Origin of the sequence: Streptomyces rishiriensis (genome assembly GCF_003112535.1) — a bacterium.
In the GTDB taxonomy this organism is placed as follows: domain Bacteria; phylum Actinomycetota; class Actinomycetes; order Streptomycetales; family Streptomycetaceae; genus Streptomyces; species Streptomyces rishiriensis.
Genome location: NZ_BEWA01000012.1, coordinates 341,080 through 397,134, shown reverse-complemented (window position 1 = coordinate 397,134; position 56,055 = coordinate 341,080). Strand labels below are relative to the sequence as shown.

General features: G+C 71.5%; 54 protein-coding genes (2 of these 54 cut by a window edge). 30 read left to right on the top strand and 24 right to left on the bottom strand.

The annotated features are described in order from the left end of the window. The 4 genes in view from Sri02f_RS21100 to Sri02f_RS21085 are tightly spaced (at most 31 nt apart) and all read left to right on the top strand, a layout consistent with a single transcriptional unit that may run on beyond the window. On the top strand, positions 1 to 114 hold the 3' portion of the coding sequence (locus Sri02f_RS21100; RefSeq protein ID WP_109002871.1) for a Flp family type IVb pilin. Its footprint begins 90 nt before the window's first position; only the last 114 of its 204 coding nucleotides appear in the window; its start codon lies off the left edge, out of view; it ends in the stop codon at positions 112 to 114. Beyond that, complete coding sequence (locus Sri02f_RS21095; RefSeq protein ID WP_109003193.1) at positions 111 to 713, top strand: pilus assembly protein TadG-related protein; 603 nt, start codon at positions 111 to 113, stop codon at positions 711 to 713. Before Sri02f_RS21100 ends, Sri02f_RS21095 begins: the two co-directional genes overlap by 4 nt. 31 nt (positions 714 to 744) lie before the next feature. After that, a complete protein-coding gene (locus Sri02f_RS21090; protein ID WP_109002870.1) occupies positions 745 to 1,329 on the top strand; it encodes a hypothetical protein in 585 nt (194 codons plus the stop codon). An 8-nt stretch (positions 1,330 to 1,337) separates the two neighbouring features. Then, the gene (locus Sri02f_RS21085; protein WP_109002869.1) at positions 1,338 to 1,958 is read left to right on the top strand and encodes an OmpA family protein; all 621 of its coding nucleotides are present in this window, start codon (positions 1,338 to 1,340) and stop codon (positions 1,956 to 1,958) included. A gap of 3 nt (positions 1,959 to 1,961) precedes the next feature. Here Sri02f_RS21085 and Sri02f_RS21080 read toward each other — a convergent pair whose 3' ends face one another. After that, positions 1,962 to 2,309, bottom strand: coding sequence for a DUF192 domain-containing protein (locus Sri02f_RS21080; protein ID WP_109002868.1), 348 nt, complete (start codon positions 2,307 to 2,309; stop codon positions 1,962 to 1,964). Positions 2,310 to 2,380: 71 nt separating this feature from the next. On the opposite strand from Sri02f_RS21080, the gene Sri02f_RS21075 reads away from it, so the two are divergent. The 7 genes from Sri02f_RS21075 (at position 2,381) to Sri02f_RS21040 (ending at position 10,129) form a co-directional block, all read left to right on the top strand. After that, the gene (locus Sri02f_RS21075; protein WP_109002867.1) at positions 2,381 to 2,950 is read left to right on the top strand and encodes a dihydrofolate reductase family protein; all 570 of its coding nucleotides are present in this window, start codon (positions 2,381 to 2,383) and stop codon (positions 2,948 to 2,950) included. A 39-nt stretch (positions 2,951 to 2,989) separates the two neighbouring features. Further along, a complete protein-coding gene (locus Sri02f_RS21070; protein WP_109002866.1) occupies positions 2,990 to 3,841 on the top strand; it encodes a class I SAM-dependent methyltransferase in 852 nt (283 codons plus the stop codon). 442 nt (positions 3,842 to 4,283) lie between these two features. Next, positions 4,284 to 5,057: an isoprenyl transferase gene (locus Sri02f_RS21065; RefSeq protein ID WP_109002865.1), complete on the top strand. Its 774-nt coding sequence runs from the start codon at positions 4,284 to 4,286 to the stop codon at positions 5,055 to 5,057. A gap of 337 nt (positions 5,058 to 5,394) precedes the next feature. Further along, positions 5,395 to 6,720 carry an RNA 5'-3' helicase PhoH2 gene (phoH2, locus tag Sri02f_RS21055; protein ID WP_109002863.1) on the top strand — a complete coding sequence of 442 codons (1,326 nt, stop codon included), beginning with the start codon at positions 5,395 to 5,397 and terminating at the stop codon, positions 6,718 to 6,720. Between the two features lie 421 nt (positions 6,721 to 7,141). Then, a complete protein-coding gene (locus Sri02f_RS21050; RefSeq protein ID WP_109002862.1) occupies positions 7,142 to 7,816 on the top strand; it encodes an aggregation-promoting factor C-terminal-like domain-containing protein in 675 nt (224 codons plus the stop codon). 69 nt (positions 7,817 to 7,885) lie between these two features. Continuing rightward, positions 7,886 to 8,605: an aggregation-promoting factor C-terminal-like domain-containing protein gene (locus Sri02f_RS21045; RefSeq protein ID WP_109002861.1), complete on the top strand. Its 720-nt coding sequence runs from the start codon at positions 7,886 to 7,888 to the stop codon at positions 8,603 to 8,605. 159 nt (positions 8,606 to 8,764) lie between these two features. Next, entirely contained in the window at positions 8,765 to 10,129 is a 1,365-nt protein-coding gene (locus Sri02f_RS21040; RefSeq protein ID WP_109002860.1) for an AI-2E family transporter, read from the top strand. Positions 10,130 to 10,214: 85 nt separating this feature from the next. On the opposite strand, the gene Sri02f_RS21035 is transcribed toward Sri02f_RS21040, so the two are convergent. Both Sri02f_RS21035 and Sri02f_RS21030 read right to left on the bottom strand, forming a co-directional pair. Next, positions 10,215 to 10,748 (bottom strand): alkyl hydroperoxide reductase, encoded by a 534-nt coding sequence (locus Sri02f_RS21035; RefSeq protein WP_109002859.1) that lies wholly within the window; start codon positions 10,746 to 10,748, stop codon positions 10,215 to 10,217. A gap of 6 nt (positions 10,749 to 10,754) precedes the next feature. Next, positions 10,755 to 11,309 carry a peroxiredoxin gene (locus Sri02f_RS21030; protein WP_069768088.1) on the bottom strand — a complete coding sequence of 185 codons (555 nt, stop codon included), beginning with the start codon at positions 11,307 to 11,309 and terminating at the stop codon, positions 10,755 to 10,757. Between the two features lie 133 nt (positions 11,310 to 11,442). Between Sri02f_RS21030 and Sri02f_RS21025 the strand changes: the two genes are divergently transcribed. The 4 genes from Sri02f_RS21025 (at position 11,443) to Sri02f_RS21010 (ending at position 14,483) form a co-directional block, all read left to right on the top strand. Beyond that, entirely contained in the window at positions 11,443 to 12,402 is a 960-nt protein-coding gene (locus Sri02f_RS21025) for a LysR substrate-binding domain-containing protein (RefSeq protein WP_109002858.1), read from the top strand. 188 nt (positions 12,403 to 12,590) lie between these two features. Beyond that, positions 12,591 to 13,493: a MarR family transcriptional regulator gene (locus tag Sri02f_RS21020; RefSeq protein ID WP_109002857.1), complete on the top strand. Its 903-nt coding sequence runs from the start codon at positions 12,591 to 12,593 to the stop codon at positions 13,491 to 13,493. A gap of 170 nt (positions 13,494 to 13,663) precedes the next feature. Beyond that, positions 13,664 to 14,050: a roadblock/LC7 domain-containing protein gene (locus Sri02f_RS21015; protein WP_069768091.1), complete on the top strand. Its 387-nt coding sequence runs from the start codon at positions 13,664 to 13,666 to the stop codon at positions 14,048 to 14,050. 4 nt (positions 14,051 to 14,054) lie between these two features. Further along, positions 14,055 to 14,483: a hypothetical protein gene (locus Sri02f_RS21010; RefSeq protein ID WP_109002856.1), complete on the top strand. Its 429-nt coding sequence runs from the start codon at positions 14,055 to 14,057 to the stop codon at positions 14,481 to 14,483. A gap of 62 nt (positions 14,484 to 14,545) precedes the next feature. On the opposite strand, the gene Sri02f_RS21005 is transcribed toward Sri02f_RS21010, so the two are convergent. The 5 genes from Sri02f_RS21005 to Sri02f_RS20985 all read right to left on the bottom strand — a co-directional run bounded on the left by Sri02f_RS21005 (position 14,546) and on the right by Sri02f_RS20985 (position 19,551). Beyond that, a complete protein-coding gene (locus tag Sri02f_RS21005; protein ID WP_109002855.1) occupies positions 14,546 to 16,885 on the bottom strand; it encodes an ABC transporter permease in 2,340 nt (779 codons plus the stop codon). After that, a complete protein-coding gene (locus tag Sri02f_RS21000) occupies positions 16,882 to 17,571 on the bottom strand; it encodes an ABC transporter ATP-binding protein (protein ID WP_109002854.1) in 690 nt (229 codons plus the stop codon). Before Sri02f_RS21000 ends, Sri02f_RS21005 begins: the two co-directional genes overlap by 4 nt. Next, on the bottom strand, positions 17,568 to 18,092 hold the full coding sequence (locus Sri02f_RS20995; RefSeq protein ID WP_109002853.1) for a PadR family transcriptional regulator: 525 nt from the start codon (positions 18,090 to 18,092) through the stop codon (positions 17,568 to 17,570). The genes Sri02f_RS21000 and Sri02f_RS20995 overlap by 4 nt, the downstream gene beginning before the upstream one ends. 221 nt (positions 18,093 to 18,313) lie before the next feature. Then, positions 18,314 to 18,568 (bottom strand): type II toxin-antitoxin system antitoxin, encoded by a 255-nt coding sequence (locus Sri02f_RS20990; protein ID WP_109002852.1) that lies wholly within the window; start codon positions 18,566 to 18,568, stop codon positions 18,314 to 18,316. After that, positions 18,565 to 19,551, bottom strand: coding sequence for an SPFH domain-containing protein (locus tag Sri02f_RS20985; protein ID WP_373865110.1), 987 nt, complete (start codon positions 19,549 to 19,551; stop codon positions 18,565 to 18,567). The genes Sri02f_RS20990 and Sri02f_RS20985 overlap by 4 nt, the downstream gene beginning before the upstream one ends. Before the next feature lie 289 nt (positions 19,552 to 19,840). On the opposite strand from Sri02f_RS20985, the gene Sri02f_RS20980 reads away from it, so the two are divergent. Next, a complete protein-coding gene (locus Sri02f_RS20980; RefSeq protein ID WP_109002851.1) occupies positions 19,841 to 22,291 on the top strand; it encodes a transglycosylase domain-containing protein in 2,451 nt (816 codons plus the stop codon). Between the two features lie 137 nt (positions 22,292 to 22,428). On the opposite strand, the gene Sri02f_RS20975 is transcribed toward Sri02f_RS20980, so the two are convergent. The 4 genes from Sri02f_RS20975 to Sri02f_RS20960 form a co-directional block, all read right to left on the bottom strand. Continuing rightward, a complete protein-coding gene (locus Sri02f_RS20975; protein ID WP_109002850.1) occupies positions 22,429 to 24,543 on the bottom strand; it encodes a SpoIIE family protein phosphatase in 2,115 nt (704 codons plus the stop codon). 317 nt (positions 24,544 to 24,860) lie between these two features. After that, complete coding sequence (fomD, locus tag Sri02f_RS20970) at positions 24,861 to 25,553, bottom strand: cytidylyl-2-hydroxypropylphosphonate hydrolase (RefSeq protein WP_109002849.1); 693 nt, start codon at positions 25,551 to 25,553, stop codon at positions 24,861 to 24,863. Positions 25,554 to 25,626: 73 nt separating this feature from the next. Then, positions 25,627 to 27,012, bottom strand: coding sequence for a class II fumarate hydratase (locus Sri02f_RS20965; RefSeq protein ID WP_109002848.1), 1,386 nt, complete (start codon positions 27,010 to 27,012; stop codon positions 25,627 to 25,629). Positions 27,013 to 27,159: 147 nt separating this feature from the next. Further along, on the bottom strand, positions 27,160 to 28,827 hold the full coding sequence (locus Sri02f_RS20960) for a fumarate hydratase (RefSeq protein WP_109002847.1): 1,668 nt from the start codon (positions 28,825 to 28,827) through the stop codon (positions 27,160 to 27,162). A 202-nt stretch (positions 28,828 to 29,029) separates the two neighbouring features. On the opposite strand from Sri02f_RS20960, the gene Sri02f_RS20955 reads away from it, so the two are divergent. Next, positions 29,030 to 29,740 carry a DUF1707 SHOCT-like domain-containing protein gene (locus Sri02f_RS20955; RefSeq protein WP_109002846.1) on the top strand — a complete coding sequence of 237 codons (711 nt, stop codon included), beginning with the start codon at positions 29,030 to 29,032 and terminating at the stop codon, positions 29,738 to 29,740. Between the two features lie 131 nt (positions 29,741 to 29,871). Then, positions 29,872 to 30,246, top strand: a complete 375-nt coding sequence (locus Sri02f_RS20950; protein WP_109002845.1) for a WhiB family transcriptional regulator — start codon at positions 29,872 to 29,874, stop codon at positions 30,244 to 30,246. 115 nt (positions 30,247 to 30,361) lie between these two features. On the opposite strand, the gene glpX is transcribed toward Sri02f_RS20950, so the two are convergent. Continuing rightward, entirely contained in the window at positions 30,362 to 31,396 is a 1,035-nt protein-coding gene (gene glpX / locus Sri02f_RS20945) for a class II fructose-bisphosphatase (RefSeq protein WP_069768105.1), read from the bottom strand. 131 nt (positions 31,397 to 31,527) lie between these two features. Here glpX and Sri02f_RS20940 point away from each other — a divergent pair, with 131 nt between their 5' ends. Continuing rightward, positions 31,528 to 32,052, top strand: a complete 525-nt coding sequence (locus Sri02f_RS20940; protein WP_109002844.1) for a DUF4245 domain-containing protein — start codon at positions 31,528 to 31,530, stop codon at positions 32,050 to 32,052. Positions 32,053 to 32,122: 70 nt separating this feature from the next. Here the strand turns inward: Sri02f_RS20940 and Sri02f_RS20935 are convergent, their stop codons facing one another. The 3 genes from Sri02f_RS20935 to xseA all read right to left on the bottom strand — a co-directional run bounded on the left by Sri02f_RS20935 (position 32,123) and on the right by xseA (position 34,516). Beyond that, complete coding sequence (locus Sri02f_RS20935) at positions 32,123 to 32,713, bottom strand: malonic semialdehyde reductase (RefSeq protein ID WP_069768107.1); 591 nt, start codon at positions 32,711 to 32,713, stop codon at positions 32,123 to 32,125. A gap of 232 nt (positions 32,714 to 32,945) precedes the next feature. Continuing rightward, a complete protein-coding gene (locus tag Sri02f_RS20930) occupies positions 32,946 to 33,185 on the bottom strand; it encodes an exodeoxyribonuclease VII small subunit (RefSeq protein WP_109002843.1) in 240 nt (79 codons plus the stop codon). Further along, entirely contained in the window at positions 33,182 to 34,516 is a 1,335-nt protein-coding gene (gene xseA / locus Sri02f_RS20925; protein ID WP_109002842.1) for an exodeoxyribonuclease VII large subunit, read from the bottom strand. Before xseA ends, Sri02f_RS20930 begins: the two co-directional genes overlap by 4 nt. A gap of 122 nt (positions 34,517 to 34,638) precedes the next feature. Here xseA and Sri02f_RS20920 point away from each other — a divergent pair, with 122 nt between their 5' ends. Next, positions 34,639 to 35,667, top strand: a complete 1,029-nt coding sequence (locus Sri02f_RS20920) for a 4-hydroxy-3-methylbut-2-enyl diphosphate reductase (RefSeq protein WP_109002841.1) — start codon at positions 34,639 to 34,641, stop codon at positions 35,665 to 35,667. A 29-nt stretch (positions 35,668 to 35,696) separates the two neighbouring features. Beyond that, entirely contained in the window at positions 35,697 to 36,443 is a 747-nt protein-coding gene (gene ppgK, locus Sri02f_RS20915) for a polyphosphate--glucose phosphotransferase (RefSeq protein WP_109002840.1), read from the top strand. 136 nt (positions 36,444 to 36,579) lie between these two features. On the opposite strand, the gene Sri02f_RS20910 is transcribed toward ppgK, so the two are convergent. Beyond that, positions 36,580 to 36,981: a DUF6542 domain-containing protein gene (locus Sri02f_RS20910; RefSeq protein ID WP_373865109.1), complete on the bottom strand. Its 402-nt coding sequence runs from the start codon at positions 36,979 to 36,981 to the stop codon at positions 36,580 to 36,582. A 403-nt stretch (positions 36,982 to 37,384) separates the two neighbouring features. Between Sri02f_RS20910 and ychF the strand changes: the two genes are divergently transcribed. Next, entirely contained in the window at positions 37,385 to 38,473 is a 1,089-nt protein-coding gene (gene ychF / locus Sri02f_RS20905) for a redox-regulated ATPase YchF (RefSeq protein WP_109002839.1), read from the top strand. An 84-nt stretch (positions 38,474 to 38,557) separates the two neighbouring features. On the opposite strand, the gene Sri02f_RS20900 is transcribed toward ychF, so the two are convergent. Beyond that, complete coding sequence (locus tag Sri02f_RS20900) at positions 38,558 to 38,821, bottom strand: type II toxin-antitoxin system RelE family toxin (RefSeq protein WP_109002838.1); 264 nt, start codon at positions 38,819 to 38,821, stop codon at positions 38,558 to 38,560. Then, on the bottom strand, positions 38,814 to 39,083 hold the full coding sequence (locus Sri02f_RS20895; protein ID WP_109002837.1) for a type II toxin-antitoxin system Phd/YefM family antitoxin: 270 nt from the start codon (positions 39,081 to 39,083) through the stop codon (positions 38,814 to 38,816). The genes Sri02f_RS20900 and Sri02f_RS20895 overlap by 8 nt, the downstream gene beginning before the upstream one ends. Positions 39,084 to 39,187: 104 nt before the next feature. On the opposite strand from Sri02f_RS20895, the gene Sri02f_RS20890 reads away from it, so the two are divergent. The 7 genes from Sri02f_RS20890 to Sri02f_RS20860 all read left to right on the top strand — a co-directional run bounded on the left by Sri02f_RS20890 (position 39,188) and on the right by Sri02f_RS20860 (position 48,934). Beyond that, on the top strand, positions 39,188 to 41,371 hold the full coding sequence (locus tag Sri02f_RS20890; protein ID WP_109002836.1) for a DEAD/DEAH box helicase: 2,184 nt from the start codon (positions 39,188 to 39,190) through the stop codon (positions 41,369 to 41,371). Positions 41,372 to 41,781: 410 nt separating this feature from the next. Then, a complete protein-coding gene (locus Sri02f_RS20885) occupies positions 41,782 to 43,131 on the top strand; it encodes a DUF4190 domain-containing protein (RefSeq protein WP_109003190.1) in 1,350 nt (449 codons plus the stop codon). 147 nt (positions 43,132 to 43,278) lie between these two features. Continuing rightward, on the top strand, positions 43,279 to 44,031 hold the full coding sequence (locus Sri02f_RS20880) for a GntR family transcriptional regulator (RefSeq protein WP_109002835.1): 753 nt from the start codon (positions 43,279 to 43,281) through the stop codon (positions 44,029 to 44,031). A 507-nt stretch (positions 44,032 to 44,538) separates the two neighbouring features. Continuing rightward, positions 44,539 to 44,838, top strand: coding sequence for a hypothetical protein (locus Sri02f_RS44125; protein ID WP_109002834.1), 300 nt, complete (start codon positions 44,539 to 44,541; stop codon positions 44,836 to 44,838). A 111-nt stretch (positions 44,839 to 44,949) separates the two neighbouring features. Beyond that, positions 44,950 to 45,360, top strand: coding sequence for a (deoxy)nucleoside triphosphate pyrophosphohydrolase (locus Sri02f_RS20870; protein ID WP_109002833.1), 411 nt, complete (start codon positions 44,950 to 44,952; stop codon positions 45,358 to 45,360). Between the two features lie 246 nt (positions 45,361 to 45,606). Then, the gene (locus Sri02f_RS20865) at positions 45,607 to 46,014 is read left to right on the top strand and encodes an ATP-binding protein (protein WP_109002832.1); all 408 of its coding nucleotides are present in this window, start codon (positions 45,607 to 45,609) and stop codon (positions 46,012 to 46,014) included. A gap of 271 nt (positions 46,015 to 46,285) precedes the next feature. Beyond that, positions 46,286 to 48,934: a SpoIIE family protein phosphatase gene (locus Sri02f_RS20860; RefSeq protein WP_109002831.1), complete on the top strand. Its 2,649-nt coding sequence runs from the start codon at positions 46,286 to 46,288 to the stop codon at positions 48,932 to 48,934. A 7-nt stretch (positions 48,935 to 48,941) separates the two neighbouring features. Here Sri02f_RS20860 and Sri02f_RS20855 read toward each other — a convergent pair whose 3' ends face one another. Then, on the bottom strand, positions 48,942 to 50,825 hold the full coding sequence (locus tag Sri02f_RS20855; protein ID WP_159106757.1) for a hypothetical protein: 1,884 nt from the start codon (positions 50,823 to 50,825) through the stop codon (positions 48,942 to 48,944). 91 nt (positions 50,826 to 50,916) lie between these two features. Here Sri02f_RS20855 and Sri02f_RS20850 point away from each other — a divergent pair, with 91 nt between their 5' ends. After that, complete coding sequence (locus tag Sri02f_RS20850) at positions 50,917 to 52,131, top strand: hypothetical protein (protein WP_245970708.1); 1,215 nt, start codon at positions 50,917 to 50,919, stop codon at positions 52,129 to 52,131. A 155-nt stretch (positions 52,132 to 52,286) separates the two neighbouring features. Here Sri02f_RS20850 and Sri02f_RS20845 read toward each other — a convergent pair whose 3' ends face one another. The 4 genes in view from Sri02f_RS20845 to Sri02f_RS20830 are tightly spaced (at most 32 nt apart) and all read right to left on the bottom strand, a layout consistent with a single transcriptional unit that may run on beyond the window. Beyond that, positions 52,287 to 53,057, bottom strand: coding sequence for a succinate dehydrogenase/fumarate reductase iron-sulfur subunit (locus Sri02f_RS20845; protein WP_109002829.1), 771 nt, complete (start codon positions 53,055 to 53,057; stop codon positions 52,287 to 52,289). Then, a complete protein-coding gene (locus tag Sri02f_RS20840) occupies positions 53,054 to 54,991 on the bottom strand; it encodes a fumarate reductase/succinate dehydrogenase flavoprotein subunit (protein WP_109002828.1) in 1,938 nt (645 codons plus the stop codon). Before Sri02f_RS20840 ends, Sri02f_RS20845 begins: the two co-directional genes overlap by 4 nt. Positions 54,992 to 55,023: 32 nt before the next feature. Beyond that, entirely contained in the window at positions 55,024 to 55,857 is an 834-nt protein-coding gene (gene sdhC / locus Sri02f_RS20835; protein ID WP_109002827.1) for a succinate dehydrogenase subunit SdhC, read from the bottom strand. A 30-nt stretch (positions 55,858 to 55,887) separates the two neighbouring features. After that, on the bottom strand, positions 55,888 to 56,055 hold the 3' portion of the coding sequence (locus tag Sri02f_RS20830) for an Rv0250c family protein (RefSeq protein ID WP_069768174.1). 123 nt of this gene lie beyond the right edge of the window; the window shows 168 of its 291 coding nt (coding positions 124–291); the start codon falls outside the window, past its right edge — the gene reads right to left on this strand; its stop codon occupies positions 55,888 to 55,890.

Sequence of the window (56,055 nt, the reverse complement as noted above, 5' to 3'; positions counted from 1 at the left end):
CTGGGCATCATCGCGGTGGTCGTGGCCATCGTCCTGGCGATCACGGGAACGGACATCGGGCAGACGATCTACAACGCGATCACCGACAAGATCAACCAGGTCATCTCGGGCTGACGAGGTCCTCACGGTCGGCAGACGCAGGGCAGGCCTTCCCCATCTACATCATGGTGGTGGCGGGTCTGCTCTTTCTGGCGCTCGCCTACCTCGCCGTGGGTCAGGCCGGGGCGAATCGCAACGGGGCCCAGACGGCGGCGGACGCGGCAGCGCTCGCGGCGGCCCTGGACACCAGGGACCAGCTCACCGACGAGTGGACGAGGATCGTGCGCGACCCCACCAAGTGGCAGGCCGTCTTCCATGCCACAGATGCGGTGTTCGGCGGTTGCGAGCGAGCCAAACAGCTGGCCGCGCAGAACGATGCCAAGCTCGGGCCGTGCGGGCGGGCGGACGGGCCGCTTCCCGGCTACACCGTGCGTGTCGAGACCACCAAGGCCGTCGGCGATTCCATCGTCCCCGGCACCGAGAACATGCACGCGAAGGCGACCGCCACCGCGGTGATCGAACCGGCCTGCACGTTCGAGCTGCCCGGGACCGGCCCCGCTGACGCAACCCTGCCCGCGCTCACCTGCGATGACGGTGAGTGGCATCCCGACCCCGAGCACCCCGCCGACCTCCCGGGCCCCGAAGACCTCTTCGACGTCCACCTGGCCGACTGAGAAGCGAACGACGAGCGAAGGAAACAGCGTGATGAGCATGCGGTTCACGGCGAAGGCCGTCAGGAGGACGACCGCACTGACTGCTGTGGTCGGGTTGGCCCTCGGCGTGGCCGGGTGCGGCGGAGGCGGCGGCGACGACAAGCCCCCGGCCTCGGCGTCGGCGTCGGCGTCGAAAAGAGACGGCTCCGCGCCCACCGCCCAGGAGGGGCAGTCCGGCGAGCCCCTGGCCGAGTTGAAGGGGCCCAGCGGCCTGCTGCTGCAGATCACTTCCGCTCTGCGCGACTCCGGTGGCTTCGTCACCGTGACGGCGGACCTGAAGAACGACAGTGCGAAGTTGCTGACCATCCCCGCCCAACTGAGCGGCAACGAGACCGAGATCATCAGGAACGGCCGTTCGTTCGGCGGAGCGACCCTGGTGGACTCCAAGGGGAAGAAGCGCTACTACGTCCTCCGCGACACGGACGGCAGGCCCCTGACCACCACGGGCGTCTCCAGCGTCAAGTCCGGAGACTCTGTGCCGGTGTTCATGCAGTTCCCGGCACCCCCCGCGGGCACCTCCGAGGTGTCGTTCCAGATGCCGATGTTCGCGCCTGCCGACATCGCGATCTCCGGGTGAGGCCGTTCATGAACCCACGCCCCACCCTCGCCCTCCTCACCCTCACCCTCGCCGTCGTGTTCGCCGCCCCCGTTCCCGTCGTGCGGGCCGACACCTCGCCCAGTGTTCCGCCCGGCACCGAGCCCACCGCCACCGCACCCGTGCAGGTGGACCCCAACGATCCCGACCTCCGGCTTCCCGAGGGCGGCACCCTCGCCGCGCCCAAGGTGCTCGACATCAAGCAGGTCGTCGAGGACGAGTCGGGGGACGAGCGCCGTGAGGACACCAACGCGGACGTGACGTTCGCCCTGCAGGCGGAGGTCCTCTTCGGCAAGGACAGCGCCCGGCTCGGCCCGGCGGCGAAGTCCCGCATCGCCACGATCGCCGAGGAGATCAAGAAGCAGCACACCACCGTCGTCCGCGTCTTCGGCTTCACGGACGACCTGGGGTCCTCCGCGCACGGCGACGTCCTGTCGAAGCAGCGGGCGGACGCCGTCCAGGCGCAGCTCGCGGGGCAGTTGAACGACGCGGACATCACCTTCGAGGTCCGCGGCTACGGCGAGCAGTACCCCATCGCCGACAACTCGACCGAGGCAGGCCGCAAGAAGAACCGCCGGGTGGAGGTCACGTTCCCGCGCACGGCGGGCTGAGCCTCACGCGGACACCCGCACCCGGACCCCGGCCGTCAGTCCCCACCCGGCCATCGCGCCGGCCGCCGCCTCCAGGACGTGCCGGGACCGCAGCCGGGGCAGTCCCAGCCGCCCCGGCGCCATGGTGCGCACCGCGATGACGGTGAGCCGGCGGTCGAGATACGCGACGTCGATCGGCATGCGCATCCCGAAGGTGTGCACCCCGCCGGCCGGCGACAGCAGCATCGCCCCGTCCACCTCGTCCCGTCCCAGCAGGCCTCTCGTCCGGGCCCGGTAGGAGGCGGCGATCTCCAACGGCACCCGGACCTCCTCGACCAGGAGTTCGCCCCGCCCGTCCCGCCAGCGCGCCATACCCGTCTCCCCTCGGCCGCGTCGCTACCCTCTGCACGGTAGCGAGCCGGGAGACGAAAAGGGGCCCTCGCATGCGGAAGATCGTCCTGATGATGTCGACGTCCCTGGACGGCTATATCGAGGGTCCGGACCGCGACATCTCCTGGCACCGTGTCGACGAGGAACTGCACCAGCACTTCAACACGTTCATCCGGGGGCTGGGCGGGCTCCTCAACGGCCGGACCACGTACGAGCTGATGGCCGGCTACTGGCCGACCGCCGACGCCGACCCCGACGCCTCCGCCGCCGAGGCCGAGTTCGCCGGCATCTGGCGCGACATGCCGAAGACCGTCTACTCGCGGACCCTGGAACACGCCGACTGGAACACGACGATCGTCCGGGACGTCGTCCCCGAGGAGGTCACCGCGCTCAAGGAGCAGGCGGGCGGCGACCTGGGGCTCGGCGGGGCGGACCTCGCCGCCGCCTTCCTCCGGCACGACCTCGTCGACGAACTGCGCGTCTACGTCCACCCGGTGCTCATCGGCCGGGGCAAGCCGCTCTTCCCGCACACCGGCGCCGCCACCGAGACCGCGCTCCACCTCACCGGGTCCCAGACCTTCGGCAACGGAGTCGTGCTGCTGCGATACGAGCGGTCCCGATAATCGACGGCGTCCCCGCCGCCCCTCTGCCACGATCGCCGTATGGACGACAGGGACGGCGCCGGGGGCGGCGGGCAGGACGGCGCGGACGGCCGGACCGGCGACGGCGCGGGCGGCGGGGTGCGGGGCTCGTTCGAGGACCTGCTCGCCGAAGGGGCGGCCGTTCCGACCGAGGGGTGGGACTTCTCCTGGTTCGAGGGACGCGCCACCGAGGCGCGGACCTCCTGGGGGTACGCGATGTCGCTGGCCGCGCGGCTGGCGGGCGCGAGCGCCGCGCTCGACGTGCAGACCGGGGGAGGGGAGGTCCTCGACTTCGCCCTCGGCCGGGCCGCCCCCAAGGCCCCCGTCCTCACCGTCGCGACCGAGGGCTGGCCGGCGAACGTCGCCAAGGCCACCGCGCTGCTGCGGCCGCGCGGCATCGCGGTCGTCGCGACCGCGGAGGACGCCCCGCTGCCCTTCGCGGACGCCTCGTTCGACCTGGTCAGCAGTAGGCATCCGGTGCGGCCCCTGTGGCACGAGATCGCCCGCGTCCTGCGGCCCGGCGGGACCTACTTCGCCCAACACGTGGGCCCGCGCAGCGTGTTCGAGCTCGTGGAGTACTTCCTCGGACCGCAGCCGGGGGAGGTGAGCTCCGGCCGCCACCCCGACCGCGAACGCGCGGAGGCGGAGGCTGCGGGGCTGGAGATCGTCGACCTGCGGGCGGAGCGGCTGCGCGTCGAGTTCCACGACGTCGGCGCGGTCGTCCACTTCCTGCGCAAGGTGGTGTGGATGGTTCCCGGCTTCACGGTGGAGGCCTACCGGCCCCGGCTGCGCGCGTTGCACGAGCGGATCCAGGCCGACGGCCCGTTCGTCGCCCACAGCGCCCGCCATCTCATCGAGGCACGTCGCAGGTGAAGCGGCCGGATGCAGTCGGTGGGCTCCCTTCTGTCCGGATCGGGGCGGCTTCGGTCTCCACCGAGTTCGTCAAGCGGGCGTTCCTGGCCGGGTTAGCCCGTCAGGGGGATGGGTGGACGGGTGGCCGGCAGGCCCCGAATCGCCGCGAAACCTGAAGTTTCTTCGGTATCGGGGTCCGCTCCCCTGCGAATCAGCTGTGTTCCGGCCATGAACCACCCAGGAACCATGCCTGGAATCGTCACCGGGGCGTCGTCGAGCGACTCCGGAGAGTAGTTGTGGCGCGCCGATGCACGCAGCATCACTTACGAAGGGTTATGGTGGAAACCCCCCCTCGGGCCGGTCCGTCTCCCCCCCACGGACCGGCCCGTTTTTTTGCCCAAGTCCCCACGGGGGTAGGCTGCGCCCCGCGGGGACCGCACCGTACGGAGGGGCTGACAATCACGTGAACCTGCGCGACAAGCTGCGCGGCCTTCTGGTCAGGCTGTACGCACGCCGGGTGGAAGGTCACCTGGACCACGCTCAGGTGCCCAAGCACATCGGCGTCATCATGGACGGCAACCGGCGTTGGGCGAAGGCCGCGGGTTCCACCACCGAGCACGGTCACCGGGCCGGCGCCGACAAGATCGAGGAGTTCCTCGGCTGGTGCACCGAGACGGACGTCGAGGTGGTCACCCTCTGGCTCCTGTCGACGGACAACCTCGACCGTCCCCAGGAAGAGCTCGTCCCCCTCCTCGGCATCATCGAGGACGTCGTGCGCACCCTCGCCGCCGACGGCCGCTGGCGCGTCCACCACGTCGGCACCGCCGACATCCTTCCCTCCCATGTGCAGACCGCGCTGAAGGAGGCCGAGGAGTCCACCGCCCACGTCGAGGGAATACTGGTCAACGTCGCCATCGGGTACGGCGGTCGCCAGGAGATCGCCGACGCCGTGCGCTCGATGATCGTGGACGCCGCGGACAAGGGGACCTCGATGGAGGACCTCGCCGACTCCGTCAGCGTCGACCTCATCGGCCGCCACCTCTACACCGGCGCCCAGCCCGACCCCGACCTGGTGATCCGCACCAGCGGCGAGCAGCGGCTGTCCGGATTCATGCTGTGGCAGACGGCCCACGCGGAGTACTACTTCTGTGAGGTCTTCTGGCCGGCCTTCCGCAAGGTCGACTTCCTGCGGGCGCTGCGCGATTATGCGGCCCGCCACCGGCGTTACGGCGGCTGAGGCGCACACCCGCGCGGACTCCCCCAAAGGGGTTCCGGATACCCCCTTCGGGGTGGACGTAACGTGGAGTTCACCGGTGCGCCGTCATATGCCGTGGCATGGCGGCGCGTTTTCGAGGGCATAAGCCAAGCAGGCCGACGCCCGAACCACGGGTGTCGGATCTCAGCGGGCGGCACGGGGCCGTCCGCCCGGGAGGCCCTTTGCACCAGCCCGACCGTGCGGTCACGGCACGGAACAAGCAGCGGGGGGCCGGTTCTCGGCCCGTGCAGGGCGGCCGAGTACCGGCCCAGCTCCACTCCGTCGCTCCCCGACCTCATCCGAGGGGGTACGTCCTTCCGTGGTGACCAGCACAAAGCGCCGTATGCCAGACCGGCGCACCTATGTTCTCGACACCAGCGTCCTGCTGGCCGACCCGAACGCCATGACCCGCTTCGAGGAGCACGAGGTCGTGCTCCCCATCGTCGTGGTCACGGAACTGGAGGCCAAGCGGCACCATCCGGAGCTCGGCTACTTCGCCCGGCAGGCCCTGCGCCTGCTGGACGACTACCGGGTGAAGTTCGGTCGCCTCGACGCCCCCATCCCGATCGGGGAACTCGGCGGCACCGTCCGTGTCGAGCTCAATCACTCGGACCCCAGCGTGCTGCCGACCGGCTACCGCCTGGGGGACAACGACTCCCGCATCCTCGCGGTGGCCCGCAACCTGCAGGCCGAGGGATTCGACGTCACGGTCGTGTCGAAGGACCTGCCGCTCCGGATCAAGGCGTCCTCGGTCGGGCTCCTCGCCGAGGAGTACCGCGCCGAGCTCGCCATCACGGGCTCCTCCGGCTGGACCGGGATGTCCGAACTGACGCTGGCCGGCGAACAGGTGGACATCCTCTTCGAGGAGGGCCGTCTGTACGTGCCCGAGGTCGCCGACCTTCCCGTGCACACCGGTCTGACCATCCAGTCGGAGCGTGGCAAGGCCCTGGGCCGGGTCACCGCCGACGGCAGCGTCCGGCTGGTGCGCGGCGACCGGGAGGCCTTCGGCATCAAGGGCCGCAGCGCCGAGCAGCGCATCGCGCTCGACCTGCTGCTCGACCCGGACGTCGGGATCCTGTCCATGGGCGGCCGGGCCGGCACCGGCAAGTCGGCGCTGGCGCTGTGCGCGGGCCTGGAGGCGGTCCTGGAGCGCCGTCAGCACCAGAAGGTGATGGTCTTCCGTCCGCTGTACGCGGTGGGCGGGCAGGAGCTGGGCTATCTGCCCGGTTCCGAGGCCGACAAGATGGGCCCCTGGGCCCAGGCGGTCTTCGACACGCTGTCCGCGGTCACCAGCCGCGAGGTCATCGAGGAGATCACCGCACGCGGGATGCTGGAGGTCCTGCCGCTGACCCACATCCGCGGCCGCTCCCTCCACGACGCCTTCGTGATCGTCGACGAGGCGCAGTCCCTCGAACGGAACGTGCTGCTCACCGTTCTGTCCCGGATCGGTTCGAATTCCCGGGTCGTTCTGACCCACGATGTCGCACAAAGGGACAATCTGCGGGTCGGGCGTTATGACGGCGTGGTGGCCGTCGTCGAGAAACTGAAGGGGCATCCGCTCTTCGCGCACGTCACGCTGAACCGGTCCGAGAGGTCCCAGATCGCGGCGCTTGTGACCGAAATGCTGGAGGATGGGCAGATCTGATCGACCCGCCCCAACGCATCGGGGCCCGGCGGTAGTTGGCGCCGCTCGACAAAGGCTGTGAGCCTAGTCGGGCGGCGCCGACGCGTGTGGGGGTTTCGCGAAATCCCTGGGGTCTCCAGAGGTGTGAGCTTTCACACGCAACTCGGAATTGCCTTGCGGTGTCGGGTTACGGCAGAGTCTCGGTTCTGTCAGGCCCCGCATACGGCACACCTGTACCCCCAGGGGTACGGAAACCCACTTGCACCACTGTTCAACTCCATAGCGCCGTCGTATGCCGCCCGAGCACCACACGGCGCTCCCCTTCCGGGAGTTGCCCATCGGGCCCGCGTCTCCTGTGACCCCGCAGTTCGGAGACCAGCGTCAAGGGCACGATCGCGTCCGCCAGGGTCAACGAAGCGGACGATGCTGGAAGGAAAACCGTGTGAGCCGGATCTCGGTCCGGGGATTCGCAGTGGCCTCGGCCACGGCGGTCACCGCTGTCGGAAGCGTCGTCGGTGTTGCCTCGGGCAGCGTCGCGCAGCCCAACGACGCAGAGGCGACGGCGAGCGACGCGACGCTCCTCGCCGACCTGCCCGTGGGCCAGCAGGCCCAGGTGCAGACGGCGTCCCTCACGCAGCAGGCCAGCTACCAGGCCATCGCCGCGGACGAGGGCGCGAAGAAGGACGCCGAGGAAGCGGCCCGCAAGGCCGCGGCCGAGACGGCGGTCGCGAAGAAGGAGGCCGCCGAGAAGGCGGCCAAGGAGCGCGCGGAGGCCAAGACCAAGGCCAGCCGCAGCGCCGGCGACTTCCCGATCCTGAGCTCCTACTCCACCTCGCAGATCCAGGCGATGGCGGCGCAGATGGTCCCGGGCGGCCAGTTCCAGTGCTTCAGCAACATCGTGGACCACGAGTCCAGCTGGAACTACCACGCGGTCAACGCCTCCTCCGGCGCCTACGGCCTCTTCCAGGCGCTGCCGGCCGGCAAGTACGCGTCCGCCGGCTCCGACTGGCAGACCAACCCGGCCACCCAGATCAAGTGGGGCCTGAACTACATGGACAGCCGGTACGGCAGCCCCTGTGAGGCGTGGTCGTTCTGGCAGGCCAACCACTGGTACTGAGCGCGGGCGGCTCCCGGCCGCCGTCCCCCTTCATCTGATGCATCTGATGACACAGCAGAAGGAATCCGAGTGAGCCCGATATCCGCCAGGGGATTCGCCGTGGCCTCGGCCACCGCGGTCACCACCGTCGGCGCCGTCGTGGGAGTCGCCCAGGGCAACGCCCTGCACCCCGTCGACGACGCCCAGGCGACGGGCGGCTCGACGCTGCTCGCCGACTTACCCGTAGGCGAGCAGGTCGAGGTCCAGACCGCCTCCCTGAGCCAGCAGGCCGACGTCCAGGCCACCGCCGCCGACGCCACCGCCAAGAAGACGGCGGAGGAGACGGCCCGCAAGCAGGCCGCGAAGGACGCGGTGGCCAAGCAGCAGGCCGCCGTGGACAAGGCCAAGGCCGAGGCCGAGAAGGAGGCCAAGGAGGCCAAGGAGCGCGCCCAGACGAAGGCCGCCACCGAGACGCAGTCCGCCTCGGGCAGCGCCACCTTCGTCCAGCAGGGGTCGTACTCCGCCTCCGAGGTCCAGGCCATCGCCCGGCAGATCGTTCCCGGCGGGCAGTTCCAGTGCTTCAGCAACATCGTGGAGCACGAGTCCGGCTGGAACTACAAGGCCGTCAACCCCTCCTCCGGCGCCTACGGCCTCGTCCAGGCCTACCCCGGCTCCAAGATGTCGTCCGCCGGCGCTGACTGGCGGACCAATCCGGCCACCCAGATCAAGTGGGGCCTGAACTATATGAACGTGCGCTACGGCAGTCCCTGCGACGCCTGGGACTACTGGCAGGCCAACAGCTCCTACTGACGGCCCGTGGTCCCGAGCCGGGGCCGCCGCGGCACCGCTCAACCCTGCACAGCCCCTCCCCGTCATAGGGGGAGGGGCTGTCGCCCTGTACGGTCGGACGGGCCGGGACCGACGACTCCAGGGGGAGTGGTGGGGAGAGACGGGGGAAGAGGACGGATCATGTCGCGAGTGCCAGGGTGGCTCGGCCGGCTCGGCGCCGGTCTGAGCGAGATGAGTGAGCGGCTCGACGAGCGCCGTGTCGAGGTCGAGCGGGAAGGCGCCGAACCGGAACCGGCGTCGCCCGAAGCACCCGCGCCCTCCCCCGAGGCGTTCCCCCAGGAATCCATGCCTGCGGTCCAGCGCCCCGACCCCGCGCACGCGGTGCCGTGGGGGGTCCGGGTCGCGGCCGAGGCGGGCTGGCGGCTGCTGGTCCTCGCCGGGACCCTCTGGGTGCTGATAAGAGTCATCAGCGCGGTCCAGCTGGTCGTCATGGCCTTCGTGGTCGCCCTGCTGCTGACCGCGCTCCTGCAGCCCACGGTGGCCCGGCTGAAGCGGGCCGGCGTGCCCGGCGGGGCCGCCACCGCGCTGACGGCGATCCTCGGGTTCGTCGTCATCGGCCTGATGGGCTGGTTCGTGACCTGGCAGGTCATGGCGAACATCGACAACCTCTCCGACCAGGTCCAGGGCGGCATCGACGATCTGCGCCGCTGGCTGCTCAACAGCCCGTTCCACGTCACCGACAAGCAGATCAACGGGATCGCCCAGAACCTGCGGGACGCGATCGGGAACAACACCGACTCGATCACCTCGGCGGGCCTGGAGGGCGTCACCGTCGTCGTGGAGGCGCTGACCGGCATCCTGCTGGCGTTCTTCTCGACCCTGTTCCTGCTCTACGACGGCCGGCGCATCTGGGAGTGGACGCTCAAGCTGGTCCCGGCCGCGGCCCGGCCCGGCGTGGCGGGGGCCGGTCCGCGGGCCTGGGCGACGCTGACGGCGTATGTGCGCGGCACGGTGATCGTCGCGCTGATCGACGCGATCTTCATCGGCCTCGGCATCTACTTCCTGAACGTGCCGATGGCCGTCCCGCTCGCCGTCTTCATCTTCCTGTTCTCCTTCATCCCGCTCGTCGGCGCGGTCGCCTCCGGCGCGCTGGCCGTCGTCGTCGCGCTGGTCACCCAGGGCGTCTTCGCGGCCGTGATGACGCTGGTGGTCGTGCTGGCGGTGCAGCAGATCGAGGGCCACATCCTGCAGCCGTTCATCCTCGGCCGGGCGGTGCGCGTCCACCCGCTGGCGGTGGTCCTGTCGGTCGCGGCGGGCGGCATGGTCGCGGGCATCGGCGGCGCGATCGTGGCGGTGCCGCTGGTGGCCGTCACCAACACGGTGGTGGGCTATCTGCACACCTACTCCCGCGAGCAGACCCTCCGGCACGCACCCCGCCCGAGAGGGGCCACGGCATCGGACGTGGCCCCCGTGACGGCGGCTGCGGCGAGCGGCGCCGCGCAGGAGCCCGGTCCGGCCGCGGAGGCCCCCGCCGCGGACGCCTGACGACGACGAGGCCCCGCTCACCCTCGAGGTGAGCGGGGCCTCGTCGTCGCACCGGCCCGGGCCGTCGGCCCGTGGTCGCCGGACGTCAGTCGCCGAGGATCGCCTCCGCGTCCAGCGTCACGCCGATCGCCTGGATCACCGAGGCGATCTTGAAGGCCTCCTGGACGGTCTCGCGTTCGACGCCCGCCTTGCGCAGCACCTGCTCGTGGGAGTCGAGGCACAGTCCGCAGCCGTTGATCGCGGAGACCGCGAACGACCACAGCTCGAAGTCGATCTTGTCGACGCCGGGGTTGCCGATCACGTTCATCCGCAGCCCGGCCCGCAGGTTGCCGTACTCGTGGTCCGAGAGCAGGTGGCGGGTGCGGTAGAAGACGTTGTTCATCGCCATCACGGCGGCGGCCGACCTGGCCGCGGTGTAGGCCTCCGGCGAGAGGTTGGCCTTCGCCTCCGGCGCGAGCTCGCGCAGCACGATCGGGGAGCGCGAGGCGATCGCGGTCGCCAGCACCGTGCCCCACAGCTGCTGCGCCGGCAGCTCGGAGTTGCCGATGACCGAGCCGAGGTTGAGCCGCAGGTCCTTGGCGTAGTCCGGTATCGCGGACTTCAGGGAGTCGAGGGACATCTCAGCTCACTCCCCGGCCAGCAGCTTGACCGGGTCGAGGGTGTTCTCGCCCTTGGTCCAGTTGCAGGGGCACAGCTCGTCGGTCTGCAGGGCGTCCAGGACCCGCAGGACCTCCTTGGGGTTGCGGCCGACGGAGCCCGCGGTGACCATCGTGAACTGGATCTCGCGGTTCGGGTCCACGATGAACACGGCGCGCTGGGCGAAGCCGTCCTCGCCCTCGATGCCGAGGTCGCGCATCAGCTCGTGCTTGGAGTCGGCCAGCATCGGGAACGGCAGGTCGGTCAGGTCCGGGTGGTCCTTGCGCCAGGCGTGGTGGACGAACTCGGAGTCGCCGGAGAAGCCGAGGATCTGCGCGTCGCGGTCGGCGAACTCCTCGTTCAGCTTGCCGAACGCGGCGATCTCGGTCGGGCAGACGAAGGTGAAGTCCTTGGGCCACGCGAAGACCACGAGCCACTTGCCCTCGTAGGACTTGTGGTGGATCTGCTCGAACTCCGCACCCTTGTCCAGCGAGACGCAGGCGGTCAGTTCGAACTCGGGGAACTTGTCACCGACAGTGAGCACACGCTCTCCTTGCAGCGAGGAAGTGTCCGGATCGCGGACACTTCCCTTGGGTTGGACGACGCCGATCGTGGCACAGGGTGCATTGATTCAGGAAATGGCTAAACTCGATTGAGTTGATCGGAGGTAGTTATCAGTGACTGTAGGTAATGCGAGGGCCAGGAGGCGGCCGCCCAGTCTGTCCCAGCTCCGGGCCTTCACGGCCGTAGCCGAGCACCTGCACTTCCGGGACGCGGCCGCGGCCATCGGCATGAGCCAGCCCGCCCTGTCCGGTGCCGTGTCGGCCCTGGAGGAGGCCCTCGGGGTCACCCTTCTCGAGCGTACGACCCGCAAGGTGCTGCTCTCGCCGGCCGGTGAGCGGCTCGTCGTCCGGGCCAGGGCGGTGCTCGGCGAGGTGGAGGCCCTGATGGAGGAGGCCGAGGCGGTACGGGCCCCCTTCGCCGGAGCGCTGCGCCTCGGCGTCATCCCCACCGTCGCGCCCTACCTCCTGCCGACCGTCCTGCGGCTGGTCCACGAGCGCTACCCGCACCTCGACCTCCAGGTCCACGAGGAGCAGACCGCCGGCCTCGTGGACGGCCTGCACACGGGACGGCTCGACCTGCTGCTGCTCGCCGTCCCCCTCGGCGTCCCCGGCGTCGTCGAACTCCCCTTGTTCGACGAGGACTTCGTGCTGGTCACGCCCCTCGGTCATGAGCTCGGCGGGCGCGAGGGCATCGCGCGCGAGGCCCTGAGGGAGCTCAAACTGCTGCTCCTCGACGAAGGGCACTGTCTGCGCGACCAGGCGCTGGACATCTGCCGCGAGGCGGGCCGCGAGGACGCGCCGGTGACGACCACCGCGGCCGGACTGTCCACCCTCGTCCAGCTCGTCGCCGGCGGCCTCGGCTGCACGCTCCTGCCGCGCACCGCCGTCACCGTCGAGACCAGCCGCAGCACGCACCTGCTCACCGGCTCCTTCGCCGACCCCGCGCCCGCCCGCCGCATCGCCCTGGCCATGCGCACGGGAGCGGCGAGAGGGGCGGAGCACCGGGAGCTGGCGGACGCCCTCCGGGAGGCGCTGCGGCCGCTTCCGGTGCGGGTGCTCGGGGGCGGGGAGTGAAGTCCGCCAAGGCGCGCCACTCGGTCAAATAGCGTCTCCGCAGAGCGATTTGGGCTCGCCGGTGGAGCAACTTCCGTCAGCTGGGGGGCAGGTCGGAAATCCCGCGCCGGGCCGTGTGCGCCGGCTGATACACATTCCCTCCTCAGCGCTACGCGTCAGGCGTGTGTGCGAGAGGCCCAAGGGGAGTGATGTCGGGCTACGAGCTGCTGGCACGCGACCTCGCCGCGTGCGGCCGGGACGGCTTCACCGGGGAGGTGCGCGTGTCCGGTTCGCCCGGCGGCGCCTTCCATCTCCACGGCGGCCTGGTCGTCGCCGTCGAGTCGCCCGGCGCGCCCGGCCCCGAGGCGCTGCTGCTGCGCTCCGGCCGGATCGGCGGCGAGGAGTGGGCCGCTCTGGTGCGCGAGTCCGGCGGCGCGCGCTGGCCGGCCGCCGGGCTGATCGCCCACGGCTACGCGGGGGCCGCCCAGCTCCGGGTGGTCTGCGCGATGTCCCTGCAGGACGCCGCGTTCGCGGTCGTCGCGGGCAGCGTCGACGGCTGCGAACGCGGTCCGGCGGCCGGGCCCCCGCCCGCCGCGGTCGCCGTCGGCGAACCGCCCACCCGGCTGCTCCAGGAGGCGTCCCGCAAGCTGCGCGCGCTGCTGGCGCTGCCGTATCCCGTACGCCCGGACCGGGAGCGGCCCACGCCCGCCCCCGTGTCCTGCGCGGCGACCCGGCTCGGCGACCTGCGGTGCGAGCTGCTCGCGCACGCCGACGGCCGGCGCACCGCCCGCGACCTCGCCTTCCGCACCGGACGCGGGGTCTACACCGTCACCGTCGAGGTGGCCCGGATGCTGGGCGAGGGGCTCCTGGAATGCGTGGACGAGCCCCACCCGATCCCGGTCCTGCTGCCGGCGGACGGCGGCGGACTGGGGCCCCGCGAACCGGCGACGCCCGCCGCGCCGCCGCAGGGACCGCCGCCGGGCCCGGACGCGTCGGCGCTGCCCCGGCGACGGCCCGGCGCCAGCGGCATCAACGAAGCCCTCACGCCGGAACCGAACGGCGGCACCGGCTGGAAGGAGTTCTTCCGCCTGCGGAACCCCACGGCGAGATGACCCGTCCCCACGCACCCGTCCCCACGCACCCGTCCCCACGCACCCGTCCCCACGCACCCGTCCCCACGCACCCGTCCCCACGCACCCATCCCCACGCACCCGCCCCCACGCACAGACCCCCACAGACAGAAGAACGGTCACATGCGATCCAAGACAGGGGAGTTGCACACATGGACCACCAAGCCCTCGCGCGGGAGATGCGCGGCCTGCGCGAGCAGGTGACCGGCATCACCGACACCGCGGTGGCGGCGGCCGACGGACTGCTCATCGCCGCCGACACCGCCGACTCCATCGATCCGGAGGGCCTCGCCGCCCTCGCCGCGGCCGGCCTCGGCCTCGCCCGCCGCACCTCCGAGGCGACCGCCCGCGGCGCCCTGCACCGCACGGTGGCCTACGGCAGCCACGGCTGCGCCGCGTTCTACGCGGTGGGCGACACCGCGCTGATGGTCGTGCTCGGCGACGAGGGCATGGACGTGGAGCGCCTGCACACGGCGACCCAGCCCGCCCTGCGCCGCATCGATCTGATCCTCACCCGGAAAGCCGCCGAAGGAGTCTGAAGGGATGGCGACGAAGCGTATGACCCCCGGTTTCTCCGATCAGGTGATGGGCCTGGTCAAGTCACTGCGTACGGATGCCCCCGACTGCGTCGCCTCCGGCGTCGTCGACATGTCCACCGGCATGCTGCTGTCCTACGAGACCGTCGACAACCATCCGCCCGAGGTCCTGGACCTGCTGGCGGGCGCGACGCTCGACCTGTTCCAGGGCCGCACGGTGGTGATGATCGAGGACGTCTTCAAGGAGCGTCGCGGCGTCCAGAGCGACAACCACTTCTTCCAGGAGATCCTCGTCAACAGCGACAACCTCACTCACCTGTTCGTGCGGATGACCGAGCAGCAGGACGTCGTCGCGGTGGTCGTGTGCCGCAAGTCGGTCAACGTGGGCATGCTGTTCGCCCAGGTGCGAAGGGTGGTGCGCGAGTACCAGCTGTGAACGCGGACGGTCCCTCCCCGAGCGGGGGAGGGACCGGACCGGGCGACCGAGGCGGGCGGCGGCTACTCCGTGCGCAGCCCGTCCGGCCGCAGCAGCCGCAGCAGCGGCGGCAGGCTCAGCAGCGTCACCAGGAGGACGACCACCGCGCCGATGCCGGTCATCGCCAGCACGCTCGGCCAGTCCACGTCCACCGGCGTGTCCGTCATCCGCAGCAGCACCGCGCCCAGGGTGATCCCCACCGTCGCGGCCAGCAGCAGCCCCAGCACGATCGGGATCGCCGTCTGCCACAGCACGGACAGCCCGAGCGTGCGCCGCCGGGTGCCGAAGGCGACCAGGGACGACAGCAGCTTCCTGCGTTCGCGCAGCTGCTCCAGCTGGGAGACCAGCAGGCTCGCCCCGATCAGCGCCAGCACGGCGGCCGCGCCGACCAGCAGCCCGGTGCGGATGGAACTGAACTTCGTGTCCTGCCGGGTGGCCGTCCAGTTCATCGGCTGGGACAGCGGGTCCACCCGGAACGCCGTGTTGCGGGCGTACTCGTAGGCGTCCGGCACGGACTCGTCGATCGAGAGGTAGATCTCCCCGCTGACCCGCTTCTCGGCCGCCTTGGGCAGCGCGCTCGGCGTCATCAGGAAGCCGTCCCGCTCCCAGTCGGTCAGGCCCTTCACCGAATGGGCCTGCTTGACGCCCGGGGGGACGGTCCACAGGACGTCCGGGCTGTGGTCGTCGGAGGACTGTTCGAAGTACAGCTTCTTGCCGGGCTTGTTGAGATTCGGACCGTCGGCGGAGATTCCGCCGCCGTCGAGGACGAACGTGTCGCCGTCCTCGCAGGAGGGCAGCTTCGCCAGCTCGCGCAGGGCCGGGCAGTCGCCCACGGCCAGCGCGCCGAGCGTGTTCGGGCCGTTCTCGGTCTTCCAGGAAGCGTCGCCGAGGTAGCCCTCCCACAGCGCCGTCACCTTGCGGACGGCCTTGGTCTCGGCGAACTTCCGGGCGGTAGGGGCCAGCGGCGCGCCGTCCGGCACCCCGACCTGCATCTGCGCCCGGCTGAGGTCCTTACCGGTGGCCTTGGTGTAGTCGCTGTCCACGCCGGCGAACAGCATCTGGAGCGCGATGGCCCCGGCCACCGCCACCGCGATGCCGTTGACCATCCGGGCCGCCGTGCCGCTGCTCAGCTGCAGACGCCGTACCGCCAGTTGCCAGGCGACGCCGCCCGGGCCGAGCCGGCTGACGACCGCTTCCACGAGCCAGGGGAGCAGTGCGGTGATGCCGACGAGGATCAGGATGACGCCGCCGCTCACCAGATACTGGTTGAAGTCGCCGTTGGCGTGGCCCTGCCCGATCATCGGGTAGAGCATCGCGACGCCGCCCAGGGGCAGCAGCAGCCGCCACCACAGGCGACGCCGTGCGGGCTTGGCGGTGCGCACCACTCCGAGGGGTTCGATCACCACACCGCGCAGCGCGAAGAGGGTGACCAGCACCGCCGCCGTCGGCACCGCCAGGACGACCAGCGCGGCCAGCGCGGGAGAGGGGTCGAGGTAGCTGGGCCACACGCTCACGCCCACCACTTCGACGGAACCCGCCAGCTGACGGCCGGCCAGGAAGAACACCGTGCCGAGGACCAGGCCCAGCAGGGAGCCGGCCATCGCCTCGCCCGCCGCGATGCGCCGGGTCATCCGGCTGTCGGAACCGATCAGTCTGAGGGCCGCGAGCCTGCGGTCGCGCCGCTCGCCGCCGAACCGCACCGCCGCGGCGATGAACACCGCGACGGGCATCAGCAGCACCACGATGACCACGAGGATCAGCAGGAGCAGCACCGGGTCGGTCTGCTCGTGCGACGGGTTCGGGTTCCCGAACGTCTCCAGCCGGCTCACCGCGCCGCCGCCGTTGACGTGCATGGTCAGCCCGGTGGCGCCCGAGTAGTAGGCGAGCTCCTGCGAGCCGACCAGCCCGTTTTCCCCGATGGTCCCGACGACGTGGTACGGCAGCCGTTCCCGCAGCGGCGCCGAGTCGTCGGCGGCCAGCAGCCTCTTCAGCGCGGGCGAGACGAACATGTCGCCCTCCGCGGGGAACCGGCTCACGCCGGGCGGCAGCGGGGCGCCCGCGCCCTCCGGCTCCAGCAGCCGGCCGCGGATGTCCTTGTCGCGGAACGTGGTGTCGGACTGCGCGATCAGCAGGGTCTTGTCGGACTTGGCCGGCGGCTCGCCGAACGGCCAGTCCAGCCTGGCCTGTTCACGGTCGTGGCGAACCTCCAGCGCGTTGGGCGCCGCGGTCGTCAGCAGCAGCACGGCCACCCCGAGGCCGACGCCGACAGCCGTCAGAACCGCCCGGATCCAGCCCTCCCGCCCGCCGCTGAAGGCGAACCTGACCCCCAGGCCCAGGTCCCTGGACCACTGGCGCAGGTTCATATGACGCGCTCCATGTCGCGCGACTTGCCGTCGCGTACGACGATCTCGCGGTCGGAGTACGCGGCCACCCGTGCCTCGTGCGTGACGAGGACGACGGCGGCGTTGGCCGTGCGGGCGGCCTCGGTGAGCAGCTCCATCACGCGTTCGCCGTTGAGCGAGTCCAGCGCGCCGGTCGGCTCGTCGGCGAACAGCACCCGGGGGTTGGTGACGAGGGAGCGCGCCACGGCGACCCGCTGCCCCTGCCCGCCGGAGACCTCGCCGGGCCGCTTCCTGCCGAGGTCGTCGACCTCCAGGCGCTGCATCCAGTCCAGCGCGGTGCGCTCGGCCTGCTTGCGCGGAGTGCCGTTCAGCCGCAGCGGCAGCGCGACGTTCTCCACGCAGGTCAGTTCGGGCACGAGCTGGCCGAACTGGAACACGAAGCCGAACTCCGAGCGCCGCAGCTGGCTGCGCTGGGCGTCGCTCATGGTGGCGAGGTCCCGGCCGTTGTACATGATCGAGCCGGAGTCGGGCGTCACGATGCCGGCGAGGCAGTGCAGCAGCGTCGACTTGCCGGACCCGGAGGGGCCCATCACGGCGACGACCTCGCCGGGGTGGATGGAGAACTCGGCGCCGTCCAGCGCCATGGTCGGGCCGTACGCCTTGCGCACATCCTCGGCGACGAGCAGGGATCCCCCGGGAGCGTTCACGCGTGCATCGCCGCCTTCAGCTTGTCGAGACGTGCGGCGGCCAGCTCCAGCCAGCGCAGGTCGGCTTCGAGATGGAACAGCGCGTGGTCGCAGATCAGCTGGTCGGCGAGATCGCCCTTGCGCTTGCGGTCGGTGAGGATGCGCATGCTGCGCAGGTGCTCCGAGCGCTGGGTGTCGAGGATGTCGGCGGCGTCGCGGTTGGTGAGCAGCGCCAGGACGATCTTCGTGTAGAGCGTGGACTGCAGATACGGCTCGGGCTTCTCGGGCGTGGCGAGCCACTGCGCGACGTCGGTGATCCCGGCGTCGGTGATGGCGTACCGCTTGCGCTCGGGGCCGCCGCCGGCCTCGATGCCGTCGACCTCGACGAGCCCGTTCTTCAGCAGACGCGACATCGTCGAGTAGACCTGGCCGTAGTGCAGCGGCCGGTCGTGACCGAACTTCTCGTCGAAGGCCCGCTTGAGGTCGTAACCGTGGCGGGGCCCGGACTCCAGGAGTCCCAGGAGGGTGTGACCGATGGACATGCGAGGACTGTACATGCGGTGTATACCCGCCGTGTATACGCGGAGTGCGCAGGTGGCAGCGGGGGGTACGGCTCCGCAGGTGACAGTCCATTGTCACCGTTTCGCAACAGGCCCCGTGCGGCGGTCCCGCGCCCGCCCCGTGCGGCGGTCCCGCGCCCGCCCCGCTCCCGCCCGTGCGGCGGTCCCGCGCCAGCCCCGCTCCCGCCCGTGCGGCCGGGCTGTCAGGGCGTCGGGGGCCGGGGGGCGGAGCCGCCCGGGGGGCGGCCGCGGCGGGGGAGGGGGCCGGTGTCGCCGGGCAGCCGGCCCGCCTCCTTCAAGGCTCTCCGCAGCAGGAACTCGATCTGCGCGTTGGCGGACCGCAGGTCCTCACCGGCCCATCGGGCCAGCGCCTCGTACACCGCGGGATCCAGCCGCAGCAGCACCTGCTTGCGCTGCGGCCGGCCTGGAGGGGCTGCGCCCCCGGAGGGATCCGTCACTGGTAGAGGGTCCCGGTGTTCAGCACCGGCTGGGGCGCCCGGTCCCCGCACAGCACCACCATCAGGTTGGACACCATCGCCGCCTTCCGTTCCTCGTCCAGTTCGACGATGCCCTGTTCGGCGATGCGGCCGAGCGCGGCCTCCACCATGCCGACGGCCCCGTCCACGATCTCCCGGCGCGCCGCGACCACCGCGCCGGCCTGCTGCCGCTGAAGCATCGCCGAAGCGATCTCGGGAGCGTACGCGAGGTGGGTGAAGCGGGACTCGATGATCCGCACGCCGGCCGCCTCCACGCGCGCGTGCAGCTCGACGGCGAGCTTCTCGGTGATCTCCTCGGCGTTCCCGCGCAGGGAGAGCCCGTTCTCGTCGTGCGAGTCGTAGGGGTACTCGATGGCGATGTGCCGGACGGCCGCCTCGGTCTGGGTGGCGACGAACTCCAGGAAGTCGTCCACCTCGAAGGAGGCCTGCGCGGTGTCCCGCACGTTCCACACCACCACCGCGGCGAGTTCGATCGGGTTGCCGTAGGCGTCGTTGACCTTGAGGACGGCCGTCTCGTGGTTGCGGACCCGGGTGGAGATCTTCTCGCGGGAGGTGAAGGGGTTCACCCAGCGCAGGCCGTCCTCGCGGATGGTGCCCCGGTAGCGGCCGAAGAGCTGCACCACGCGCGCCTCGCCGGGCGCCACCGTGTTCAGTCCGCACATCGCGAGGAACGCGGCCAGGGCGACCAGGACGCCGAAGACGATCAGCGCCGCCTTGAGGCCGTCCGCCGTCACCGCGGTGGCCGTGGCGATCATCCCGGCGCCGGCCAGCAGCCCGGCCAGACCGAGCAGCAGCGCCAGCCCGCCGCCCACGCTGTGCGCGGGGAACTCGGTCACGCGCGGGGCGGGCATCTCCGGTGCGTCGACGGCTTCGGCGACGGCGCGGGTGGCGGCCGAGGGGCCGGGCGTCGAGGCGTCGTGAGCCGAGGGGTCGTGTACGGACATGGCGGGTCCCCGTTTCTCGTCAGCAGCCGTCAGCAGTCTTTTGAGCGATCGGCTGTCTATCTAAGTGATATCACTTATGTGCGAGATGGCAACCCTGCGCTCCTCTCGAACGTCGAATCGGTGGGGACGTCGCACCGGTTCCGCCGGGCGGGGTGCTGATTCTCACGCCCTCCGAAGACCGGATCGACTGCGCCTCGTCATAGACAGCGGTGTTAGCTTTCTGAGCTGACCTGCCCCTGCCCCCGGGCACTGGTGTGACTGCCGAGTAGGAAGCGGAGCGAGCGGACTCATGGGACGAGCGGAAGAGAGACGAGCGCGACAGCGCGGTGGCCGCCGCGCGGCGCCCAGGAACCGCTCGACGGAGACGGAGTCGGCGGCGCCCACCGCCCGCGAGGCCACCGCCGGGACCGCGACCGCGACCGCCACGGCGCCCGCGCCCGGCGGCCGCGCGGCGGCCCGCAAGGGCGCGAAGAAGGCCGGCCGGGGCGCGAAGGGCAGGGCGGGCAAGGCGGGCAAGAAGGACAAGAGCTTCATACGCCGGCTCTTCACCTGGAAGAAGATCCTCGGCACGTTCCTCGGCTTCGCCATCGCCGTCATCGGCGCCTTCATCTGGCTGTACGTGAGCACCCCGATCCCCGCGGGCAACCCCGACGCCGACCTGCAGAGCAACGTCTACAAGTACGGCGACGGCGCGCTCCTCGCCCGCGACGGCGACGTCAACCGGGAGAACGTCGACCTCGCCACGATCCCCAAGGCCGTCCAGCACACCTTCGTCGCCGCCGAGAACAAGTCCTTCTACAACGACAACGGCATCGACCTCAGGGGCACCGCCCGCGGCGTCCTCAACACCCTGATGGGCAAGGGCGCGCAGGGCGGCTCGACGATCACCCAGCAGTACGTCAAGAACTACTACCTGTCCCAGGAACAGACCGTCACGCGCAAGCTGAAGGAACTGGTCATCTCCCTCAAGCTGGACCGGGAGAAGGACAAGGACTACATCCTCGCCGGGTACATCAACACCAGCTACTACGGCCGCGGCGCCTACGGCATCCAGGCCGCCGCCCAGGCCTACTACCGCGTCGACGCCAAGGACCTCAAGGTCGAGCAGGGCGCCTACCTGGCCGCGCTGCTCCAGGCGCCCAGCCAGTACGACTGGGCCGCCGCCTCCGACACCGGCAAACGGCTGGTCCAGGCCCGCTGGAACTACGTCCTCGACAACATGGTCGGCCAGAAATGGCTGGACAAGTCCCAGCGCGAGAAGATGACGTTCCCGATCCCCAAGGACCCCAAGGCCGCCCCGGGGAAGCAGGGCCAGATCGGCTACCTGGTCGACGCGGCCAACGCCGAGCTCGCCAACCAGCTCGTCACGACGGGCGTCGCCGACGACTACGAGTCGGCCGCGGCCCTGGTCCGCAAGGGCGGCTGGACCATAGAGCTCAACATCGACAAGAAGAAGCAGAAGGCGCTGGAGACGGCGGTCAAGGAACAGCTCACCAGCAAGCTGAACAAGAAGAAGCGCCCGGTCGACGGCGACGTCCAGGCCGGAGCGGTGTCGGTGAACCCGAAGACCGGCGCGGTCGAGGCGATGTACGGCGGCACGAGCTACACCGAGCACTACCTCAACAACGCCACCCGCACCGACTACCAGCCCGCCTCCACCTTCAAGCCGGTCATCCTCGCCGCGGCCTTCGACGAGAACGCCGTGACCCAGGACGACCAGAAGATCACCGCCAACACGATCTACGACGGCACCAGCAAGCGCCCGGTCGTCGGCAGCGACATCGGCTTCGCCCCGGAGAACGAGGACGACCAGGACTACGGTCCCGTCACCGTCCAGACGGCGCTGAACAAGTCCATCAACTCCGTCTTCGCGCAGATGGGCGTGGACGTCGGCATGGACAAGGTGCTCCAGGTCGCCGACGAGCTCGGCATGCACACCAAGGACCTGAAGGCCGTGCCGGCCCAGACCCTCGGCACCATGGGCGCGAGCCCCCTGCAGATGGCCGCCGTCTACGCCACCCTCGACAACCACGGCAAGAAGGTCACCCCGGCGCTCATCAAGTCGGCCGAGAACAGCGCCCACCCGTCCTTCCGGCACACCGCCCCCGTGGGCGGGCAGGTCATCGACCGTGAGGCGGCCGACTCGGTCACCTCGGTGCTCACCGGCGTGGTCGACGACGGCACGGCGAAGATCTCCGTGCGGGACAACCCGCTGCGCAAGGGCCAGAAGGTCGCGGGCAAGACCGGCACCTCCGACAACAACAAGTCGGCCTGGTTCACCGGCTACACCCCCGACCTCGTCACCTCGGTCGGCCTGTTCGGCGAGTCCGCGAAGCCCCCGCACCCCCAGGTCACGCTGACCGGCGCGACGACCGGCATCACCACGAGCAAGGGCCGGATCAACGGCGGTGGCTTCCCGGCGCAGATCTGGGCGGCCTACACCTTCGGTGTCTCCACCAAGGTCACCAAGTTCGACCTGGAGACCGAGCAGGGCGCGGCGGTCCAGACGGCGTCCCCGTCGCCGTCCTCGTCGCCGAAGCCGAGCACGTCCCCGTCCTCGTCGCCGAAGCCGAGCACGTCCCCGTCCTCGTCGCCGAAGCCGAGCACGTCGCCGTCCTCGTCGCCGAAGCCGAGCACGTCCCCGTCCAGCTCACCGTCGGGCGACATCTCGCCCGACCCGGGCACGAGCTCCCCCTCCAGTGGATCGGGGGATCCGGGCAACCCGCTCTTCGGCCAGTAGCGCGACGCCGTGGCCGGCGGCGGGAAACAGTGAAGGGGGCGCCCGGAGATCTCCGGGCGCCCCCTTCACGCATGTGCTGGGCGCTCTGCTTCGCGCGCCTGCTTCGCGCGCCTGCTTCGTGCTTCTGTGCGGGTCCGTCAGGTCCGGTTCAGCTCGAACCAGACCACCTTGCCGGTGCTGAGCCGCGTGGCCCCCCAGCGCCGGGCGAGCCGGTTCACCAGATACAGCCCGCGCCCGCCCTCGTCGGTCGCCCTGGCCTGCCGCAGCCGGGGCAGCTGTGGGACGTCGTCCCCCACCTCGCACCGCAGCACGTCGGTCCGCAGCAGCCGCAGGGTGACCGGCCGCGTGGCGTACCGCACGGCGTTCGTGACGACCTCGCTCACCAGCAGCTCGACCGAGTCGGACATGTCCTCCATGCCCCAACGGGACAGCGCCCGCCGGGCCAGCCGGCGAGCCCGCCCCGGCGCCGCGTCCTCCGGTTCCAGGATCCAGTACCCCACGTCGCTGGGCGCGATCCCGTCGAACCGGGCGGCGAGCAGCGCGATGTCGTCGTCCCGGTCACCCGGGCCGAGCATGTCGAGCACCTCGTCGCACAGGGCTTCCAGCGGCGGCGGGTGGTCGGGTCCGGTCAGCTGGGCGGTCGCCGCGAGCTTCTCCCGCAGCTGTTCTATGCCGGTCGCCACGTCCCGCAGCCGGGACTCCACCAGACCGTCGGTGTACAGCAGCAGCGTCGCCCCCGCGGGCGCGTCGAGCTCCACCGCCTCGAAGTCGACCCCGCCGACGCCGATCGGCGCGCCCGGCGGCACCCGCAGCACCTCGGCCCGGCCGCCCAGATGCAGCAGGACGGGCGGCGGATGCCCCGCGTTGGCGATGGTGATGCGGTGCGCGACCGGGTCGTAGACGGCGTACAGGCAGGTCGCCATGCGGTCCGTGCCCAGCCGCTGGGCCTGCTCGTCGAGATGGTGCAGAACCTCCTGCGGCGGCAGGTCCAGCCCGGCCAGGGTCTGGGCCGTCGTGCGCAGCTGCCCCATGATGGCCGCCGACGTCATGGAGTGCCCCATGACGTCGCCCACGACCAGCGCGACCCGGCTGCCGGGCAGCGGGATGGCGTCGTACCAGTCGCCGCCGACCCGGGCGGTCTCCGCCGCCGGCAGGTACCGGGACGCCAGCCGTACGCCCGTGGGGCGCGGCAGGGTCTCCGGCAGCATCGTGCGCTGCAGCTCGTCGGCGATGTACGCCTCACGGTCGTACAGCACCGCCTTGTCGATGCCGAGCGCGCTGTGCGTGGCGAGCTGGGCGGCCACCAGCAGGTCGTCGTTCTCGAACGGCAGGCGCTCGGGACGGCGCAGGAACACCGCGGCGCCGATCACCCGCCGCCGGCCCCGCAGCGGGGCCAGGACGGCCCGCTGGCCGCCCGGGACGACCAGGGTGCTCTCCTCGCCCAGAAGCTCGGGCAGAGCGGCCCGGGCGGCCGGATTGTCCGCGAACACCGGACGCACCCCGCGCAGCACCTCCGCGAGCGCTCCGCCGGGCCGCACCTCGCACATGTCCCCGACCGACGCCGACAGCTCGGCGGTCAGCTCCCCGGGCTCCGGAGGCGGCAGGGCCAGCGCGGCGAAGCCCGTCTCGGTGTCCCGTTCCTCCGGGATGCGGTCGGTGCGGCGCAGCCGCAGCATGATGCGGTCCGCCGCGGGCCGCTCGTCGCCCACCGGCAGCGGATCGCGCAGATAGACCAGGATCGCGTCGGAGAAGGTCGGCACGGTGGCCCGGCACAGCCCCATCACGATCTCGTCGAGGTCCAGACCGCGGGCGATCCGCCGGGTCGCCGCGCCCACGAAACGCAGCCGGTCCCCGTCCCGGCGCATCGGTGTGGGCCGGCCGGGCGTCACCGCCATCCCGCCGCGCCGCTCCTGCCCGCCGGGCCCCCGCTCGGGGCGCACCTCGGCGCCCGGCTGGGCCGGGATGGCCTCGGGCGCGGGGCGCGGCCGATGCGTGTCCGGTTCGGTGGACGCGGACGGCTGGGAGTGCTCGGTCCCGGAACCCGCCTCCGGACCGGCCGCCGCATCCTTTCCCGCAGCTCCCTGGCCGCCCATGGTGCCCTTTCCGCCCTTTCCGCAGGTCGTCGTACCCGAGCCGTCGGGCGGTAACGCGGCCGCACCCGGCGCGGCCGCCGGGGTGTGCAGGAGTGCCCCACGGGGGTCCGTGGGGTCGACGCCCTGGGGGCGTTCGTAGGAGATGGGCTGCTCCGTCACGCGTGTCGAATCCGTCCGTCCGGGGCTGCGCGCCGCGCGCGCAGTTGGTCCCGCAGGAAATCCGATACCCGGAATACGTGTCCCTGGAACGGAATTCCCGCGTGGTCAGAGGTTGTTCCTGTGTCGCCGGTGGACCTCGCGCGACCCTGGGAGCCTACGTGGAACGTCGCGCCGGTGTTTCCCTCGTGCCCCTCGCTCACGTCCTGCCGCCCCTCGGTGACGTTCGGTCAGACCCGGTGTGCGCTCCGGGAGTTACCGCCTGCGGTGCCTTGCGGAGGACGATCCTACGTTTGCCGCCCGGGAGCGCATCAAGGGTCTCACGTGGACAGGTGCGCGGGGGTGCGGTCCCAGTCCTCCGGCAGCAACGGTACGGCCCAGGACGGATCCGGGCGCCAATGCTGCCATCCCTCGTCGAACGGCGACCCCCACGCGCGGATCCTCTCCACCGCTCTGCGGCCCGCCTCGCGCACCCGCCGGGCCACCGTCGCGTCCATCAGCCCGTCCTGTTGGGCCTGGGCGAACTCGTCCTCGTCGCGCCAGCCCCAGCTGCGGTCCGGGTAGACGCAGATGTCCAGGAAGTGGTCCTCGGAGTCCACTCCGCCGTCCCAACGGGCCAGCGGCTCCTCCAGATTGACGTACCAGTTCTTGAACTGCCAGCCCGGCTCCCAGAACAGCCACACCGACCAGGGCTCGCCCGGCCGGGCCAGCTTCAGCACGCCGGTCCCGAACCAGCGGTCGCGCTGCACGGTCCGCGGCTTGGTGTACCGGGTGTGCAGCGGCTCCTGGTGCAGCGGGGTGCCGTCCGCGAGCACGGGCTTGACGCACTCCGTGCCCGGGGCCATCCACACGGCGAGGAGTTCCTCGTCGTCCCGCACGACGGTGACCGGGCGGGCGATGTGGAAGTGCGCCCCGCCGTTCTCCCGGTAGCGCCACAGGATCCGGTCCCCCGGCTCCCAGAAGGCCGCTGCACCGCCCGTTCCCACGCGTCTCACCGCTCCGCCGTCTGCCATGGAGAGATATTAGGTGCCATGGCCATACGACGCTGCGGCGCGCGTCACGGTTCTCGCGCCGGGGCGCGAAACGTCACGGGCGCGTCATCCGCAGGACATCCAGCGCCTCGTCGAGCTGCTGGAGCGTCAGATCCCCGCGCTCCACGTACCCGCCGTCCAGGACGACCTGCCGGATCGTGGCGCGCTCCGCGAGCGCCTTCTTGGCCACCTTCGCGGCCTCCTCGTACCCGATGTACTTGTTCAGCGGGGTGACCACGGACGGCGAGGACTCCGCGTACTCGCGGGCGCGTTCGCGGTGGGCGACGATCCCGTCGACGGTCCGGTCGGCGAGCAGCCGGGAGACGTTGGCCAGCAGCCGGATCGACTCCAGCACGTTCTTGGCGATGACCGGCAGCATGACGTTGAGCTCGAAGTTGCCCGCCGCGCCCGCCGTGGCCACGGTCGCGTCGTTCCCGACGACCTGCGCGGCGACCATCAGCACCGCCTCCGGGATCACCGGATTGACCTTGCCGGGCATGATCGAGGAGCCCGGCTGGAGGTCGGGCAGGCTGATCTCGGCCAGACCCGTGCGCGGCCCCGAGGCCATCCACCGGAGATCGTTGGCGATCTTCGTGAGGCCCACCGCGATGGTCCGCAGCTGGCCGCTGGTCTCGACGATCCCGTCCCGCGCGCCCTGCGCCTCGAAGTGGTCGCGCGCCTCGGTCAGCGGCAGCCCGGTGGCGCGGGCGACCTCCTCGATGACGGCGGCGGAGAACCCGGGGGGCGTGTTGATGCCGGTGCCGACGGCCGTGCCGCCCAGCGGCAGCTCGGCGAGCCGGGGCAGGGAGGCGGTGAGCCGCTCCACGCCGTAGCGCACCTGGGCGGCGTACCCGCCGAACTCCTGTCCGAGGGTGACGGGCGTGGCGTCCATGAGGTGCGTGCGCCCCGACTTCACGACGTCGGCGAACTCCTCGGACTTGCGCGTGAGGGAGGCCGCGAGGTGCTCCAGCGCCGGGATCAGGTCGCGGGTGACGGCGGCGGTGGCGGCGATGTGGAGGGAGGAGGGGAAGACGTCGTTGGAGGACTGGGAGGCGTTGACGTGGTCGTTGGGGTGCACGTCCCGGCCCAGACGCTCGGAGGCGAGGGTGGCGACGACCTCGTTGGCGTTCATGTTGGACGAGGTCCCGGACCCGGTCTGGAACACGTCGACGGGGAAGTGCTCGTCCCACCGGCCCTCGGCGACCTCGGCGGCCGCCTCCTGGATGGCGTCCGCGATGTCCTGGTCGACGACCCCGAGCCGCGCGTTCACCTTCGCCGCGGCCCCCTTGATGCGGGCCAGCGCCTCGATGTGGGCGCGCTCGATGCGCTGGCCGGAGACGGGGAAGTTCTCGACGGCGCGCTGCGTCTGGGCCCGCCACTTGGCGTGCGCCGGGACGTGTACCTCGCCCATGGAGTCGTGCTCGATGCGGTAGTCGCTCATGCACCGTACAGCGATCGGGGCGGCCGGCTTGTTCCTGGCGCGGGCCCGACCGAGCCGTCCCCTCCCGAGGAGGGGACGGGCAGGGAGCGCAGGGGGAGAAGGCGGGGCGGGGGCGGCGGCGAGACCGTCCCCGCCGCCGCGGAGCGATCAGGCGAGGCCGGGGCCCCGCACCGGGATCGTGGTGAACGTCGGCGCGGGGGCCGGGTCCTGGAAGAAGTCGTTGCCCTTGTCGTCGACGACGACGAACGCGGGGAAGTCCTCGACCTCGATCTTCCAGACGGCCTCCATGCCGAGCTCCTCGTACTCGACGACCTCGACCTTCTTGATGCAGTCCTGGGCGAGGCGCGCGGCCGGGCCGCCGATGGAGCCGAGGTAGAAGCCGCCGTGGGCGTCGCACGCGGCGGTGACCTGCTTGCTGCGGTTGCCCTTGGCCAGCATCACCTTGGAGCCGCCCGCGGCCTGGAACTGCTCGACGTAGGAGTCCATGCGGCCGGCGGTCGTCGGGCCGAAGGAGCCCGAGGCGTAGCCCTGGGGGGTCTTCGCCGGGCCCGCGTAGTACACCGGGTGGTCCTTCAGGTACTGCGGCATCTCCTCGCCCGCGTCCAGCCGCTCCTTGATCTTGGCGTGCGCGATGTCACGCGCCACGACCAGCGGGCCGGTGAGCGAAAGCCGCGTCTTGACCGGGTACTTGGTCAGCTCCGCGAGGATGTCGTCCATCGGCTGGTTCAGGTCGATCCGGACGACGTCGGAGGACTCGTCGAGGTGCTCGGCGGTGGTCTCCGGCAGGAACCGCGCCGGGTCCGTCTCCAGCTGCTCCAGGAAGACGCCCTCGGCGGTGATCTTCGCGACGGCCTGACGGTCGGCCGAGCAGGAGACGGCGATGGCGACCGGGCAGGACGCGCCGTGCCGCGGGAGGCGCACCACGCGCACGTCGTGGCAGAAGTACTTGCCGCCGAACTGCGCGCCGATGCCGATCTTCTGCGTCAGCTCGAAGACCTTCTCCTCCAGCTCCTTGTCCCGGAAACCGTGCCCGAGCGGCGATCCCTCGGCCGGGATCTCGTCCAGGTAGTGCGCGGAGGCGTACTTCGCGGTCTTCAGCGCGTACTCGGCGCTCGTGCCGCCGACGACGATCGCCAGGTGGTACGGCGGGCAGGCGGCCGTGCCCAGCGAGCGGATCTTCTCCTCCAGGAACTTCATCATGGAGGCCTCGTTCAGGACGGCCTTGGTCTCCTGGTAGAGGAAGCTCTTGTTGGCCGAGCCGCCGCCCTTCGCCATGAACAGGAACTTGTACGCGCCGCCGTCCGTGGCGTACAGCTCGATCTGCGCCGGGAGGTTGGAGCCGGTGTTCTTCTCGTCCCACATGGTCAGCGGGGCCATCTGCGAGTAGCGCAGATTGAGGTTCAGGTACGCGTCGTAGATCCCGCGGCTGAGGGCCGCCTCGTCGCCGCCCTCGGTGAGCACGTTCTGCCCGCGCTTGCCCATGACGATCGCGGTGCCGGTGTCCTGGCACATGGGCAGCACGCCCGCGGCCGCGATGTTCGCGTTCTTCAGCAGGTCCAGCGCGACGAACTTGTCGTTGGCCGAGGCCTCGGGGTCGTCGATGATCCGGCGCAGCTGCGCGAGGTGGGCCGGGCGCAGGTAGTGCTGGATGTCGTGGATCGCCTCTTCGGCGAGCTTGCGCAGCGCCTCCGGCTCGACCTTGAGGAACGTCCGCCCGTCGGCCTCGAAGGTGGAGACACCCTCGGAGGTCACCAGCCGGTACGGGGTGGTGTCCTCTCCCTGGGGGAGCAGATCGGTGTATGCGAACTCAGGCATCGGTGCCCATTCCTCACTGTACGGACGGCGACCGCCTCCATCGGCGGGCGTCCACCAGCGTAGAACCTGCCGCCGACGGCGAGTCTGTGAGGTCCTGTGAGGTCGGGCTCAGTGCCCGTGGGGACGGCGGCCGGGGGACGGCCGCAGGGGACGGCCGGGAACAGGGGTATCGCGATCTATCGTGTTTGGGTACGCTGCTGCCGTGGACCTTCAGAAGCAGAGCAGCGCCCCTGCCGCCGCCCCTACCGCGGCTTCCGCGCCCGCCGCCGAGCTGCGCGCGTCGGACGCCGACCGCGACCGTATCGCCGACATGCTGCGCGAGGCCCTGGCGGAGGGCCGGCTGACGGCCGACGAGCACGCCGAGCGCGTCGACGGAGTGCTGGCCGCCAAGACGGTCGGCGAGCTGGAGGCGTTCGTCCGGGACCTGCCCGCCGCGCACGAGCGCCGCGCGGCTCCCGCCTCCGCCCCCTCCCGGCCCACCGTCGGCGCGATCCCGGCGGACCCCGACCACAGCGTCGTCGCGATCTTCAGCAGCGCGGTCCGCCGCGGGCGCTGGCGCGTGGGCCGGCGCATTCACGCCTACGCGGTCTTCGGCAGCGTGGAGATCGACCTCACCGAGGCGCTCTTCGAGTACCAGCAGGTGGTGATCAAGGCGATCTCGGTCTTCGGCAGCGTGGAGGTCCGCGTCCCGGAGAACGTGTCGCTGCGCGGCACCGGCGGCGCGGTGCTCGGCAGCTTCGAGGTGGACGCGCTGGACTCACCGCAGCCGGACGCGCCGGTGGTCTACGTCGACGGCTGGGCGGTCCTGGGCGCCATCGAAGGCCGGCCGAAGCGGGGCAAGCTCGTGGCGGACATCCTCGACCGTGTGCAGCGCAAGATCGACAAGGGACTGCGCAGACACCTGGACCGTTGACGGACGAGAACGCGCCAACGCCGGCGCCGGCGGAGTCCCGCGGTTGCGAACCCTGTGCATAGGCGCGCGTACAGCGGGTAGGCCTTGCTGCATCGTCGCTCGCTCGCGAAGCCGTCGTCAGGAGTAGACCCGTGCTGCAACCGCCGCATTCGTCCCTGCAGGTCGCCGCCGTCCCGGCCCAGCGGGTGCCAGCGCGCGACAGGGACCAAGACGCTCCCTGGCATACCGAGGCGGTGTGCCGCCGGGACGAGGCAGGTCTGTTCTTCGCCCCCTCCAAGGAGCCGACGGCCGCCCGGCTCGCGCGTGAGGAAGCGGCGAAGCGGGTCTGCGCGCGCTGTCCCGTGATGGTGGAGTGCCGCGAGCACGCGCTGCTGCAGCCCGAGCCCTACGGCGTCTGGGGCGGCCTCACCGCCGCCGAGCGCCGCGTGGTCCTCGCCCGGCGCCGCCGCCGTGACGTCGAACTGCAGAAGGCGCGAGCGGCGGGCCGCATAGCGAAGGCCGGTTAGGGCGCGTCCGGAGCACGAATGGGGCGCCCCCCTCCGCACCGGGGGGCGCCCGCGGACCGGAACCGAGCCGCGGCCGAGCCGCTTCGCTCGGCGGAGCCGCTTCGCCCGGACGGAGCTACTTCGCCCGGTCGAAGTCGACGGCGCTGTAGGCCCGCAGCTTGCTCAGGCGGTGCTCGGAGTCGATGCGCCGGACCGTGCCGGACTTCGACCGCATCACGATCGAGTCCGTGGTCGCCGTCTCCGACCGGTACCGGACACCCCGCAGCAGCTCGCCGTCGGTGATGCCGGTGGCGACGAAGAACACGTTCTCGCCGGTGACCAGGTCCTCCGTGGTCAGCACCCGGTCGAGGTCGTGGCCGGCGTCGATCGCGCGCTGCCGCTCCTCGTCGTCCTTGGGCCACAGCTTGCCCTGGATGACGCCGCCCAGGCACTTCACGGCGCAGGCCGAGATGATGCCCTCGGGCGTGCCGCCGACGCCGAGCAGCAGGTCGATGCCCGTGCCCTCGCGCAGAGCCAGGATCGAGCCGGCGACGTCGCCGTCGGAGATCAGCTTGATGCGCGCGCCGGTCGCCCGGATCTCCTCGATGATGCCGGCGTGCCGCGGCCGGTCCAGGATGACGACGGTGACGTCCTCCGGCGTGGCCCGCTTGGCCTTGGCCACCCGGCGGATGTTGACCTCGACGGGCGCGTCGATGTCGACGAACTCGGCCGCCTCCGGACCGGTGACCAGCTTGTCCATGTAGAACACGGCGGACGGGTCGAACATCGCCCCGCGCTCGGTGGCGGCGAGGACGGCGATCGCGTTCGGCATGCCCTTGGCCGTCAGCGTCGTGCCGTCGATCGGGTCGACCGCGATGTCGACCTCGGGCCCGGTGCCGTCGCCGACGCGCTCGCCGTTGAAGAGCATCGGGGCTTCGTCCTTCTCGCCCTCCCCGATGACGACCACGCCGTTCATCGACACGGTGGACACGAGGGTGCGCATGGCGCGTACCGCGGCGCCGTCGGCGCCGTTCTTGTCCCCGCGTCCCACCCAGCGGCCGGCGGCCATGGCGGCGGCTTCGGTCACCCGGACGAGTTCCAGGGCGAGGTTGCGGTCGGGGGCCTCGGAGGGGACATCGAGTTCGGACGGCAAGTGATGATGCTCGGTCATCGGAGCGCACCTTTCTGACTGATACGACGACGGCCGGATGAGGGTTCGATGTCCGACTCTATCGTCAGTGCGACAAAATGAGCAGGGGACCCCACGGATGAGCGCGCCGGGCACCTGCGACGATAGGGGGCGTGGCAGGTTCGAACGGCAAGCAGAAGACGGCCCGGGACATGATCCTCTCCCTGGGGCTGATCATGATCGCGGCGTGGGTCATCTACCTCTTCGTCCCGCACGAGGACCGCGCTCCCGACGTCAAGCGGGTCGACTACCGCGTGGAACTCCTGACCGCGCGCCGCGCGGCGACGTACCCGGTGGCCGCGCCCGAGGGCCTGCCCGACACGTGGAAGGCGACCTCGGTGCGCTTCAAGGGCGACGACTTCGACGCCTGGCACCTCGGTTTCCACGCCCCCGACGGGGAGTACGTGACCATCGAGCAGTCCACTCAGCGCCGCTCGCAGTTCATCGACGAGGCCAGCCAGGGCTCGACCGAGACCAAGGTCACCGAGCAGATCGGCGGCCGCACCTGGACCCGTTACAGCGGCGGCCGCTACGACGCGCTCGTCCTCAAGGACACCAAGGGCTCCACCACGGTGGTCGCGGGCACGGGCGGCTTCGGGCAGCTGACGACGATGGCCGGTGCGCTGAAGCTGGCGTGAGCGCCGCCCGGCGCACACGCGAAGAGGCCCCCGGCGTACGTGCCGGGGGCCTCTTCGTGCGTCAGCGGTCTCAGACGGTGGTGACGACCTCGTCGTAGGCCAGGCGCGGGGAGCGCGGGTACCAGGCGTCCTCGCCGGGCCTGCCGATGTTGACCACCATGAGCGGGGTGTGGTCGTCGTCCAGGAACTCCTTGCGGACGCCCTCCAGGTCGACGCCGGTCATCGGGCCGGCGGCGAGGCCCGCGGCGCGGACGCCGATGATGAAGTACGCGGCCTGCAGGGCGGCGTTCAGCGCGGCGGCGCCCTCACGGGCCGGGCGCTCGCTGAAGAAGAGGTCCTTGGCCTGCGGGAAGGCCGGGAACAGGGTGGGCAGCTCCTCGTGGAACTCGTTGTCCGCGGAGAGGATCGCGACCAGCGGGGCGGTCGAGGTCTTGGCCTGGTTGCCCTCGGCCATGTGCTGCACCAGGCGCTCGCGGGCCTCGGCGGAGCGGACCAGGGTGATGCGCAGCGGGGTCTGGTTGAACGCCGTCGGACCGTACTTGACCAGGTCGTATATCGCCTGGACCTGCTCGTCGGTCACCGGCTCGTCGGTGAAGGCGTTCGCGGTGCGGGCCTCGCGGAACAGCAGGTCCTGGGCGGCGGGGTCAAGAGCGAGAGACATGCGTGGACTTCCTCGGGGTGCGTCCGGATCCAGTACCGGACCGTGGTCCGGATCGGCTGACGTCGTCGACCGTACGTCAGGTAAGTTCAAGGTTCAACAAAAGACGAGGGTGTAGTGATCCACTTCACACCCACCCCGACCGAAGCGGCGGGGCAGCGCCGGACCGGCCGGCAGGGGAGCGCCGGGGCGGCGTCGGACCGGCCGGCAAGAGGGTGCCGGGGCCGGCGGCGGATCACTCGTCGTCCGCGCCCCCCGCCCCCGTCCCCGACTCCTCCTCGGCCAGCGCCGCGTCCAGCCGCGCACGGGCGCCTTCCAGCCAGCGCCGGCACACCTTGGCCAGCTCCTCGCCTCGCTCCCACAGGGCGAGGGACTCCTCCAGCGACGTGCCTCCCGCCTCCAGACGCCGTACGACCTCGATCAACTCGTCGCGGGCCTGCTCGTAGCCGAGCGCCTCGTCCGTCCTGCTCGTCATGCACCCATTCCCTTGCCGGTTCCTGCCTTGCCGGTTCCACCCTGGTCGTCGAGGCCGCCCGCCTCGCCCGCGCCGCCCGAGCCGCCCGCCTCGCCCGCGTCGTCTGCGCCGCCCGCCTCGCCCGGGTCGTCGACGCGGACGGTGAACTCGCCCTCGGCGACCCGCGCGCGCAGCACGTCGTCCGCCGTCACCTCGCCCGGATCCCGGACCACATGCCCGTCGGCCCTCTGCAGCACGGCGTACCCGCGCCTCAGCGTCGCCGCCGGCGACAGGGCGACCACGCGCGCGTGCGTGTGCGTCAGTTCGGAGTCGGCACGGTCCAGGAGATGCCCGAGCGTGCGCCGCGAACGGTCCACGAGCGAGGCGACGTGATCGGCCCGTTCGTCGATCATCCGGTGCGGATCCTGCATCGCGGGCCGCGCGAGGGCGTGCGCGAGCCCGCGCTCCTCCCGCTCCACGTACGCCTCCACGCACCTGCGCGCCCGCCCGCGCAGCATCCGCACCCGCTCCAGCTCCTCGCCGACGTCCGGCACCACCTTCTTCGCGGCGTCGGTCGGCGTCGAAGCGCGCAGGTCGGCCACATGGTCGAGCAGCGGGTTGTCCGGCTCGTGCCCGATCGCCGAGACGACCGGCGTACGACAGGCCGCGACCGCGCGGACCAGTTGCTCGTCCGAGAACGGCAGCAGATCCTCCACGCTTCCGCCGCCCCGCGCGACGACGATCACGTCCACCTCTTCCAGCGCGTCCAGCTCCTTCACCGCCTGGACGACCTGCGTCACCGCGTGCACACCCTGCACGGCGACGTTGCGCACCTCGAAGCGGACCGCGGGCCAGCGATGCCGGGCGTTCTCCAGAACGTCCCGCTCCGCGGCGGAGGCCCGCCCGCACACCAGCCCGATCAGCTGCGGCAGAAAGGGCAGCGGCTTCTTCCGCGACGAGGCGAAGAGCCCCTCCGCGGCCAGGGACTTCTTCAACTGCTCCAGCCGGGCCAGCAGTTCCCCGACGCCGACCGGTTTTATCTCCACGGCCCGCAACGACAACTGTCCGCGCGGCGCGTACCACTCCGGCTTGGCGTGGACGACGACCCGCGCGCCCTCGCCCACGACGTCCGCGACCGCGTCGTAGACCTGGCGGTAGCACGTCACGCCCACGGAGATGTCGTGCGAGGGATCCCGCAGCGTCAGAAAGACGACGCCCGCCCCCGGGCGCCGTGACAGCTGGGTGATCTGCCCCTCGACCCACACCGCGCCGAGCCGGTCGATCCATCCTCCGATGAGCCGCGAGACCTGGCCGACGGGCAGCGGGGCGTCCGCGGACGTGTTCACAGCCATGCGGTCGAGAGTATCGGCCCCGACTGACAACCCGGGGCCGACGCTCGTCCGGGGCGGAGGGGTGGAGGGGCGGAGGGGCGGAGGGTGAAGGTACGCCGACGGGGGCCGGGCACGGCCTTACGATGGGACGCATGACTGCTTCGCCTGGCCGCCGCCGTGTCCTGCTCGCCGCCCCCCGGGGCTACTGCGCGGGCGTCGACCGCGCCGTGATCGCCGTCGAGAAGGCGCTGGAGCAGTACGGGGCGCCGGTCTACGTCCGGCACGAGATCGTTCACAACAAGTACGTCGTGCAGACCCTGGAGAAGAAGGGCGCCGTCTTCGTCGAGCGGACGGAGGAGGTGCCCCCGGGCAACATCGTCATGTTCTCCGCGCACGGCGTCGCCCCCGTCGTCCACGACGAGGCCGCGCGCGGGCGCCTCGCCACCATCGACGCGACCTGCCCGCTCGTCACCAAGGTCCACAAGGAAGCCGTCCGCTTCGCCCAGGAGGACTACGACATCCTGCTGATCGGGCACGAGGGCCACGAGGAGGTCATCGGCACCTCCGGCGAGGCCCCGGACCACATCCAGCTCGTCGATGGCCCCGAGGACGTCGCCAAGGTCGAGGTCCGCGACCCGTCGAAGATCGTCTGGCTCTCCCAGACCACCCTCTCCGTCGACGAGACGATGGAGACGGTCGACGCCCTGAAGGAGAAGTTCCCGCAGCTCATCTCCCCGCCGAGCGACGACATCTGCTACGCCACGCAGAACCGGCAGCTCGCGGTGAAGCAGATGGGAGCGGAGGCCGAGCTGGTGATCGTGGTCGGCTCGCGCAACTCCTCCAACTCCAAGCGGCTCGTCGAGGTCGCCAAGCTCGCCGGCTCCCGTGAGGCCTACCTGGTGGACTTCGCGAGCGAGATCGACGAGGCCTGGCTGGAGGGCGTCACCACGGTGGGCGTCACCTCGGGCGCCTCCGTCCCGGAGGTCCTCGTGGAGGAGGTCCTGGCCTGGCTCGCCGAGCGCGGCTACGGCGACGTCGAGCTGGTCAAGGCCGCCGAGGAGCACATCACCTTCTCGCTGCCCAAGGAACTCCGCCGCGACCTGCGCGAAGAGGCCGCGGCGCTGGTCGCCGAGCGCGGCGGAAGCGGTGCCGCGGGCTCCTCGGCTGAGTGACTGTCAGTCGATCGTCGTAACGTAGGGCCATGCAGATCTTCGGCGTGGACATCGGCGGATCCGGGATCAAGGGCGCTCCCGTGGACCTGGACAAGGGCGACCTGGCTCAGGAGCGCCACAAAGTGCTCACCCCGCAACCGGCGACACCCGAGGGCGTCGCCGACGGGGTGAAGCAGGTCGTGGAGCACTTCGGGTGGAGCGGCCCCGTCGGCCTGACGTTCCCCGGCGTGGTCACCGGCGGATCCACCATCCGCACGGCGGCCAACGTCGACAAGAGCTGGATCGACACCGACGCGCGCGTCTTGTTCAGCGAGCGGCTCGGCGGCCTGCCCGCGACCGTGGTCAACGACGCGGACGCGGCGGGTGTCGCCGAGATGGCCTTCGGCGCCGGCCGCGACCGCAGCGGCACGGTGATCATGCTGACGTTCGGCACTGGCATCGGCAGCGCCCTCTTCGTCGACGGGGCCCTGGTCCCCAACACCGAGCTCGGCCACCTGGAGCTGCACGGCCACGACGCGGAGAAGCGCGCCAGCAGCAAGGCCAGGGAGGACGCCGAGCTGACCTGGGAACACTGGGCGCACCGCGTCCAGAAGTACCTCGCCCACGTCGAGATGCTCTTCTCACCCGAGCTGTTCATCATCGGCGGCGGCGTCAGCCGCAAGTCCGACAAGTTCCTGCACTTCATCGAGGACATCAAGGCGGAGATCGTCCCGGCCCAGCTGCAGAACAACGCGGGGATCGTGGGCGCGGCGATGCGAGCAGCCAAGCCGGAGTAGCGGGACGGCGACCGCTGCGGCGCTGCGGTGCTGCGGCCCTGCCGTCCATCCGTTCTGCCGTCCTGCCGGGAGGGTGGTCGGTGAGCAGCCGGCCGACGGGGGCTCCTCCGCGTCGGCCCGCTGCCGCGTGCGCCGGCTAGTCGTGGGTCGCGCCCGCCCGTCGGCGGGTCGCTGCTCGATGCAGGCCGCGGGCCAGGATGGTCAGTCCGGCCAGCAGGGTGCCGCCGTACAGCCAGCCGACCTGCGTGGCCAGCGCCGTCACCAGCCCCGCCAGTCGCCCCGCGGCCCCGTCGCCGCCCTTGGCCACGGGCAGCAGCCCGACCGCGAAGGCGATCGGCACGACCACCGGCGCGGCGAGTAGCTCGGCCCCGCGCACCCAGAGGCCGGTGAGCACGCACAGCGGCAGGAACAGCACGCTGTACACCGTCAGCGAAGCCCCGAACAGGAGCTGGTCCAGGCACCCGAGCACGAACATCAGCGCCCCGCTGAGCAAGGCGCCGCCCAACCCGGTGAGCCGCGGGTTCGGCAGCCGTCGCACGGCCCCCGGCCGCACCGTCGCCGCCGGAGTCGGAGTCGGAGCCGGAGCCGGAGCCGGAGGCGGAGTCGGTCGCCGCCCGGCGGGGCGCGGGGGCCTCGCGGCCGGGCGCGGCGGTCTGCGGTTTCCTTCCCGGTCGGTCGGGGGCGGCAGCGGCTGCCCGCCGGGTCGGGTGCCTTTGTTCGGGGGGCGCGTCCTGTGTTGCTCCACCGGACCAACCTAGGTCGGTTTATGTGCTGAATCGGGTGTCGGACACGCCGTGCGGCGATGCTTGGCCATCCGTTCGACAGGGCCGCCGGGCCGGGGCCGGTCACGCCGTAAACTGGTGGATCGGTCAGCCCGCTGGCCCTGGCCCTCTCACTCCGGGAACGGGCCCTTTGGCCCTCTCACCACGGGAAGTCGCAACGTGTCGCTCACGATCGGAATCGTCGGTCTGCCGAATGTCGGCAAGTCGACCCTGTTCAACGCCCTGACCAAGAACGACGTGCTGGCGGCCAACTACCCGTTCGCCACGATCGAGCCGAACGTGGGCGTGGTCGGCGTCCCCGACGCCCGTCTCACCAAACTGGCCGAGATCTTCTCCTCACAGCGGATCCTCCCGGCCACCGTCGACTTCGTCGACATCGCGGGCATCGTGAAGGGCGCCTCCGAGGGTGAGGGCCTGGGCAACAAGTTCCTCGCGAACATCCGCGAGTCCGACGCGATCTGCCAGGTCATCCGCGCCTTCAAGGACGAGAACGTCGTCCACGTCGACGGCAAGGTCTCGCCCAAGGACGACATCGAGACGATCAACACCGAGCTGATCCTGGCCGACCTGCAGACCATCGAGAAGGTCCTGCCCCGCCTCCAGAAGGAGTCGCGGATCAAGAAGGACGTCGTGCCCAAGGTCGCGGCGGTCGAGGCGGCGAAGGAGGTCCTCGAGAAGGGCGACACCCTCTTCTCCGCGGGCATCGTCCAGGGCTCGGGCAACGAGGAGCTCCTGCACGACCTGCACCTGCTCACCACCAAGCCGTTCCTCTACGTCTTCAACGTCGACGAGGACGAACTGGTCGACGAGGACTTCAAGGCCGAGCAGCGCGCCCTGGTCGCCCCCGCCGAGGCGATCTTCCTCAACGCCAAGCTGGAGGCGGACCTCGCAGAGCTGGACGAGGACGACGCCATGGAGCTCCTGGAGTCGGTCGGCGCAGACGAGCCCGGCCTCACCACCCTCGCCCGCGTCGGCTTCAACACCCTCGGCCTGCAGACGTACCTCACGGCCGGCCCCAAGGAATCCCGCGCCTGGACGATCAAGAAGGGGGCCACCGCCCCCGAGGCCGCCGGCGTCATCCACACCGACTTCCAGAAGGGCTTCATCAAGGCGGAGGTCATCTCCTTCGCCGACCTGGTGGAGACCGGCTCGGTCGCCGAGGCCCGCGCGAAGGGCAAGGCCCGCATGGAGGGCAAGGAGTACGTCATGCAGGACGGCGACGTGGTGGAGTTCCGCTTCAACGTCTGATCGGACGTGGACAAACGGCCTGACCTGCGAGAAAGCAGGTCAGGCCGTTGTGCAGTCCGCAGCTGTCCGCAGAACCTGGAGCAGCTACGTGTCGTAGACCGTGGAGCGGTGTCCGACGTGTACGACCCACACCACCAGCTCCCCGTTGTCGATCGTGTAGACGACACGGTAGTCGCCGACCCGAAGGCGGCGGCGCTCAGGCTGGGATACGAGTGCGGTGGTGTTGAAGCCGAGGGGGTCGCTCTCCAGCTCTGTGAGTTTGGCCAGGATGCGAAGCGCCATGTCCCGCGGGATCTTGCGCAGCTCGGCCTGGGCCTCGGGCCGGAACACCGCGCGGTAGTCACTCACTGCGTGCCAGCGTCTCCCTCATCACGTCCTCGATCGGGACGCCGACGGCCGGGTTCGCCATGCGCTCGTCGATGATGCGGTTGATCTCGCGCTCCTCCCACTCCTGGTACTTGCGCAGCACGTCGATCGAGACCACGGCGGCGACCTGCTTGCCGCGACGGGTGATGACAGTGGGCACGTCGTCACGGTCGGCCCGTTCGACGACTTCGGCCAAGTGAGAACGTACGTCGCGGATGGACTCTATGGGTAGCGGCTGAGTCATGCTTCAAGGGTACCGAGTGTGCCATGTGTACACAACGCCTGCGGGCCCCGACCGGTGTCAGCGGTGGCAGTATGCGGGGACACAGAGAGAGGGACCGGGGCGGGATGGGGCGCAGTGAGCGGGAGGCGGTTGCCGCGGGAGGGCGGCTGTACGAGGCGGCGCAGGCGGTGGTCGGCGACCACGGGCGGGCTGTCGAGGCGGTTCGGGCGGCGCTGAAGCCGATCTGCGACACAGCGGCGGAACAAGCGCTGGACGCCATCCCGGTGGCCCGGTTGAAGGAGGTCACCGAGGGTCGGCTGAGGCTCGGGGAAGTCGAGAAGAGTGGCCTGCGATCGGTCCGGCAGGTACTCGATGCCGGTTCCTACTGGTTGCGACAGATTCCTGGCGTGGGGCAGCGGACCGCTGATCAGGTCATCGCGGCGGCGCGTCAGATGTCTGATGCCGTTCGGGAGACCATCGCCGTCCACATCGACGTGGATCGGCCAGAGCCGCGAACCACCTCACTCGTCATGGCCCTGCATGTGCTGGTGGAAGCGGGCCCCGATGCGCGGCGAGCCGTCGACACGGCCGTGGCTCTCTCGGAGCGGCTCGGTCCGCTGCTGGCCGAGGCCGAGCCGGCCGCCAGGCGGCTGCGGATGCTGCTGGTGGGGCAGGCCAAACGAGCTCGGGCGCTGGAGGCCGTTGCAGAAGTCCGCAGGCTGGCCGAGGAAGCAGCGCAGGGCGGTGTGTCGGAGCTGCTGGCACAGGCCTCGGTGGATCTGCTGCGCGTTACCTCGACCGAGGTTGCCGCCTGGGTCGACTTCGAGCTGCGTTCCGCCGAGTACTACAGCCTGCTCGCGGAGATCTCCGGCCGCAGCCCCGACACTGCCGCTGCCGAGGGGTTCCTGCCCGACGAAGTCGCCGAGCGGGTCCGCGACCAAATGCTCGATGACACTCACCGGCGGGTGTCGCTGCGCGGCTATCAAGCCTTCGGGGCGCGCTTCGCCCTGGCGCAACGCAAGGTGATTCTTGGCGACGAGATGGGGCTCGGCAAGACCATCCAGGCCATCGCCGCTCTGGCTCATCTCGCTGCCGAGGGGCAGACTCACTTCATGGTCGTCTGCCCGGTCGGCGTCCTGATCAACTGGACACGCGAAATCGAGGCCCGCAGCAAGCTGCGCGTTACGCCTCTTCACGGCCCCGACAGGCAGGAAGCGTTTGCCGACTGGAAGGGCCGGGGCGGCGTAGGGGTGACCACCTTCGACGCCTTGCGTGGTTTCCCGGCCCCCGGAGGCGGCGAGCTGGGGATGCTGGTCGTGGACGAGGCGCACTACGTGAAGAATTCGAAGACGCGTCGCTCCCAAGCCGTTACGGAATGGTCCGGGCGCTGCGAACGCGTTCTCTTCATGACCGGCACGCCCATGGAGAACCGAGTCGCCGAGTTTCGCAGTCTTGTGCAGATTCTCCAGCCGCACCTGGCAGGGGTTGTTGGCGACCGCAGCGCAGTGGCCGGTTCCAAGGCATTCCGGAAGGCCGTCGCCCCGGTCTATCTGCGCCGCAACCAGCAGGATGTTCTGACCGAACTGCCCGCGCTCCAGCAGACGGACGAGTGGGAGGAACTGACTGCGTCGGACGAAGATGCCTACCGCGACGCCGTGCGCGCCGGCAACTTCATGGCGATGCGCAGAGCGGCGTACGCGCGCCCCGAGAAGTCGGCCAAGCTGAACCGGCTGCGCGAGATCGTCGAGGACGCCGCCGAGAATGAGCTGAAGGTGGTTGTGTTCTCCAACTTCAGGGATGTCCTTGGAACGGTGAAGGACACGCTGGATGGCGCGCGGAGCAATGGTGGCGCTCAGGTGTTCGGCCCGATCTCGGGAAGCGTGCCACCCGCGCGCCGTCAGCAGCTGGTGGACGAGTTTGCCGCCGTGCCGGGACATGCGGTGCTGGTGGCGCAGATCGAGGCGGCGGGGGTGGGGCTCAACATGCAGGCCGCGTCCGTTGTGATCATCTGTGAGCCCCAGATCAAACCGACCATCGAACACCAGGCGGTGGCGCGGGCCCATCGCATGGGGCAGGTGCGTTCGGTCCGGGTGCACCGGCTGCTCACCACCCGCGGGGTGGACGAGCGGATGGTGGAGATGCTGAAGAACAAGACCCGCCTGTTCGACGCGTACGCGCGCCGCAGCGCGGTCGCCGAGTCGACGCCGGACGCGGTCGACGTTTCGGACACGGCGATGGCCCGCCAGATCGTCGAGGAGGAGCAGGCGCGGCTGGGAACGGTCCGCCAAGAGTCCGCAGGACACCCGTAAGCGACCGTCGGGACCCGTCGCACGCCAACGAGGAAATGCCTGGTCAGGGCGCTCCATGCGGCTCCGCCACAGGTCAGGGCTGGTGTGCAGACATTCCGCTTCAACGTGTGAGCGGATGAAACGACACCTTCCGGGTCAGGTCCCTGGGTTTTTGGAGCGGACAGGAGCGCGTCTCAGCCCGGCCGGCCCGGCCGCGGCGTTCGGGGAGCCAGGGGCGACTGTCGTACGCCGGTTCGGATCCCTTGGCGGAATCCCCTGCCAGACTGACCGGAGCACATGATCGGCCGCCTCGCCTGATCACCTGGCCGGCCGTCCGTGCGACGCCTCGACCCCCGCATGACCGCCGGAACCGTCCGACTCCCTGACTCGCCTGAACCGTCTGAACCGCCAGAACCAGGAGCACGGTGCTCGTGTCCATACCCCCGCCTCCAGGCCCCCACCAGCCCCAGGACCCGTACCAGCCTCCGCAGCCGCCGAACCCGTCCCCGCAGGATCCCTTCGCCCCGTCGCAGGACCCCTATGCACAGGACCCGTATGCACAGGGGCCGTTCGCGCAGGGGCCGTACAGTCCGCAGGAGTATCAGGAGTATCAGGGGTATCAGGGGTATCAAGGGGCTCCGGGACCGCAGGGCCCGTACCCGCAGGCCCCCTACGGGGCCGCGCCCTACCCGCTCTGGGGGCAGGGCTACAGCCCCTACGGCCGACCCGCGGCGATCAACGGCCTGGCGGTGGCCGCCCTCGTGCTCGGCATCCTCTGCTTCCTGCCGGCCGTCGGCCTGGTGCTGGGGCTCGTCGCGCTGGCGCAGATCAGGAAGCGGGGCGAGCGCGGGAAGGGGATGGCGGCCGCGGGCGCGATCCTGTCCTCCGCCGGGCTCGCCCTGTGGGTTTTGGCGCTGGCCACGGGCGGCGCGTCCGACTTCTGGCAGGGCTTCAAAGAGGGCGCGGGCGCGCGCTCCGGCTTCTCGCTGGCCAAGGGCGACTGCTTCGACATGCCGGGCGAGACCTTCGAAGAGGACGTCTACGACGTCGACGAGGTGGCCTGTTCGGGCGAGCACGACGCCGAGGTCTTCGCGACGGTCCCGCTGCCCGGCAGCAGCTTCCCGGGCGACGACCACGTCACGCAGCTGGCCGACGACAAGTGCTTCCGGCTCCGGGACTCCTACGCGATGGACCCCTGGGCGCTGACCGACAAGGTGGACGTCTACTACCTCACGCCCACCTCGGAGAGCTGGAACCACGGCGACCGGGAGATCACCTGCGTCTTCGGCCCGGTCGACGACAAGGGCACCCTGACCGGCTCGCTGCGCGCGGACGAGACGACCCTCGACGCCGACCAGCTGGCCTTCCTCAAGGCGATGGCCGCCGTCGACAAGGTCCTCTACCGGGAGCCGGAGGACTCCGCCGAGGGCGACCTGGCGGCCGACCTGACATGGGCCGGGGAAGCCCGGGACGTCATCGGCGCGCAGGCGGACGCGCTGGGGGCCCGCACCTGGTCCGCGAAGGCCCGGGGGCCCGTCGCCGCTCTGGTGAAGGACATGCGGAAGGCGAGCGGGGAGTGGGCGGCGGCGGCGAAGGCCACCGACGTCGACGGCTTCTACGAGCACTACGAGACCGCCTACGGGTACGTGGACGACCGTTACACCGTCACCGCACGCCAGGCTCTGGGCCTGGCCACCACTCCGCCCGCCTACGACGAGGGCTCCGACAGCGGGGACGGCGGAGGGGCCGGGAGCGACGGTGAGAGCGGCCTCGATGTGTGATCACGTCCGCGGCGGGGAGAAAGTGCCTGGGTAAAGCGTTTCACGGACGGATGTCATCACATCGAGTGATTCTCTGGCCTTTGCTTGCATGGCAGAACCCACGGTTGCCAGGCTGTAGCTGTCTGTACAACCTGATGGGAGTGGCCAGTGACATTCGGTGAGCAGCCGGCGTATCTGCGTGTCGCGGGTGATCTCCGCAAGAAGATCGCCGACGGATCGCTGCCACCGCACACCCGCCTCCCGTCCCAGGCGAGAATCCGTGAGGAGTACGGCGTCTCGGACACCGTCGCCCTGGAGGCGCGCAAGGTGCTGATGGCCGAGGGGCTGGTCGAGGGCCGCTCCGGCTCGGGGACGTATGTGCGCGAGCGGCCCGTTCCCCGCCGGATCGCCCGTTCCGGCTACCGTCCGGAGAGCGGGGCGACGCCGTTCCGTCAGGAGCAGGCCGAGGCGCACATCCGGGGGACGTGGGAGTCCAGCAGCGAGCAGGTCGAGGCGGGCGTCGCCGTCGCGGAGCGCCTCGGCGTCCAGCCCGGCGACCGCGTGATGCGCACGAAGTACGTCTTCCGGGAGGCCGGCGAGGCGATGATGCTCTCCACCTCCTGGGAGCCCCTCGCCGTCACCGGCCGCACCCCGGTGATGCTCCCCGAGGAAGGCCCGCTGGGCGGTATGGGCGTCGTCGAGCGGATGCGGGCCATCGACGTCATCGTCGACAACGTCACCGAGGAGGTGGGAGCCCGCCCCGGCCTCGCGGAGGAACTCCTGACCCTCGGCGGCGTCCCCGGGCATGTGGTCCTGGTCGTGCAGCGCACGTACTACGCCTCGGGCCGCGCGGTGGAGACGGCCGACGTGGTGATCCCGGCCGACCGCTACCGGGTCGCGTACCACCTGCCGGTGAAGTAGCCGCCTCGGAGCGGGCGGGGGGCGCGCTGCGGGGAGGGCGGCTGGTGCGGCAGGGGTGGCCGGGTCGCGGAGGAGGCCGGGTCGCGGAGGGGGCCGTCCGGTGGTGCGGGTGGAGTGGGGGAGGCGGGGGCGCGTTTCGGGGGCTGTAGCGCACGCGGTGGGGCAGCGCACACCCTTCCGGCAGTTGCCCCCGGAACTCGTCCCTCCCGGAGCCGGTCGCAGGGCGTCGGAATCCGGTCGTTTCCGCTCGTTCCCGCAGGTCGCCCGGTGCGCGCCCGGACCCCTGCCGACCGGACGCGTTACGCCGCACGCACGGCGCGTTCGGCCTCGTGCGCCCCCTGCGTCTTGGCTGGTTGCGTACCTCTTTGTGCAAAGCCGTGTTCGGTGCGTAAAGGTAAGGCGTACGCTCGGGCATATGCGGATTGCGGTTTCCTTGGCAGGCGGGGCGCGCGGCGCGCCGCGGACGGGATCCGGCCGGGCCGGGACGGGAAGGGGGCGGGAGACGCGATGAACGACAGCGCCACCTCTTTGCCCTGGCTCGTCATACGGCAGGACGACAACGGCAACCGCTACCGCGTGGGCAGGTATGCGACCCGGGCCGAGGCCCAGGAGACCGTGGACAGCCTCGACGGCCGCGGACACAAGCAGCTCTACTGGGTCGAGCGCGTGGGCCAGCCCCAGGGGCAGTCGCAGCGCCACCCCCAGACGACGCATCAGGCGCAGACGCAGCCTGCGGCGCAGGCCCAAGCCCCGGCCCAGGCCCAGACGCAGGCTCAGGCGCAGAACGGCGACAGCACCCTGAACTGACCCGGTTCCGATCCCGGCCCAGCGCATATCCCGGTCCCGGCCCCGGACTCGGCGTCGACCTCGGTCCCGACCGGGACCGAGCGCCGGTCCCGGTCCCGTAGGCTCCGCCGCATGACGGAACGGATCGTGGTGGTGGGAGCCGCCCTGCTCGACGACGGCCGCCTGCTCGCCGCGCGCCGCAGCGCGCCCCCGGAACTCGCCGGACGCTGGGAACTGCCCGGCGGCAAGGTCGAGCCGGGGGAGAGACCCGAGGCGGCCCTCGTGCGCGAACTGCGCGAGGAACTCGGCGTCGAGGCCGAGACCGTCGAGCCGGTCCCGGGGGAGTGGCCTTTGAGGCCGCCCTACGTCCTGCGCGTGTGGACCGCCCGGCTCCGGCCCGGCTCGGCCGCCCCCGAGCCGCTCCAGGACCACGACGCGCTGCGCTGGCTCTCCCCGGACGAGGTCTGGGACGTCGACTGGCTCGACCAGGACGTGCCCGCGGTACGCGAGACGCTCGCCCGACTCGCCGCCGACGCGCGCTGAGTCGTCACGCCCCCACTGACGGGAGATGACCCTCGTCGGCGGTCGGCGGTCGGCGGTCGGCGGTCGGCGGTCGGCGGAGCACTTCTGGGGGCGCGTCGGTGGGGCGCGTCGGTGGGTGGAGTGGTGGCGGGGTGTACGCCGTTCGTGCCACTGTGCGCCCTGCCGAGCGGTACTGGCTCCTGGATATCGGGTATGTGCCCATTAACCCCACGAAACCGGACATGGGTGTAGTCGCTGGGCTGGGAAGTGATCGGCGTGATCGACACCGAGGGCGACCGAGCCGAGTGGTCGTTTCCCGCGGAGCCCGGTGCCGTGCGCACCGCCCGCCGCGCCGTCCGGAACCAGTTGCGCCACTGGGACCTCGACAGCGTGGGCGACATCGCGGCTCTGCTGGTCAGCGAGCTGGTGACCAACGCTCTTCGGCACGCGACCGGTCCCATCGGTGTTCGTCTGGTCCGCCCGGCGCACCTGGAGGGCGTGCTCCTGGTCGAGGTGTCCGACCCGCTGCCGGACCCGCCGCGCGAGCGGGTCGCCCGGCCCGACGACGAGAGCGGGCGCGGGCTGCAGCTCGTGGCCTCCTCCGCGCGCCGTTGGGGCACCCGCCCCGGGGGCGCCGGCAAGACGGTGTGGTTCGAGCTCGCGGTGCCGGGTTGACGGGACGTGACGGGGGGATGACCCCCGTGTACGGCGGGGCTCCCGCCGTCACCTGTCCGGTGCCGGTCCGCGACCCGTGCCGCAAGGTGTGATTCGACCACGTGCCCGCTGGTTAGAAGACTGGAAGTGTTGTCGCGGGACGGGCCAAAAAACGCCTGGACCGTGCTGTGATCGTGAACACCGTGTCGTGCGGACCCGTAGTGCTGGATACTGCGGGCAGCCGCCGCCGGTGACCGGTGCCGGACGCGGTGAGCTGGAGGGGACGGTTCGCGTGAGCGAGATACCAGCGAAGGCCACGGAGTCCGAGGACCCGTCGGGCGGCGCGAGGGCGAAGGCCGCGGGTGCGCTCGCCGCCGACGCCCTGCACGGCGTCGCCGACGGGGAGGGCGAAGCGGCGACGCCCGGTGACGCCATGTGGCAGAGCAGCCCGCCCGGCTCGATCTACGACTACATCAAGGTCGCCTCGTTCTCCATCGGTCCCGACGGCCTCGTCGACCAGTGGAGTCTGCGCGCCGAGCAGATCTTCGGCATCCCCGCCGAGCGGGCCGTCGGCATGGATCCCATCGACGCGTTCATCGACCCCGATCTGCGCGAACGCGGTCAGCGCAAGATGGCCGAGATCCTCGACGGGCGGGAGTGGACCGGTGTGGTCCCCTTTCGGATGCCCGATCCGGTGCCCGGCGGCGGGCGGGGCGAGAAGGGCCTCGCCGAGGTCTACGTCATGCCGACGCGCAGTCTGGACGGCGAGAAGGCGGCCGTGTGCATCGTCGTCGACGTCCGCACGCTCCGCAGCATCGAGACCGACCTCGCCGCCTCGCAGGCGATTTTCGGTCAATCCCCGTTCGGCTTCCTGCTGATCGACCCCGACCTGCGGGTCCGCCGCGCCAACCACCGGTTCGCCTCCATCTTCGGCGGCACCCCCGACGAACACCACGGCAAGGGCGTCCACGACTACCTGCCCCGGGCCGAGGCCGAGCGGGTCAGCGCCACGCTGCGCCGGGTCCTGGAGACCGGTGACTCCATCACGGACATGCACGTCACCGGGTTCGTCCCGGGCTCCGACGAACGCCGGCACTGGTCGATCAACCTGTACCGGGTGCACAGCGGCAGCGGCCGCCCCATCGGCATCGCCTGGCTCGGCACCGACATCACCGCCCGTCGCGCCGCCGCCCGCGAGGCCGCCGCAGCACGGCGCAATCTCGCCCTCCTGAACGACGCGGGAGCCCGCATAGGGAACTCCCTCGACCTGGAGACGACCGCGCGCGAGCTCCTCGACGTGGTCGTGCCCGGCTTCTGCGACCTGGCCACCGTGGACCTCTACCAGGGGCTCCTGGCCGGCGACGAGACACCGCCCGGCCTCGCCGACGGCAGCGCGGAACTGCGCCGGGTCGCCTTCTCCTCCGCCGTCTCCGACGCTCCCTTCCCCGGAGCGGGCGCGCCCGTCGCGGTCGGCGCGGTCCACCACTTCCCGTTCAACTCGCCCTGCGCGGACGCGCTGCGCACCGCCCGCCCGCAGACCATCCCCGGCGAGGAGGGAGGCCTCGTGCAGTCCACCCTCGCCGTCCCGATGGTCGCCCACGACACCGTCGTCGGCCTCGCGCAGTTCTCGCGGACCAAGGGCAGCGAGCCGTTCGGCGACCGGGACCGCGATCTGGCCGTGGAGCTCGCGGCGCGGGCGGCGGTCTGCATCGACAACGCCCGCCTGTACCGGCGCGAGCACGAAAGGGCGTTGATGCTGCAGCGGTCGCTGCTGCCGCCCGGCGACCCGGTGGCGTCGGGCCTGGACATCGCCTGCCGTTACCTTCCCGGCAACGTCTCGATGGGCCGGCCCAGCGAGGTCGGCGGCGACTGGTTCGACGTCATCGAACTGCCCGGCCACCGTACGGCGCTGGTGGTGGGCGACGTGATGGGCCGCGGTCTGCGGGCCGCGGTCGCGATGGGCGAACTGCGCACGGCGGTGCGCACGCTGGCCCTGCTCGACCTCGAACCGGCCGAGGTGCTCTCCGCGTTGGACGAGATCGCCCGCGGGCTCGGCACCCCGGGCGGCGTCCAGCAGGCCACCCGGGCCGCCCGCCGGCCCCGCGAGGCCGACCTGTCCGAGGTGTACCTCGCGACCTGCGTGTACGCGGTCTACGACTCGGTGACCCGGCGCTGCACCTTCGCCAACGCGGGCCATCTGCCCCCGGTCCTCGTCGAGCCCGGCGAGCCGGCCCTGATGCTCGACGTGCCGCCGGGCATGCCGCTCGGCGTCGGCGGCGAACCCTTCGAGGAGGTGGAGGTCGACCTCCCCGAGGGCGCGCTGCTGGCGCTCTACACGGACGGCCTGGTCGAATCCCGCGACCATCCCCTGGACGAGGGCCTCAACGCGTTCGTAGGGGCTCTCACCGACCCCTCCGCCCCGCTGGAGGACGTCTGCGACCACGTGCTCAACACCCTCGACTCGCACCACGGCGAGGACGACATCGCACTGCTGATGGCGCGGGTGCAGGGGCTGCCCGCCGACTCGGTCGGCGACTGGACGCTGCCGCGCGAGCCGCGCAGCGTGGGGCGGGCTCGGGAGTACGCGCGGGGCCAGTTGCTGTCCTGGGGCCTCGAAGCGCTCGTCGACACGACGGAACTGCTGGTCAGTGAGCTGGTCACGAACGCGCTGCGTTACGGCGAGGGGGAGATCAGACTGCGGCTGCTGCTGGACCGCACCCTGGTGTGCGAGGTCTGGGACGCGGGCCTCGTCCAGCCGCGCCGCCGCCGAGCCCGGGACACCGACGAGGGCGGCCGGGGCCTGCAGCTCGTGGGGCTGCTCTCGGCGGCCTGGGGCTCGCGCCGTACGCCGCGCGGCAAGACGGTGTGGTTCGAACTGCCCCTGCCCGACGGCGAGACGACGCTGACGGACCCGGCGGAAGCCCTGCTGAGCCTGTTCTGACGGGCGCTCACCCACCGGCGGCGGCCGCGGCCGGTCCGGCGAAGCCCGCGGGCGTCCCGCCGTCGGGATCCTCGGCCGGGACGACGCCGCCGAGGACGGCGCCGCCGACGCCGGCCGTGTGGTCCGGCCCGCCGTAGGGGTTTCCGTGCGCCCGGACGTCCAGTTCGGCCAGCTCCCGCGCCTCCAGGGCGAGGGCGTCGGCGGGTGCGAGGTCCGCCGGGTCCCGGGTCGCGAGGAGCCGCTGCGCCTCCGCGAGCCGGGTGCGCGCGAGCGCGCCCACCGCGCCCCGGTGCGTCTCGACGAAGTCGGCGGCGGCGGCGGTGGCGCTCCGGGCGGCGATCAGCGCGGCGGTCTGCAGCGTCTCGTCCCGCCCCGACGCGAGCGACGCGGTGGCCCGTACGATCCGCCGCAGCACCGCGACCGGATCCCAGCCCGCTTCACGCGGCCCCCGCCCAGCGGCGTCCGGCCCAGCGGTGTCCGGCTCGTCGGTGTCCGGCCCAGCGGTGTCCGGCCCGTCGGCGTCCGGTGCGGGCGGGTCCTGTCGGTGCGGGTCCCGCCGGTGTGAGTCCGGCCCGGCGGCTCGGCTGCCGGGCTTCCTGGCCGGTGGCTGGAGGTCCGGCAGTTGGCGTCGGATCGAGGCGAGCGTGGTGTCGGCCTGGAGCAGCCGGGCGGGCAGCAGCTCCGGGGAGGCGTCGGCCGGCGCGACGGCCACCTGCCGCCCCTGCCCCGCCCCGGCCTCCGTCGCCGCCCCGGCCCCGCCCCCATGCGCCCCGCTTTCCGTTTCTCCGTGCTCGTGCTCGTGCTCGTGCGCTGCCCCTGCCCGAGCCCCTGCCCGGGCCCGGGACACCTCCGCCTCCGCCGCCGCGAGGGCGACCGGCGCCGCCCGCTCGGCCGCTCGCAGCTCGGCGGCCAGCCGGTCGACGCCCTCCAGGAGGACGGCGGCCTGGTCTATGCCGCCCTCCGCGGCGAGGAGTTGCCGGGCCGCCCGCACCGGCTGCGCCGAATCGGCCGACTGGCGCGCCTCGTTCAGCCGGACGGTGGCGAACAGGAGCCGGTCCTTGGCCTGCTCGACGCTTCCGACGACGCCTGCGGTGGCGGTGGGCGCGTACCGGGCCCGCAACTCGGCGAGGACGGCTTCCGCGGCCCCCGCCCGCCCGGTCAGCTCCCGGAACCGGCCCTCGGCGACCACGAGGGCCTCACCCGACGCCCGGCCCGGCTCCCGCAGCCCCTCGAACGCCGCGGACGCCGCGTCCAGCAGTGCCTGCGCCTCCGCGCACCGGCCGACGATCCCGGCGAGCGCGTGTCCCCGGGCGGCCTCCTCCTGCGGCACCCCCTCGTCGTACCGCTGCCGCATCCGGAACGCGGCGGCCAGTTCGGCGCCGGCCTCGTCGACGGTCCGGCGGAAGCGCGCGGTGTCCTGCGGCGCGAACAGCTGTTCGGCGAAGCCGAGTTCGCAGCGGGCCGCCCGGATCCGGTCGTCGGCCGCGACCAGCGCGGCACAGGCCTCCTCGTCGAGGGCGGCGGGCTGCGGCGGCGACTGCCCGGACGGAGGGCGGCTCGCCCCGCCGGGCGTCGTCCGGCCGCGGGTGCGTCTGACCCGGCGTATGTAGGCGTATCCGGCCGCCGCACCGGCCGTCCCGACGGCCACCAGCGGCAGCACCAGATCGACGGTGGACCTCCCGCCCTCCCCGGCGGTGACGGCGACGGCGGTCGTGCTCGCGGCCGGCGTCGGCTCCTTGATCGCAACCGGAACGCCCGCACCGGACGTCATCTCTGGCAACACCAGCCACATGACCCCGACCGCACCGCCCAGCACGGTATGGGCCACCCGTACGGACAGGTGCGAGCCGGTTCGCCGGGGCCGGCCTCGACGAGGCTGCGAAGAGGTCACATTTGCGAGCGTATGGCCGCGAATGCGGGCACGCGAGCGGGATGCACCCGACTCGGGGGCCGTGGGGCGGAACGACACGGGAGGGGGCCCGATGGAACGACCACCGGGACGGACGACCGCACAGACCGAGGCCGACACCGAGGCCGACACCGAGGCCGACACCGAGGCCGACACCGAGCCCGACACCGAGCCCGACACCGAGGCCGACACCAGGGCCGACACCAGGGCCGACACCAGGGCCGACACCAGGGCCGACACGGAGGCTGAGACCGAGACCGCCACCGAGACCGCGCGGGGGAAGCGGTGGAGCCGGTGGCTGCGCCGGGGGGCGTTCGTCGTCGTGCTGCTCGTCCTCGTGCCGGTGCTGGTCGCCGAGGCCGCGCTGCGCGTGAACTACCTGGGCGATCCGGCCGAGGGCACGCGCACCCGGGGCAAGGACGCCCTCTGGCTGGGTCACGCCTGGGTCGACGGCCGCAAGACGGACGCGGACGTCCGGGCGCTGGGCCGCCGTCTGCGGGACACCGGCATCCGGGACCTCTACGTGCACGCCGGTCCGCTGGAGCACGACGGCACGCTGCCCGCGTCCGCCTACGCCCGTGCGGGCCGGTTCATCGCCGCCGTGCACCGGGAAGCGCCGAAGCTCCGCGTCCAGGCCTGGCTGGGCGACGTGCTCGCCAGTGAGAGCCCGGACGGCATGCGCCTGGAGCGTGCGGCGACCCGGGCCGCCGTCGTGCGGTCGGCCCGGGAGGTCCTCGCGGTCGGCTTCGAGGGCGCGCACTTCGACCTCGAACCCCTCCACTCCGGCGACGGCGACTACCTCGCCCTGCTCGACGCCCTGCGCGCCGTCACCCGCGCCCGGCACGCCCAGCTCTCCGTCGCCGCCCACCAGATCGACCCGGTGCCCGGCTTCCACTCGTTCTGGGGCACGACCACCGGGCACCCCAAGTGGTGGTCGCAGCAGTTCTTCGGCGAGGTCGCCCGCCGCGTCGACCAGATCGCCGTCATGTCGTACGACACCATGCAGCCGCTGCAGAGCACCTACGGCGGCTATGTCGCCCAGCAGACCTCGCTCGCCCTGGAGGTCACCCCGGCCTCCACCGACCTGTTGATGGGGCTGCCCTTCTACCGTGAGAACCGGTTCGGCCACTGGGCGCACGCGGAGACCGTCGCCGCCGCCGTCCGGGGCGTCCGGCTGGGGCTGTCACGGACCGACGCCGACCGCGCGAACTTCGGGGTCGCGGCGTACGTGGACTTCGCGGCGACGGAGACCGACTGGCGTGCGTACCGCAGCGGTTGGGTCCGGTAGGCGGACGGGCTTTTCTCCGTCCACCCGGCTTTTGCCCACCCCGCCTCTCGCCCACCCGGTTTTCTGCCCACCGATGAGCGCCGTGGGCCTGGGCCTGTTCATGTTCCCGGGCCCGCCGGCCGCCGGCCGGGCGGCGGTGGACTTCTGCCTCCCGTCTACGAAGGCCGCCTCCTGATCTTCGAGCCCAGCCACACCAGCGGGTCGTACTTGCGGTCGACCGCCCGCTCCTTCAGCGGGATCAGCGCGTTGTCCGTGATCCTGATGCCCTCGGGGCAGACCTCGGTGCAGCACTTGGTGATGTTGCAGTAGCCGAGACCGTGCTCGTCCTGGGCCGTGCGTCTGCGGTCCAGGCCGCTCTCCTCGGCCGCGTCCAGCGGGTGCATGTCCAGCTCGGCGACCCGCATGAGGAAGCGCGGGCCCGCGAAGGCCGTCTTGTTCTCCTCGTGGTCGCGCACGACATGGCAGGTGTCCTGGCACAGGAAGCACTCGATGCACTTGCGGAACTCCTGCGACCGGTCCACGTCCTCCTGGAACATCCGGTACTCGCCCGGTCCGACCCCTTCGGGCGGCACGAACGCCGGGACCTCCCGCGCCTTCTGATAGTTGAAGCCCACGTCCGTGACCAGATCGCGGATCACGGGGAAGGCGCGCAGGGGAGTGACGGTGATCGTCTCCGCGCGGTCGAAGACCGACATACGGGTCATGCACAGCAGCCGGGGACGCCCGTTGACCTCCGCCGAGCAGGAACCGCACTTGCCCGCCTTGCAGTTCCAGCGGACGGCGAGATCGGGCGCCTGGGTGGACTGGAGCCGGTGGACGATGTCCAGGACCACCTCGCCGTCGTTGACCTCGATGGTGAAGTCCTCCAGGCCCCCGCCCCGCACGTCGCCCCGCCACACCCTGAAGTGGGCGTCGTAGCTGCTCATTCGTACAGCTCCTCTTCGGTGAGGTACTTGACCAGCTCCTCCTTCTCGAAAAGGGCGAGCAGGTCGGGGCGGATGGGGTCGGTGGTCTCCCGCACGAGCCGGATCTGCCCGTCCTCGGGGTCGACCACCGGCGGGCCGTCGGCCGGATCGGCCGGCACGCACAGCAGGTTGACGTTGCGCCAGGCGCGTTCCATCGCCGGGTGGTCCTCGCGGGTGTGGCCGCCGCGCGACTCGGTGCGTTCCAGAGCCGCCCGTGCCACGCACTCGCTGACCAGCAGCATGTTCCGCAGGTCGAGGGCCAGGTGCCAGCCGGGGTTGAACTGGCGGTGGCCCTCGACGCCGGCCCGCCGGGCCCGGATCCGCAGCTGCGCCAGCTTGAGCAGGGCCTGCTTCATCTCGCCCTCCCGGCGGATGATGCCGACCAGGTCGTTCATGGTCTGCTGCAGCTCCTGGTGGACCGCGTACGGGTTCTCCGGGGGGCCGGCCACGGGCTCCTCGCCGGCCGCCTCGGCGGAGAAGGGGCGCAGGGCCTCCGCGGCCGCCGCGTCCACCTGGGCGTCGTCCACCCGCGGCCGTCCGGTCGTCGCCGCGGCGTGCCCGGCCGCGTGCAGGCCCGCCCGCCGGCCGAACACCAGGAGGTCGGAGAGGGAGTTGCCGCCGAGCCGGTTGGAGCCGTGCATGCCGCCGGCCACCTCGCCGGCCGCGAACAGGCCGGGCACCCCGCGCGCGGCCGCGGTGTCGGAGTCGACCGCGATGCCGCCCATCACGTAGTGGCAGGTCGGGCCGACCTCCATCGCCTCGGCGGTGATGTCGACGTCCGCCAGCTCCTTGAACTGGTGGTACATCGAGGGCAGCCGCCGACGGATCACCTCGGCGGGCATGCGCGTCGACACGTCCAGGAAGACCCCGCCGTGCGGGGAGCCGCGGCCGGCCTTCACCTCCGAGTTGATGGCGCGGGCCACCTCGTCGCGGGGGAGCAGCTCGGGGGGACGCCGGTTGTGGTCCGGGTCCTCGTACCAGCGGTCGCCCTCCTCCTCGGACTCGGCGTACTTCTCCTTGAAGACGTCCGGGACGTAGTCGAACATGAACCGCTTGCCCTCGGAGTTGCGCAGCACCCCGCCGTCGCCGCGGACGGACTCCGTGACGAGGATGCCCTTGACCGACGGCGGCCAGACCATGCCCGTGGGGTGGAACTGCACGAACTCCATGTTGAGCAGGGGGGCTCCGGCGAGCAGCGCCAGCGCGTGGCCGTCGCCGGTGTACTCCCACGAGTTCGACGTCACCTTGAAGGACTTGCCGATGCCGCCGGTGGCGATCACCACGGCCGGCGCCTGCAGGACGAAGAAGCGGCCGGTCTCGCGCTCGTAGGCGAAGACGCCGCTCACCCGGGAGCCGTCCTTGAGGACCCGGGTGACCGTGCACTCCTGGAAGACCTTCAGCCGGGACTCGTAGTCGCCGGTCTCCTCGTGGTCCTCCTGCTGCAGCGAGACGATCTTCTGCTGGAGGGTGCGGATCAGCTCCAGGCCGGTGCGGTCGCCGACGTGGGCGAGGCGCGGGTACTCGTGGCCGCCGAAGTTGCGCTGGGAGATGCGGCCGTCCTTGGTGCGGTCGAACAGCGCTCCCCAGGTCTCCAGCTCCCAGACCCGGTCCGGGGCCTCCTGGGCGTGCAGCTCCGCCATCCGCCACTGGTTGAGGAACTTGCCGCCGCGCAGGGTGTCGCGGAAGTGGACCTGCCAGCTGTCGTGCTCGTTGGCGTTGGCCATCGCCGCCGCGATGCCGCCCTCGGCCATCACCGTGTGCGCCTTGCCGAACAGCGACTTGCAGATGACGGCCGTGCGGGCGCCCCGCTCTCGTGCCTCGATGGCGGCGCGCAGCCCGGCGCCCCCCGCCCCGACCACGACGACGTCCCACTCCTGGCGGTCGACCACGGACATCAGCAGGCCCCGCTCATCAGGTTCGGCAGCATCTAGAAAAACCTCGGATCGTCGAAGACACCGGACGCGACGAGATACACGTAGAAGTCCGCGAGCGCCACGCTGATCAGCGACGCCCAGGCCAGCAGCATGTGGCGGGCGTTGAGTCGGCCGACGAACTGCCAGGCCCGGTAGCGCACGGGGTGCTTGGAGAAGTGCTTCAGCTTGCCGCCGACGATGTGCCGGCAGGAGTGGCAGGAGATCGTGTACGCCCAGATCAGGGTGATGTTGAGCAGGAAGACGAGGGTGCCCAGGCCCATGTGGCCCCACGCGTAGTGCTCGTCGCGGAAGGAGAGCACCGTGTCGTACGTGAGGATCCCGGCGACGAGGATCGCCGCGTAGAAGAAGTACCGGTGGATGTTCTGCAGGATGAGCGGGAAGCGGGTCTCGCCGGTGTACTTCTGGTGCGGCTCGGCGACCGCGCAGGCCGGGGGCGAGGCCCAGAAGCCCCGGTAGTAGGCCTTGCGGTAGTAGTAGCAGGTCAGCCGGAAGCCGAGCGGGAAGATCAGGATGATGATCGCCGGGGAGATGCCCCACCAGCCGCCGAAGAGGTCGGTGTTCGGGCCCGCGTGCATGGGCCGGCAGTTCTGCGCCAGACAGGGCGAGTAGAACGGCGAGACGTACGGCGCCGCGTAGTAGTCGGCATTCGCGAAGGCCCGCCAGGTCGAGTAGGCGATGAACGCCAGCAGGCCGGCCGCGGTGGCGGCGGGGGCCAGCCACCAGCGGTCGGTCCGCAGATGGGGCGCGGCGATCGCGGCGCGGCCGGCGCCGCGTACGCCGCTCGGAGGACGGGGGTCGGTGGGTGGGGGTTCCGTGCCAGTGGCCAACTCAGGACTCCGGTCGGGTCGGGGCTCGGGTCAGGGTGCGTGCCGGTGCCGGGCGCCGAGTCCCTCGTCGTCGGTGTCGATCCACAGGGAGTCGTCGTAGGGGGTGTCGGGGATGGTGACGAGCTCGGGCCGGCGCGGCGCGGCGGGCTGGGCCGCCGCCTCGCGCAGCAGCGCGACGCTCTCCTTGAGGTGACCGGC

Excerpts from the sequence above, each read along its gene's own strand:
- Sri02f_RS21090 (WP_109002870.1), top strand. The coding sequence starts at position 745 with ATGAGCATGCGGTTCACGGCGAAGGCCGTCAGGAGGACGACCGCACTG.
- Sri02f_RS21085 (WP_109002869.1), top strand. The coding sequence starts at position 1,338 with ATGAACCCACGCCCCACCCTCGCCCTCCTCACCCTCACCCTCGCCGTC.
- Sri02f_RS21080 (WP_109002868.1), bottom strand. The coding sequence starts at position 2,309 with ATGGCGCGCTGGCGGGACGGGCGGGGCGAACTCCTGGTCGAGGAGGTC.
- Sri02f_RS21075 (WP_109002867.1), top strand. The coding sequence starts at position 2,381 with ATGCGGAAGATCGTCCTGATGATGTCGACGTCCCTGGACGGCTATATC.
- Sri02f_RS21070 (WP_109002866.1), top strand. The coding sequence starts at position 2,990 with ATGGACGACAGGGACGGCGCCGGGGGCGGCGGGCAGGACGGCGCGGAC.
- Sri02f_RS21040 (WP_109002860.1), top strand. The coding sequence starts at position 8,765 with ATGTCGCGAGTGCCAGGGTGGCTCGGCCGGCTCGGCGCCGGTCTGAGC.
- Sri02f_RS21035 (WP_109002859.1), bottom strand. The coding sequence starts at position 10,748 with ATGTCCCTCGACTCCCTGAAGTCCGCGATACCGGACTACGCCAAGGAC.
- Sri02f_RS21020 (WP_109002857.1), top strand. The coding sequence starts at position 12,591 with ATGTCGGGCTACGAGCTGCTGGCACGCGACCTCGCCGCGTGCGGCCGG.
- Sri02f_RS21015 (WP_069768091.1), top strand. The coding sequence starts at position 13,664 with ATGGACCACCAAGCCCTCGCGCGGGAGATGCGCGGCCTGCGCGAGCAG.
- Sri02f_RS21010 (WP_109002856.1), top strand. The coding sequence starts at position 14,055 with ATGGCGACGAAGCGTATGACCCCCGGTTTCTCCGATCAGGTGATGGGC.
- Sri02f_RS21005 (WP_109002855.1), bottom strand. The coding sequence starts at position 16,885 with ATGAACCTGCGCCAGTGGTCCAGGGACCTGGGCCTGGGGGTCAGGTTC.
- Sri02f_RS20995 (WP_109002853.1), bottom strand. The coding sequence starts at position 18,092 with ATGTCCATCGGTCACACCCTCCTGGGACTCCTGGAGTCCGGGCCCCGC.
- Sri02f_RS20985 (WP_373865110.1), bottom strand. The coding sequence starts at position 19,551 with ATGTCCGTACACGACCCCTCGGCTCACGACGCCTCGACGCCCGGCCCC.
- Sri02f_RS20980 (WP_109002851.1), top strand. The coding sequence starts at position 19,841 with ATGGGACGAGCGGAAGAGAGACGAGCGCGACAGCGCGGTGGCCGCCGC.
- fomD (WP_109002849.1), bottom strand. The coding sequence starts at position 25,553 with ATGGCAGACGGCGGAGCGGTGAGACGCGTGGGAACGGGCGGTGCAGCG.
- Sri02f_RS20965 (WP_109002848.1), bottom strand. The coding sequence starts at position 27,012 with ATGAGCGACTACCGCATCGAGCACGACTCCATGGGCGAGGTACACGTC.
- Sri02f_RS20960 (WP_109002847.1), bottom strand. The coding sequence starts at position 28,827 with ATGCCTGAGTTCGCATACACCGATCTGCTCCCCCAGGGAGAGGACACC.
- glpX (WP_069768105.1), bottom strand. The coding sequence starts at position 31,396 with ATGACCGAGCATCATCACTTGCCGTCCGAACTCGATGTCCCCTCCGAG.
- Sri02f_RS20935 (WP_069768107.1), bottom strand. The coding sequence starts at position 32,713 with ATGTCTCTCGCTCTTGACCCCGCCGCCCAGGACCTGCTGTTCCGCGAG.
- Sri02f_RS20930 (WP_109002843.1), bottom strand. The coding sequence starts at position 33,185 with ATGACGAGCAGGACGGACGAGGCGCTCGGCTACGAGCAGGCCCGCGAC.
- xseA (WP_109002842.1), bottom strand. The coding sequence starts at position 34,516 with ATGGCTGTGAACACGTCCGCGGACGCCCCGCTGCCCGTCGGCCAGGTC.
- Sri02f_RS20920 (WP_109002841.1), top strand. The coding sequence starts at position 34,639 with ATGGGACGCATGACTGCTTCGCCTGGCCGCCGCCGTGTCCTGCTCGCC.
- ppgK (WP_109002840.1), top strand. The coding sequence starts at position 35,697 with ATGCAGATCTTCGGCGTGGACATCGGCGGATCCGGGATCAAGGGCGCT.
- Sri02f_RS20895 (WP_109002837.1), bottom strand. The coding sequence starts at position 39,083 with ATGACTCAGCCGCTACCCATAGAGTCCATCCGCGACGTACGTTCTCAC.
- Sri02f_RS20890 (WP_109002836.1), top strand. The coding sequence starts at position 39,188 with ATGGGGCGCAGTGAGCGGGAGGCGGTTGCCGCGGGAGGGCGGCTGTAC.
- Sri02f_RS44125 (WP_109002834.1), top strand. The coding sequence starts at position 44,539 with ATGAACGACAGCGCCACCTCTTTGCCCTGGCTCGTCATACGGCAGGAC.
- Sri02f_RS20870 (WP_109002833.1), top strand. The coding sequence starts at position 44,950 with ATGACGGAACGGATCGTGGTGGTGGGAGCCGCCCTGCTCGACGACGGC.
- Sri02f_RS20850 (WP_245970708.1), top strand. The coding sequence starts at position 50,917 with ATGGAACGACCACCGGGACGGACGACCGCACAGACCGAGGCCGACACC.
- Sri02f_RS20845 (WP_109002829.1), bottom strand. The coding sequence starts at position 53,057 with ATGAGCAGCTACGACGCCCACTTCAGGGTGTGGCGGGGCGACGTGCGG.
- Sri02f_RS20840 (WP_109002828.1), bottom strand. The coding sequence starts at position 54,991 with ATGTCCGTGGTCGACCGCCAGGAGTGGGACGTCGTCGTGGTCGGGGCG.